Annotated in this window: 46 protein-coding genes, 1 tRNA gene, 3 pseudogenes and 1 other annotated feature (2 of these 51 only partly in view); of the genes and pseudogenes, 22 read left to right on the top strand and 28 right to left on the bottom strand. The window is 67.5% G+C overall.

Annotated elements, in window-relative coordinates; translation table 11 throughout:
• A protein-coding gene (locus ACUJ46_RS01605; protein ID WP_445388706.1) for a hypothetical protein crosses the window boundary here: on the top strand, positions 1-290 show its 3' portion. Its footprint begins 139 nt before the window's first position; the window shows 290 of its 429 coding nt (coding positions 140-429); the start codon falls outside the window, past its left edge; the stop codon is at positions 288-290.
• Positions 291-302: 12 nt separating this feature from the next.
• Here the strand turns inward: ACUJ46_RS01605 and metK are convergent, their stop codons facing one another.
• Both metK and lnt read right to left on the bottom strand, forming a co-directional pair.
• Positions 303-1481 carry a methionine adenosyltransferase gene (gene metK / locus ACUJ46_RS01600; RefSeq protein WP_445388705.1) on the bottom strand — a complete coding sequence of 393 codons (1179 nt, stop codon included), beginning with the start codon at positions 1479-1481 and terminating at the stop codon, positions 303-305.
• A gap of 71 nt (positions 1482-1552) precedes the next feature.
• Entirely contained in the window at positions 1553-3172 is a 1620-nt protein-coding gene (lnt, locus tag ACUJ46_RS01595; RefSeq protein WP_445388704.1) for an apolipoprotein N-acyltransferase, read from the bottom strand.
• Positions 3173-3308: 136 nt separating this feature from the next.
• Between lnt and ACUJ46_RS01590 the strand changes: the two genes are divergently transcribed.
• Positions 3309-4070: an RNA methyltransferase gene (locus ACUJ46_RS01590; protein ID WP_445388703.1), complete on the top strand. Its 762-nt coding sequence runs from the start codon at positions 3309-3311 to the stop codon at positions 4068-4070.
• 159 nt (positions 4071-4229) lie between these two features.
• On the opposite strand, the gene ACUJ46_RS01585 is transcribed toward ACUJ46_RS01590, so the two are convergent.
• Both ACUJ46_RS01585 and sciP read right to left on the bottom strand, forming a co-directional pair.
• On the bottom strand, positions 4230-4922 hold the full coding sequence (locus tag ACUJ46_RS01585; protein WP_445389506.1) for a response regulator transcription factor: 693 nt from the start codon (positions 4920-4922) through the stop codon (positions 4230-4232).
• 438 nt (positions 4923-5360) lie between these two features.
• Positions 5361-5603, bottom strand: a pseudogene (gene sciP, locus ACUJ46_RS01580) (CtrA inhibitor SciP); the annotation flags it as partial.
• Between the two features lie 472 nt (positions 5604-6075).
• Here sciP and mnmA point away from each other — a divergent pair.
• On the top strand, positions 6076-7206 hold the full coding sequence (mnmA, locus tag ACUJ46_RS01575) for a tRNA 2-thiouridine(34) synthase MnmA (RefSeq protein WP_445389505.1): 1131 nt from the start codon (positions 6076-6078) through the stop codon (positions 7204-7206).
• A gap of 20 nt (positions 7207-7226) precedes the next feature.
• Here mnmA and ACUJ46_RS01570 read toward each other — a convergent pair whose 3' ends face one another.
• The 3 genes from ACUJ46_RS01570 to ACUJ46_RS01560 form a co-directional block, all read right to left on the bottom strand.
• Positions 7227-7658 carry an acyl-CoA thioesterase gene (locus ACUJ46_RS01570; RefSeq protein WP_445388702.1) on the bottom strand — a complete coding sequence of 144 codons (432 nt, stop codon included), beginning with the start codon at positions 7656-7658 and terminating at the stop codon, positions 7227-7229.
• The gene (locus ACUJ46_RS01565; protein ID WP_445388701.1) at positions 7649-8968 is read right to left on the bottom strand and encodes a cytochrome P450; all 1320 of its coding nucleotides are present in this window, start codon (positions 8966-8968) and stop codon (positions 7649-7651) included. Before ACUJ46_RS01565 ends, ACUJ46_RS01570 begins: the two co-directional genes overlap by 10 nt.
• 81 nt (positions 8969-9049) lie before the next feature.
• Positions 9050-9919, bottom strand: a complete 870-nt coding sequence (locus tag ACUJ46_RS01560; RefSeq protein WP_445388700.1) for a DMT family transporter — start codon at positions 9917-9919, stop codon at positions 9050-9052.
• 131 nt (positions 9920-10050) lie between these two features.
• Here ACUJ46_RS01560 and ACUJ46_RS01555 point away from each other — a divergent pair, with 131 nt between their 5' ends.
• The 5 genes from ACUJ46_RS01555 to ACUJ46_RS01535 all read left to right on the top strand — a co-directional run bounded on the left by ACUJ46_RS01555 (position 10051) and on the right by ACUJ46_RS01535 (position 19407).
• Positions 10051-10638, top strand: coding sequence for a urate hydroxylase PuuD (locus tag ACUJ46_RS01555; RefSeq protein ID WP_445388699.1), 588 nt, complete (start codon positions 10051-10053; stop codon positions 10636-10638).
• Positions 10639-10961: 323 nt separating this feature from the next.
• On the top strand, positions 10962-15599 hold the full coding sequence (gltB, locus tag ACUJ46_RS01550; RefSeq protein WP_445388698.1) for a glutamate synthase large subunit: 4638 nt from the start codon (positions 10962-10964) through the stop codon (positions 15597-15599).
• Between the two features lie 22 nt (positions 15600-15621).
• Complete coding sequence (locus tag ACUJ46_RS01545) at positions 15622-17058, top strand: glutamate synthase subunit beta (protein ID WP_445388697.1); 1437 nt, start codon at positions 15622-15624, stop codon at positions 17056-17058.
• A 172-nt stretch (positions 17059-17230) separates the two neighbouring features.
• Complete coding sequence (locus tag ACUJ46_RS01540; RefSeq protein ID WP_445388696.1) at positions 17231-18802, top strand: class I adenylate-forming enzyme family protein; 1572 nt, start codon at positions 17231-17233, stop codon at positions 18800-18802.
• Between the two features lie 14 nt (positions 18803-18816).
• Positions 18817-19407 (top strand): GNAT family N-acetyltransferase, encoded by a 591-nt coding sequence (locus ACUJ46_RS01535; protein ID WP_445388695.1) that lies wholly within the window; start codon positions 18817-18819, stop codon positions 19405-19407.
• Here the strand turns inward: ACUJ46_RS01535 and ACUJ46_RS01530 are convergent.
• The 12 genes and pseudogenes from ACUJ46_RS01530 to ACUJ46_RS01475 form a co-directional block, all read right to left on the bottom strand.
• Entirely contained in the window at positions 19404-20201 is a 798-nt protein-coding gene (locus ACUJ46_RS01530; protein WP_445388694.1) for a crotonase/enoyl-CoA hydratase family protein, read from the bottom strand. The genes ACUJ46_RS01535 and ACUJ46_RS01530 overlap by 4 nt on opposite strands.
• A 104-nt stretch (positions 20202-20305) precedes the next feature.
• Entirely contained in the window at positions 20306-21157 is an 852-nt protein-coding gene (locus ACUJ46_RS01525; RefSeq protein WP_445388693.1) for a universal stress protein, read from the bottom strand.
• Between the two features lie 13 nt (positions 21158-21170).
• Positions 21171-22652, bottom strand: coding sequence for a SulP family inorganic anion transporter (locus ACUJ46_RS01520; protein ID WP_445388692.1), 1482 nt, complete (start codon positions 22650-22652; stop codon positions 21171-21173).
• Positions 22653-22728: 76 nt separating this feature from the next.
• Positions 22729-22781 (bottom strand) — a sequence feature (sul1 is cis-regulatory element that is thought to sense ions involved in sulfur or methionine metabolism; They are found in Alphaproteobacteria).
• A gap of 127 nt (positions 22782-22908) precedes the next feature.
• The gene (locus tag ACUJ46_RS01515; protein ID WP_445389504.1) at positions 22909-23601 is read right to left on the bottom strand and encodes a restriction endonuclease; all 693 of its coding nucleotides are present in this window, start codon (positions 23599-23601) and stop codon (positions 22909-22911) included.
• Between the two features lie 21 nt (positions 23602-23622).
• Positions 23623-23805 (bottom strand): annotated as a pseudogene (locus ACUJ46_RS01510) (winged helix-turn-helix domain-containing protein); the annotation flags it as partial.
• A 177-nt stretch (positions 23806-23982) separates the two neighbouring features.
• A pseudogene (locus tag ACUJ46_RS01505) lies at positions 23983-24713 on the bottom strand (IS5 family transposase).
• Positions 24714-24911: 198 nt separating this feature from the next.
• Positions 24912-24987 (bottom strand) — tRNA-Lys (locus ACUJ46_RS01500).
• A gap of 141 nt (positions 24988-25128) precedes the next feature.
• Positions 25129-26244 carry a rod shape-determining protein RodA gene (rodA, locus tag ACUJ46_RS01495; RefSeq protein WP_445388691.1) on the bottom strand — a complete coding sequence of 372 codons (1116 nt, stop codon included), beginning with the start codon at positions 26242-26244 and terminating at the stop codon, positions 25129-25131.
• A complete protein-coding gene (gene mrdA / locus ACUJ46_RS01490) occupies positions 26241-28205 on the bottom strand; it encodes a penicillin-binding protein 2 (RefSeq protein WP_445388690.1) in 1965 nt (654 codons plus the stop codon). The genes rodA and mrdA overlap by 4 nt, the downstream gene beginning before the upstream one ends.
• A complete protein-coding gene (mreD, locus tag ACUJ46_RS01485; protein WP_445388689.1) occupies positions 28202-28723 on the bottom strand; it encodes a rod shape-determining protein MreD in 522 nt (173 codons plus the stop codon). The genes mrdA and mreD overlap by 4 nt, the downstream gene beginning before the upstream one ends.
• Positions 28720-29724 (bottom strand): rod shape-determining protein MreC, encoded by a 1005-nt coding sequence (gene mreC, locus ACUJ46_RS01480; protein ID WP_445388688.1) that lies wholly within the window; start codon positions 29722-29724, stop codon positions 28720-28722. The genes mreD and mreC overlap by 4 nt, the downstream gene beginning before the upstream one ends.
• A gap of 150 nt (positions 29725-29874) precedes the next feature.
• The gene (locus ACUJ46_RS01475) at positions 29875-30918 is read right to left on the bottom strand and encodes a rod shape-determining protein (RefSeq protein WP_445388687.1); all 1044 of its coding nucleotides are present in this window, start codon (positions 30916-30918) and stop codon (positions 29875-29877) included.
• Between the two features lie 270 nt (positions 30919-31188).
• Between ACUJ46_RS01475 and mutL the strand changes: the two genes are divergently transcribed.
• Together mutL and ACUJ46_RS01465 are read left to right on the top strand one after the other, a co-directional pair.
• Positions 31189-33027, top strand: a complete 1839-nt coding sequence (mutL, locus tag ACUJ46_RS01470) for a DNA mismatch repair endonuclease MutL (protein WP_445388686.1) — start codon at positions 31189-31191, stop codon at positions 33025-33027.
• A gap of 143 nt (positions 33028-33170) precedes the next feature.
• On the top strand, positions 33171-33632 hold the full coding sequence (locus tag ACUJ46_RS01465; protein ID WP_445388685.1) for a hypothetical protein: 462 nt from the start codon (positions 33171-33173) through the stop codon (positions 33630-33632).
• Positions 33633-33731: 99 nt separating this feature from the next.
• Here the strand turns inward: ACUJ46_RS01465 and ACUJ46_RS01460 are convergent, their stop codons facing one another.
• Positions 33732-35267 (bottom strand): 2-isopropylmalate synthase, encoded by a 1536-nt coding sequence (locus tag ACUJ46_RS01460; protein WP_445388684.1) that lies wholly within the window; start codon positions 35265-35267, stop codon positions 33732-33734.
• A 398-nt stretch (positions 35268-35665) separates the two neighbouring features.
• On the opposite strand from ACUJ46_RS01460, the gene ACUJ46_RS01455 reads away from it, so the two are divergent.
• From ACUJ46_RS01455 to ptsP, 3 genes are read left to right on the top strand one after another with little or no spacing between them, the layout of a single operon-like run.
• The gene (locus ACUJ46_RS01455; protein WP_445388683.1) at positions 35666-36889 is read left to right on the top strand and encodes an aspartate kinase; all 1224 of its coding nucleotides are present in this window, start codon (positions 35666-35668) and stop codon (positions 36887-36889) included.
• The gene (locus ACUJ46_RS01450) at positions 36886-37926 is read left to right on the top strand and encodes an NAD(P)H-dependent flavin oxidoreductase (RefSeq protein WP_445388682.1); all 1041 of its coding nucleotides are present in this window, start codon (positions 36886-36888) and stop codon (positions 37924-37926) included. Before ACUJ46_RS01455 ends, ACUJ46_RS01450 begins: the two co-directional genes overlap by 4 nt.
• Complete coding sequence (ptsP, locus tag ACUJ46_RS01445) at positions 37926-40190, top strand: phosphoenolpyruvate--protein phosphotransferase (protein WP_445388681.1); 2265 nt, start codon at positions 37926-37928, stop codon at positions 40188-40190. The genes ACUJ46_RS01450 and ptsP overlap by 1 nt, the downstream gene beginning before the upstream one ends.
• Before the next feature lie 110 nt (positions 40191-40300).
• Here ptsP and ACUJ46_RS01440 read toward each other — a convergent pair whose 3' ends face one another.
• Positions 40301-41086, bottom strand: coding sequence for a hypothetical protein (locus ACUJ46_RS01440; protein ID WP_445388680.1), 786 nt, complete (start codon positions 41084-41086; stop codon positions 40301-40303).
• A 413-nt stretch (positions 41087-41499) separates the two neighbouring features.
• On the opposite strand from ACUJ46_RS01440, the gene ACUJ46_RS01435 reads away from it, so the two are divergent.
• The 9 genes from ACUJ46_RS01435 to ACUJ46_RS01395 all read left to right on the top strand — a co-directional run bounded on the left by ACUJ46_RS01435 (position 41500) and on the right by ACUJ46_RS01395 (position 50939).
• Positions 41500-41889 carry a DUF3576 domain-containing protein gene (locus tag ACUJ46_RS01435; protein WP_445389503.1) on the top strand — a complete coding sequence of 130 codons (390 nt, stop codon included), beginning with the start codon at positions 41500-41502 and terminating at the stop codon, positions 41887-41889.
• A gap of 15 nt (positions 41890-41904) precedes the next feature.
• Positions 41905-44454 (top strand): leucine--tRNA ligase, encoded by a 2550-nt coding sequence (gene leuS, locus ACUJ46_RS01430; protein WP_445388679.1) that lies wholly within the window; start codon positions 41905-41907, stop codon positions 44452-44454.
• Between the two features lie 8 nt (positions 44455-44462).
• Entirely contained in the window at positions 44463-44990 is a 528-nt protein-coding gene (lptE, locus tag ACUJ46_RS01425; RefSeq protein WP_445388678.1) for an LPS assembly lipoprotein LptE, read from the top strand.
• On the top strand, positions 44987-46015 hold the full coding sequence (gene holA / locus ACUJ46_RS01420) for a DNA polymerase III subunit delta (protein ID WP_445388677.1): 1029 nt from the start codon (positions 44987-44989) through the stop codon (positions 46013-46015). The genes lptE and holA overlap by 4 nt, the downstream gene beginning before the upstream one ends.
• Positions 46016-46026: 11 nt before the next feature.
• Positions 46027-47199: a sensor histidine kinase gene (locus tag ACUJ46_RS01415; RefSeq protein WP_445388676.1), complete on the top strand. Its 1173-nt coding sequence runs from the start codon at positions 46027-46029 to the stop codon at positions 47197-47199.
• The gene (locus ACUJ46_RS01410) at positions 47196-47990 is read left to right on the top strand and encodes a LytR/AlgR family response regulator transcription factor (protein ID WP_445388675.1); all 795 of its coding nucleotides are present in this window, start codon (positions 47196-47198) and stop codon (positions 47988-47990) included. Before ACUJ46_RS01415 ends, ACUJ46_RS01410 begins: the two co-directional genes overlap by 4 nt.
• 109 nt (positions 47991-48099) lie before the next feature.
• On the top strand, positions 48100-49137 hold the full coding sequence (locus ACUJ46_RS01405) for a phosphotransferase family protein (protein ID WP_445388674.1): 1038 nt from the start codon (positions 48100-48102) through the stop codon (positions 49135-49137).
• A complete protein-coding gene (locus ACUJ46_RS01400; protein ID WP_445388673.1) occupies positions 49134-50372 on the top strand; it encodes an acyl-CoA dehydrogenase family protein in 1239 nt (412 codons plus the stop codon). Before ACUJ46_RS01405 ends, ACUJ46_RS01400 begins: the two co-directional genes overlap by 4 nt.
• Before the next feature lie 30 nt (positions 50373-50402).
• Entirely contained in the window at positions 50403-50939 is a 537-nt protein-coding gene (locus tag ACUJ46_RS01395) for an NUDIX hydrolase (RefSeq protein WP_445388672.1), read from the top strand.
• A 36-nt stretch (positions 50940-50975) separates the two neighbouring features.
• Here ACUJ46_RS01395 and ACUJ46_RS01390 read toward each other — a convergent pair whose 3' ends face one another.
• The 7 genes from ACUJ46_RS01390 to ACUJ46_RS01360 form a co-directional block, all read right to left on the bottom strand.
• Positions 50976-51188: a ribbon-helix-helix domain-containing protein gene (locus ACUJ46_RS01390; RefSeq protein ID WP_445388671.1), complete on the bottom strand. Its 213-nt coding sequence runs from the start codon at positions 51186-51188 to the stop codon at positions 50976-50978.
• A 22-nt stretch (positions 51189-51210) separates the two neighbouring features.
• Positions 51211-51933, bottom strand: coding sequence for an acetoacetyl-CoA reductase (phbB, locus tag ACUJ46_RS01385; protein WP_445388670.1), 723 nt, complete (start codon positions 51931-51933; stop codon positions 51211-51213).
• A gap of 29 nt (positions 51934-51962) precedes the next feature.
• Positions 51963-52997, bottom strand: a complete 1035-nt coding sequence (hemH, locus tag ACUJ46_RS01380) for a ferrochelatase (RefSeq protein ID WP_445388669.1) — start codon at positions 52995-52997, stop codon at positions 51963-51965.
• 1 nt (position 52998) lies between these two features.
• Entirely contained in the window at positions 52999-55263 is a 2265-nt protein-coding gene (locus ACUJ46_RS01375) for a molybdopterin cofactor-binding domain-containing protein (protein ID WP_445388668.1), read from the bottom strand.
• A gap of 77 nt (positions 55264-55340) precedes the next feature.
• Complete coding sequence (locus tag ACUJ46_RS01370; protein WP_445388667.1) at positions 55341-55856, bottom strand: glycosyltransferase; 516 nt, start codon at positions 55854-55856, stop codon at positions 55341-55343.
• Positions 55853-56338: a glucuronosyltransferase gene (locus ACUJ46_RS01365; protein WP_445388666.1), complete on the bottom strand. Its 486-nt coding sequence runs from the start codon at positions 56336-56338 to the stop codon at positions 55853-55855. The genes ACUJ46_RS01370 and ACUJ46_RS01365 overlap by 4 nt, the downstream gene beginning before the upstream one ends.
• Before the next feature lie 103 nt (positions 56339-56441).
• Positions 56442-57311: the 3' portion of an acyl-CoA dehydrogenase gene (locus ACUJ46_RS01360; RefSeq protein ID WP_445388665.1), read on the bottom strand. It continues 330 nt past the right edge of the window; 870 of the gene's 1200 nt are visible here — the last part of the coding sequence; its start codon lies beyond the right edge, outside the window; it ends in the stop codon at positions 56442-56444.

Genomic DNA, 57311 nt, shown 5'->3' with positions numbered 1-57311 from the left:
TTGCCGGGCGCGTGGCGCGCGATAATCTCTGCCCCGACCTCGCGCCCGGCGAGGACCAGTTGCTTCACACCTACGCGTTCGAGGCGCGCTTCGCGGCGCGCGGCGCCAGCAACCGCCGCTGGGACGTCACCGACCTGCGGCTGCTGAACCCCAGCGGCTGCGACAGCCTTGACGCCGAGGTGACGCGCCTGCTGCGCCCGGCGGTCGCCAGTTTTGCAGAGCCGCGCGAGGACATGGATGGCAATGGCTGGTACCGCCTGCCACGCATCCAGCTGAAGGTGACGGACTAGCCGCCATCCGAATCAGACGGCGGCTTTCAATGCCTCTGCCAGATCCGTGCGTTCCCAGCTGAAGCCGCCATCGGCATCGGGCGCGCGACCGAAATGGCCATAGGCCGCCGTGCGCAGATAGATGGGGCGGTTCAGCCCGAGGTGCAGGCGGATCTTCTTCGGCGTCAGCCCCACCAGTTCGGGAATCACCTGTTCCAGCCTGTCTTCGGTCACGCCAAGGCCGGTGCCGTGCAGGTCGACATGGAGCGACAGCGGCTCCGCGACGCCGATGGCATAGGAAAGCTGCAGCGTGCAGCGCCGCGCCAGCCCGGCGGCCACGATATTCTTCGCAAGATAGCGCGCCATATAGGCAGCCGAGCGGTCGACCTTGGTCGGGTCCTTGCCGGAAAAGGCCCCGCCGCCATGGGGCGCGGCGCCGCCATAGCTGTCCACGATGATCTTCCGGCCAGTCAGCCCCGCGTCGCCATCCGGCCCGCCGGTCACGAAGACGCCGGTGGGGTTCACGAAAATGGCGTCCTCGTCCTTCGGCATCCAGCCGTCGGGCAGCACTTCTGCCATCACATCCTTCACGAAGCTCCGCAACTTCGCCTGGTCATGGCCCTCGGCATGCTGGGTCGAGACAACGAGCTTCACTGCACGCACGGGCTTCTCGCGCTCATAGGCGAGCGTCACCTGGCTTTTTGCGTCCGGCTCCAGGAAGGGCGCCTCGCCAGAATGCCGCAATTCGGCCAGCCGCTTCAGGATCAGGTGGCTGTAGTGCAGCGTCGCCGGCATCAGGGCGTCGGTTTCGTCGGTCGCATAGCCGAACATGATGCCCTGGTCGCCAGCGCCCTCATCCTTGCCGGCGGCCTCGTCGACTCCGACGGCGATGTCGGCAGACTGCTGGTGCATGAAATTGTCGAAGCTGGCGTCCTTCCAGTGGAAACCCTTCTGTGCATAGCCGATGCGCTTCACGGCCTCCCGGGCGACGGCTTCGATTTCGGCATCGGTCGGCTCGGCGCCGCCACGGGCGTTCTTTTCGCCGGCCAGGATGATGCGGTTGGTTGTCACCATGGTTTCGCAGGCCACGCGCGCTTCGGGGCTGCGGGCGAGAAAAAGATCCACCACGGCATCCGAAATCTGGTCGGCCACCTTGTCCGGATGGCCTTCCGAAACCGATTCCGAGGTGAAGATGAAATTGCTGCGGGCCATTGGGACACTCCTTTGGAACAGGCCACGGCTAGCCCGGAACGGGGGTGCCTGGCAAGGATTTAAAGACTTGTTTATGTCTTTCTGCGCGTCTCGCCGCGCAGGCTCAGGGCCCGCGCGCCCATGCCCAGACCGACGAGAAGCAGGGCAAAAAGCAGCGGAGCCCACAGCCCGATGCGGGCAAATGGCGTGGCCGGCAGGGGCGCGGGCACGCGGTGGGCGGCAGTGGCCGCTGCATGGGGCGGCAGGCTGTGCAGAAGCTCCCCGCGCGGGCCGATGAAGCCGGAAACGCCGGTGGGCGTCACCCGCACCAGCGGCAGCCCTTCCTCGATGGCCCGCAGCCTTGCCTGCGCATGATGCTGCGGCGGGCCGGACGGGCCAAACCAGGCATCGTTGGAAATGGTGAGCAGGAAATCGGGCCGGTCATCGCGCGGCGCAACCGCGCCGGGGAAGATGATCTCGTAGCAGATCGAGGGCGCAAAAGCCGGAACGCCCGGCAGGCGGTAGGTGGCCGGGCCGGGGCCGGGCAGGAAATCGAGGCTTCCCGGCACCAGACGGGCAAGGCCCAGCGGCTCCGCCAGCCAGCGCAGCGGCAGATATTCGCCGCCGGGCACAAGATGCGCCTTGTCATGCCGGGCGAGGATCGCGCCGCTGCTGTCGAGCGCATAAAGGCTGTTTCGCGCACCCGTCGCCCGGCCGCCCGCGTCGCGCTCGATGGCGACGCCGCCTGTCAGCAGCAGCTGGCCGGGGGCAAGCAGGCCGCCCAGCTGGGCGCGCAGGCCCGGCATTTCTTCCAGCGGATATTCGATCGCCGCTTCCGGCCAGACGATGGCGACGGCATCGGGCGCCTGTTCCAGGCCCATGCGGGTGAGCGCAGCGAGCGTCAGGATTGCCTGCTCGTGCCCGCCTTCCGACAGCTTCTCGTCCTGCCCGATATCGGGCTGCACGATCATGATGGTGGCGCCGGCGGCTTCATCCATCGGCGGCCGCGCCCGTTCGACGATGATCCCCACAAGCAGCAGCAGGGGAAAGACCGCCACCATCCGCCCGCGCCAGGGCTGGCCACGCCCGCCCACCAGCGCCGCAAGGCTGCCACCGGCAAGCACGGCCAGGCCGGAAAGGCCGTTTGCCCCGATGATGGCGGCAAGAGCCGAAACGCCCTTCAGCTGCAGCCAGCCAGCCCCCAGCGGATTCCAGGAAAAGCCCGTGAAAAGCGTGCCGCGCAGGATTTCCGTGATGATGAAGAAGCCCGCAAGCAGCAGCGCCAGCGAGACCGTGCCGGCGGCAAGCCGGCGCGCGGCCCAGGCGGCGATCGCCGGATAAAGGGCCAGAAAGGCCGAAAGCCCCACCACAGCAACCCAGCCCATGAAGGGCGGCATGGCCGACTGGTAGGTGAAGGCGGTGGCGATCCAGCCCAGCCCCATGAGGAAATGGCCGAAACCGAAGGCAAGGCCGGCGCCGAAGGCGCGGTTGCGCGGGCTGGCCTCAAGCAGCAGCAGCAACATGGCCATGCCGAGGATCGGGCCGGCGATGCTGCCCACGGGCTCGAAACCGAGCGCCGCGACACCGCCGGCGGCCATGGCCGCCAGAAGGGCCAGCGGGCGTGGCAGCCCGGCAAGACGGTCCATCACGGGGCGGTCCATAACGGGAAGGGGCGGCTGTGCTTCCGTCGCGGTCGGCGCGGCTTGTTCCATGGCCCGGCCATAGACGGCCCCCGGCCGCAGCACCAGAAATTCCGGGCGCCTGAAAATCCGGGCGACACGACATCCGCAGGCCCGTCCCACCCACGGACTCGACGTGCCCCGCCCCCTTCGGGCAAAGGCGCAGCCCATGAGCAACCCCGATCAGGCCCCCGCCATCATCCTCGTGCGCCCGCAACTGGGCATGAACATCGGCATGGCCGCCCGCGCCATGGCGAATTTCGCCCTCGATGACCTCAGGCTCGTCTCGCCGCGCGATGGCTGGCCCAATCCCGATGCCGGGCCGGCCGCCGCCGGCGCCGACCATGTGCTGGAATCGGCCCGCCTGGCCGAAAGCCCGGCCGAGGCGCTCGCCGACTGCCAGCTCACCTTCGCCACGACCGTCCGCCCGCGCGACATGCCGAAGCCTGTCGTCACGCCGCGGGAAGCCGCCGCCATGATCCGCGCGGGCGCCGCCCGGGGGCTGAAGGCCGGCATTCTCTTCGGTCCGGAACGCTCGGGGCTGACCGCCGACGATCTCGCGCCCGTCACCACCGTCATCACCTGCCCGGTGAACCCGGGCTTCGGCTCGCTCAATCTGGCGCAGGCGGTGCTGCTGATGGGCTATGAATGGTTCCAGTCGGACGCCGCGCCCCGGCCAGCCGCCGCGCCCCTGCCGCCCGCCCCCCATGGGGAAGTGGCGGGGCTGATCGCCCATCTGGAAACGGCGCTCGAGAACGCCGGCTATTTCCATGTGCCCGACCGAACCCCCGCCACGAAACGCTCGCTTGCCCAGCTCCTCACGCGCCCGGCCTTCACATCGGAAGAGGTTCGGACGCTGCGGGGGATCATCCGCGCCCTTTCGGAAGCCCGGAAGCGCCGCACGAACAGCGGGCCTGAACGTCAGGTCTGAATGGCGTGCAAAAAAAGGCCCGGGGCAAAGTCTGCCCCGGGCCCGAAGTCGGGTCGCATCCGGTAAATCCATCCATGAAAGCCTGAAGGGCGCGCCCAGACATTCCGCAGTCAGTCGTTCTGCAGGCAGTCCCTTCGCGGGCGGCCCCTGCCCGAAGGCTCAATCCTCGCCGGCGATGGTGTAGCCCCTGCCCCACACCGTTTCGATGACGGGCGGGACACCCGCGTCCGTCAGCTTGCGCCGCAGCTTGCAGATGAAGACATCGATGATCTTCATCTCCGGCTCGTCCCGCCCGGCATAAAGATGGGCGAGAAACATTTCCTTCGTCACGGTCATGCCGCGGCGGATCGCCAGGAACTCGAGGCAGGCATATTCCTTGCCCGTCAGCGGAACGGGCGTGCCATTGACCATCGCCCGGTGGGCGATGAGGTCGATTGTCAGCGGCCCGACCCTGATCTCCGACGGCGCCGAAGCGCGGGCCCGCCGCAGCACGGCATGGATCCGCACCAGCAGTTCGTCGCGGTGGAAGGGCTTGGTGATATAATCATCCGCGCCTTCCATGAAATTCTCGATCTTCGTCTCGATATCGCTTTCACCCGAAAGGATGATGACCGGCGTGTCGGGGCGCGCCTGGTGCAGCTGCTGCAGAACCTGCTGGCCGGGAATGTCGGGCAGCGACAGGTCAAGCACGATGACATCGAAGCGGTAGGCCCGGGCAAGGTCCAGCGCATCCTCGCCCAGCGCCGTCACATAGACGGTGAAGCCCGCCAGTTCGAGCATCCGCGACAGGGCGTCGGACAGCAGCCGGTCATCCTCCACCAGCAGCAGGCGCGTGGTGCGGCCGGGGGCCATCTGGCGGCTACGGCTGGATGCGGCGCCTGCCGGTTCCGCGCCACGTCCGCGGGCTCCGGCAAGCAGCCCGGCATTCGTCTCCGGCCCGGCGCTGCCGGCATTGCCGAGCGCAAGGCGGATACTGGCCGAAAGGTCGGCACAATGCGCTGGGCGCCGCCGTTCGTCATTGCCGATGCTGTTCATCATGTTGCTGCTCCTTGTCGTCCCTGGCCCCTGGCGATGCGGTCATGATCCCTGACGGCCCTGCCGTTCCTGATCATGGCCTTCCCGTGCGGGCTTCCGGCCGGCGTCCCTTGGTCTTCGGGGTAATTGTCTCTGCGTCCTGCTTGTCCGGGATGCTGGCGGCCTTCAGGCGATCCAGCCGCGATCGAGATCACGTGTCTCGCCCGGGCCCGGCCGGCCCGGCTGGGTCGAGGATGCCCGCCGCACCGGAACATGGTCCCGATAGACCTGGATCCGCGTGACCCTGAGGCCGGGAATGCCGGCCCGGTTGATCGAATCCTCCCAGAGGTCCAGTTCCTCGGGTGAAAGGCGGTAGCGCGCGCAGGCCTCGGCTTCCGTCAGCAGCCCGCCACGGATGGCGGCGATCACTTCCGCCTTGCGGCGCACGACCCAGCGGCGGGTGTCTGGCGATGGCAGGGACTCCAGCGTGATGGGCTTGCCATCGAAACCCTTCACCATGTGCGGACGCTCGAAATCGATGCTGGCACCGATTGCCGGAATGTCCCTGACCGAAATCCTGTTCATGTTAACACCTCGCTCATCCGACGAAGCCGATGCTTCAACGCCTACATGTCCCGGAGCGGGAGCCTCGATCCGTGGCAAAGTCCGGCCGTTGCCAGGTGATGCTTCACCCGGCCTCCTGGCCTCTCCGCTCCGGATCCGGACCCTGGCAGCCTGCTCTTGCGCCTTGCGCCCTGCTCCACCATCTGGTGTCGCATAAGCGCAGGGGCCGTGCAGCGCCCTGCTCCTTGATCACCGCGCCCTGCCTGCCTTCTCCCAAGCAACGGCCGGCTTTCGTCGGCCTTGAGCGCAGTGATGATTGTGATTACCCCAGACGCGAGGAAAAGTGGTGCAAAGCATTGTTACCCATAACGAGGCGACCGCGCCCGATGCCCCCGGAGCCTGCCCGGAAGACGCCATCGAGGCCGTCATCGCCCGCGTCTCGGCCCTGTTGCCGCCGCCTGGAACCCGGGTCGTCGTGGCGATGTCGGGCGGGGTGGATTCGAGTGTCGTGGCAGCGCTCGCCCATGCCCATGGCTGCGAGACGATCGGGGTCACGCTGCGCCTTTCCGACAGGGACGACGCCCCGAAACGCGAAGGAGCCTGCTGTGCCGGCTCCGATATCGCGGATGCCCGGGCGGTCGCCGATGCGCAGGGCTTTGCCCATTATGTTCTGGATTACGCCAGCGCCTTCCGCGCCGACGTGATGGAGGCCTTTGCGGACCAGTATCTGGCCGGCCGCACACCCGTTCCCTGCATCAGCTGCAACCAGACCGTCAAATTCCGTGACCTGCTCGGCGTGGCCGCCGATCTGGGGGCCCATGCCCTGTTGACAGGCCATTATGTGCAGCGAATCGATTCGCCCGCCGGCCCGGAACTGCACCGCGCCGCAGACCCGGCCAAGGACCAGAGCTATTTCCTGTTCGCCACGACAGCAGCGCAGCTCGGCATGCTGGGCTTCCCGCTCGGCGGGCTGGACAAGCCCTCCGTGCGGGCGCTCGCCAGCCATTTCGGGCTGCGCGTCGCCAACAAGCCCGACAGCCAGGACATCTGCTTCGTGCCCAATGGCGATTACCGCGCCATTGTGCGCCAGCTTCGCCACGGCTCCGACAGGCCCGGCGACATCGTCGACCTGCATGGCACTGTGCTGGGCCACCATGGCGGGCTGATCGGCTTCACCGTCGGCCAGCGGCGCGGGCTGGAAATCGGCGGCCAGGCCGAACCGCTCTACGTCATCCGCCTCGAACCGGAAACGAACCGGCTGGTGGTCGGCCCGCGCGCCGCGCTCGCCGTCTCGACCGTCTGGCTCGACGGGCTGAACTGGCTTGCCGGACCGATCCCGCCGGATGGGCTGGACGTGGAGGTGAAGCTGCGCTCCATGGCGCCGCTGGCGCGCGCGCGCCTGCTTGCGGCTGATCCGCATTCGACTGACCCGGATTCAGGAAACCGGCCCCGCCTCGCCTTCCCCGAACCGCAATATGGGGTCGCGCCCGGCCAGGCGGCAGTCTGCTATGCGGGAAGCCGCGTGCTCGGCGGCGGCTTCATCGCCGCCGCCGCCTGAACGGTTTCAACAAGCCGGCGTCAGGAAAGGCCGCGCGGCTTCAGGGTCGCGAGAAAGGCCTTGAAGCTGTCGTCCAGCGGATCCTGCGGGGACACCAGCACGCTGTCCGAAAGGGCAAAGGCCTCCCCCTTCTGGAAGAGGCCGATCGCCAGCCGGTAGCTGCGCGTACCAATGGCCACGCACGCCAGCGCGGCTTCCACATCCTGCGGGTAATGGCCTTCGCGCAGATAATCGATCGCCACATGGCCGACCATCACGCGGACATGGAATCCATCCGGCAGCTTTTCGCGCGCATGCCAGTGGAAGCGCACGCGCGCCTCTTCGATCAGCCGGGCGATCGCCACATTGTTCAGATGGGCGTTGGCGTCCATGTCGCCATAGCGGGTCGGCAGGGTCGAACGGAGCGGATAGCTGGCGGCATCGAGCCGCCAGGCTTCGGATTTCAGCGCCATTGCACGCGAACCGGCAGCGTCTTCAGGCCGCTGACGAAATTGGCGTAGCTGAGCTTCGGCTCGCCATCCGGCTCCAGCAGGCGGATCTTGGGCAGCAGTTCCTCGAACAGCACCCGCAGTTCCAGCCGTGCCAGGTGCATGCCCAGGCAGATGTGCCCGCCATTGCCGAAGGCGATGTGCGGGTTGGGGTTGCGGTCGGCCCGGAAGGTGAAGGGGTCCTCGAAGACGGCCTCGTCGCGGTTGCCCGACCAGTAGAAAAGCGCCAGCCCGTCGCCCTTGCGGATGGTCTTGCCGCCCAGTTCGGTATCGGCGGTGGCAGTGCGCATGAAATGCTTCACCGGTGTCGACCAGCGGATCGATTCCTCGACGAACGACGGCACCAGCGACAGGTCCGCCTGCACCTTGGCCAGTTCGGCCGGGTTCAGGGCCAGCTGCTCGAAGCCGGCCGAAGCGGTCGAGCTGGTGGTGTCATGCCCGGCGGTGGCGGTGATCACATAATAGGAAAGCGCCTCGCGGTCCGGGATGGGCTGGCCGTCGATGGTGCCGTTGGCGATCACGGTCGCCACATCGTCGCGCGGGTTGGCGCGCCGGTCGGCGATGACGGCGCCGAAATACTGGAAGAAGACCTGGGCCATGGCCAGCATGTCGACCGAGGCATTGCCCGAGGCTTCCGCCCCGCCGATGCCCGTCGTCAGGTGCTGGGACCGGGCGACGACATCGGGGTCGGTCGCGCCGAAGGTTTCCTGCGTCAGCTTCAGCATCATCGGCGCATCCTCCTCGGGGATGCCGAGGATCGCCATGATGACCTTCAGCGGGTACCAGAGCGCCACTTCGTTCACGAAGTCGAGCGTCTCGCCCTTTTCCTGCATCAGCTTCACATGGGCACGGGCGATGTCCCGCACCTGGCCTTCCAGCTTGCGCTTCACCGAACTCGGCTGGAACCAGGCGTTCGTCACCTGCCGCAGCTTGCGATGCTCGGGGTCGTCGAGATCGACGAGCGTCCGGAAGAGGTGGGTGTCGCCCGTCATGGAGCGGATCCACTCTTCCCCCTCGATGGGCGAAAGATAGGTGCGCTCGCGGTTGATGAAGCGCTCATTCGCCTTCGAGACGGCGAGGATGTCGGCATGCCGGGTGATCGCCCAGAAGGGGCGGAAACCGCGCGGCTCCGTCCAGTGCACCGGATCCTCGCGCCGCAGGGTCGCATAATCGGCATGCAGGATATCCGGCTTCGTGTAGCTGTCGGGGTTGACGATCCGGTCGTCCAGCCGGTCGGTCGACCAGCCGGGGAATATCGTGGCAGCCTCGCTCATGCAGTCTCTCCCTCGTCTCTCCTGCCAAGCGGACTAGGCTGCGCGGGCAGGCCTTTGCAACCTGTCTAAGGGCGGGGGGCTTCAGGCTTCCCGGCCGGCCCTGCTGGCCTGCCAGAGGCATGCGGCGGCGATGATCCCGGCCCCGGCCCATGTGCGCCAGCCGACCGGCTCGGAAAAGAAGAGCCAGCCGAAAAGGGCGGCCCAGCCCAGCGCCGTATATTCGAAGGGCGCCAGCTTCTGCGCTTCGGCCCGGGCATAGGCGCGGGCGATGAACTGCAGCGCCAGCGCCCCGAACAGCCCGGCCAGAAGCAGCCAGCCCAGGTCCCTGGCCCCCGGCATCATCCGCGACGCGGGCACCAGTGCCCAGGCGAAGGGCGCCAGCACGAGCATCGGGAACACCGCGCCCAGCAGGCTGACGATGGCGGCGCCGTCGCGCGCGGCGCGCGCCCGCATCATCACCAGCGAAAGGGCGTAGGTGAAGGCGCCGCCGAGGACCGCCGCGATCCCGGCGATGCGGGCGGTGTCCAGCCCGGCGATATCGCCACCGGCCGCCACCAGCACCCCCAGAAAGCCGAGCGCCGCCGCCGCGAGGCTTGCCCCCTCCATGCGCTCCTTCAGGAACATCGCGGCCAGTGGCGGCACCAGAAGCGGGGCGATGAAGCTGAAGGTCACCGCCTCTGCCAGGGTCAGCCGCGTGAGCGACCAGAAGAAGAGGAAGGCCGACGCCGCGATGACCGCCCCGCGCAGGGCATGGACTGGCAGCATCTCGCGCCGGATGGCCGGCCGGCCCGAACCGGCCCAGATGGCGAAGGTGAAGCCGATGGCGACGACATAACGCCACCAGGTCGCCATCAGGACAGGGTTGCGATCGACCAGCAGGTTCATCACCGCGTCCATGGCGCTGAAGATCGCGATCCCGATGACATAGAGAAGGACCGGCCCGGCGCGCATTCCTGGCCGATGCCCGTGCGGATCAGCGATTGCAACCGCCTCGTTTCAAGGGCATTCCAGCAAGGATCGTCCGCTGCGACAGGCTACCCGGAAAGAGGTGCAGGCGGACGCCAGATGGAGGGGACGTTTTTATGGCAAAGCTACTCGGAAACCTGAACTACACCCTGCTGCTCAGCACGGTGCTGCTGCTTGTCGTGCTGTTCGGCTATCATGGCGATCTTGCGGCCCAGGGCGCACATTTCGCCAATGGGATATTCCGCTTCCTGCACGTGCTGTGCGGGATCATGTGGATCGGCCTTCTCTACTATTTCAACTTCGTCCAGATCCCGACGATGCCGAAGGTGCCGGCCGAGCTGAAGCCGGGCGTGTCGAAATATATCGCCCCCGAGGCACTGTTCTGGTTCCGCTGGGCGGCGCTCTTCACCGTGATCACCGGGCTCGTCGTCGCCATGCTCTCGGGCTATCTCGTCGAGGCGCTGACGCTCCAGCCCGGCAGCCGGGTCATCGGGCTTGGCATGTGGCTTGCCCTCGTCATGGCGTTCAATGTCTGGTTCCTGATCTGGCCGAACCAGAAGAAGGCGCTGGGGCTCGTCGCCGCCGACGACGCGACGAAGGCGAAAGCCGCCACCACGGCGATGCTCTTCTCGCGCACCAACACGCTTCTGTCGCTGCCCATGCTCTACTGCATGGTGACGCAGGGCTTCCTCGGCGGGGCCTGATCTGCCGAGTCCCCGGCCGCCCTGCCTGGCAGGGCGGCCGGGTCGGAGAATCCCGGAGAATCAAGGCGAAACCGGCTGTACGCCGGCCCCCCCTGCAATTTCGCAGTCGATGCGCCATCTCGCCGCGCGGGGCGCGGGCAGCAATTTTGCTGCGCCAAGCGCCCGGAACTGTTCGCGAAAATTGACCCAAACCGATAGCGGCGCGACAGCAAGTGACCGGATTTCTGAACGCCGCGTCGCGCCAGCCCCCTTCACTTCCTCGTAACTTTCCCTATGAGCGTGCCGCACGGAAAACCACGCACAGCATGGGATAGAAACGTCTGATGGGAACTCCGCCGAACCAGGGCCTGTACGATCAACGCAACGAGCATGACGCCTGCGGCGTCGGCTTCATCGCGAATATCCGTGGCGAGAAATCGCACGAGACGATCGGGCGCGGTCTGGAGATTCTCCTCAACCTCGACCATCGTGGCGCGGTCGGGGCTGACCCGCTGCTGGGCGATGGCGCCGGTATCCTGATCCAGATCCCCGATGCGCTGTTGCGCGACTGGGCGACAAAACAGGGTCTCGAACTGCCGCAGCCGGGCGATTATGCGGTCGCCATGTGCTTCCTGCCGCGTGATCCGCGTGCGCGGGACTTCACCGTCGCCCATTTCGAGCAGTTCATCGCCAAGGAAGGCCAGAGGCTGATCGGCTGGCGTGACGTGCCCGTCACCACCGAAGGCCTCGGCAAGACGGTGCTCGAGGAAATGCCGGTGATCCGCCAGGCGATCGTCGCCCGCAGCGCCAGCTGCCCCGACGAAGCCGCCTTCGAGCGCAAGCTGCTGTCGATCCGCAAGCAGACGCAGAATCCGCTGCGGACGCTCGCCGAGAAGAACGGCATCCCCGGCCTCGACGAGCTTTACATGCCGTCCTTCTCGACGCGCACCATCGTCTACAAGGGGCTGCTGCTGGCAGGCCAGGTCGGCAGTTTCTACGATGATCTGCGCAACCCGCTGACGACATCGGCCATCGCGCTCGTTCACCAGCGCTTTTCCACCAACACCTTCCCGTCCTGGAAGCTGGCGCACCCCTATCGCTTCATCGCCCACAATGGCGAAATCAACACCGTGCGCGGCAACGTCAACTGGATGAACGCCCGCCGGCGGACGATGGAATCCGACCTGATCGGCCCGGATCTCGACAAGATGTGGCCCCTGATCCCGCACGGCCAGTCCGATACCGCCTGCCTCGACAATGCGCTCGAACTGCTGGTGGCGGGCGGCTACAGCCTCGCCCATGCGGTGATGATGCTGATCCCGGAAGCCTGGGCCGGCCACACCACCATGGACCCCAAGCGCCGGGCCTTCTATGAATATTATGCCGCCCTGATGGAACCATGGGATGGTCCGGCCGCCGTCGCCTTCACCGATGGCCGCCAGATCGGCGCCACCCTCGACCGCAACGGCCTGCGCCCCGCCCGCTTCTGCGTGACGGATGACGGCCATGTGATCATGGCCTCCGAAAGCGGCGTCCTGCCCGTCGCCGAGGAGCGCATCGTCCGCAAGTGGCGCCTGCAGCCGGGCAAGATGCTCCTCATCGACATGGAAGAGGGCCGCATCATCGAGGACGAGGAAATCAAGGGCCAGCTGGCTTCCGCCAAGCCCTATGAGAAGTGGCTGGAATCCGCCCAGTACAATCTCAAGGACCTCGAGGTGGTCGAGGCCATCGAGCCACCGATGCCGAACGATCCGCAGTCGCTGCTCGACCGGCAGCAGGCCTTCGGCTTCACCCAGGAAGACGTCTCGAAGTTCCTGGAGCCGATGGCCCGGAACGGCGACGATCCCATCGGTTCCATGGGCACCGATACGCCGATCGCGGTGCTTTCCAGCCGCCCGCGCCTGCTGTTCGATTATTTCAAGCAGAATTTCGCCCAGGTGACCAACCCGCCGATCGACCCGATCCGCGAGGAACTGGTGATGAGCCTCGTCTCGATGATCGGGCCGCGTCCGAACCTGCTCGGCCACGAGGCCGGCACGCACAAGCGGCTCGAAGTTGACCAGCCGGTCCTCACCAACGCCGATCTCGCCAAGATCCGCTCGGTCGAGACGGCGCTCGATGGCGCCTTCCGCACCGCCACCATCGACACCACCTGGGATGCCGCCTCCGGCGCCGAGGGCCTCGAACTGGCGATCAAGGAAATGTGCTGGGCGGCCACCGAAGCGGTGCTGGCCGACAAGAACATCCTCATCCTTTCCGACCGGGCGCAGGGGCCTGACCGCATCGCCATGCCGGCGCTGCTCGCCACCTCGGCCGTCCACCACCATCTGGTGCGCCAGGGCCTCAGGATGCAGACCGGCCTCGTCGTCGAGACGGGCGAAGCGCGCGAAGTGCATCATTTCTGCGTGCTGGCCGGCTATGGCGCGGAAGCGGTGAACCCCTACGTCGCTCTTGAGACGCTGGAGGAAATCCGTGTCCGCCAGGGGCTGCCGCTGAGCGCCCAGGAGGTGAAGAAGAACTACATCAAGGCCGTGGGCAAGGGCATCCTCAAGGTGATGTCCAAGATGGGCATCTCCACCTACCAGTCCTATTGCGGCGCCCAGATCTTCGACGCCGTCGGCCTGTCGAGCGAATTCGTCGACCGCTACTTCTCCGGCACGGTGACGACGATCGAGGGCATCGGCCTGAAGCAGGTGGCGGAGGAAACCGTCCGCCGCCATGCCGCCGCCTATGGCGACAACCCCCTCTATCGCAACATGCTCGATGTCGGCGGAATCTACGGTTACCGAATCCGCGGCGAAGAACATGCCTGGACCCCGGCCAATGTCGCCAGCCTTCAGCATGCCGTGCGCGGCAATGACTGGAAGAGCTACGAGGACTTCGCGGCCACCATCAACGAGCAGTCCGAACGGCTGCTGACGATCCGCGGCCTGATGGACCTGAAGATGGCCAACAAGCCGCTGGACCTGAGCGAAGTCGAGCCGGCGAGCGAAATCGTGAAGCGTTTCGCAACCGGCGCGATGAGCTTCGGCTCGATCAGCCGCGAGGCGCACACCACGCTCGCCATCGCCATGAACCGGATCGGCGGCAAGTCGAACACCGGCGAAGGCGGCGAGGAGCCCGACCGCTTCCGCCCGCTGCCCAATGGCGACAGCATGCGCTCGGCGATCAAGCAGGTGGCCTCGGGCCGCTTCGGGGTGACGACGGAATATCTCGTCAATGCCGACGACATCCAGATCAAGATGGCCCAGGGCGCCAAGCCCGGCGAAGGCGGCCAGCTGCCCGGCGACAAGGTAGACAAGAACATCGCGCGTGTCCGCCACTCGACTCCGGGCGTCGGCCTCATCTCGCCGCCGCCGCACCATGACATCTATTCGATCGAGGATCTGGCCCAACTGATCCACGACCTGAAGAATGTGAATGAGCGCGCGCGCGTCTCGGTGAAGCTGGTGTCGGAAGTGGGTGTCGGCACGGTTGCGGCCGGCGTCGCCAAGGCCCGGGCCGATCATGTCACCATTTCCGGCTATGAAGGCGGCACGGGCGCTTCGCCGCTCACCTCGCTGACCCATGCCGGAAGCCCGTGGGAAATCGGCCTTGCCGAAACGCAGCAGACGCTGCTGCTGAACGGCCTGCGCAACCGCATCGCGGTGCAGGTGGATGGCGGTCTGCGCACTGGCCGCGACGTCGCCATCGGCGCGCTGCTGGGCGCTGACGAGTTCGGCTTCGCCACCGCACCGCTGATCGCGGCTGGCTGCATCATGATGCGCAAGTGCCACCTGAACACCTGCCCGGTGGGTGTCGCCACCCAGGATCCCGTGCTGCGCGCGCGCTTCAACGGCCAGCCCGAGCATGTGATCAACTATTTCTTCTTCGTCGCCGAGGAACTGCGGCGGATCATGGCCGACATGGGCTTCCGCACGCTCGACGAGATGATCGGCCGGGTCGACCGGCTCGACATTAAGAAGGCCATCCACCACTGGAAGGCCGAAGGCATCGACCTGTCGCGCCTGCTGCACCGGGTCGAACTGCCCGAAGGCGCACCCTTCAGACAGACCGAAACCCAGGACCATGGCCTCGAAAAGGCGCTCGACCGCGACCTGATCGCGGCCTCCCTTCCGGCGCTGGACAATGGCCAGTCCGTCCGCATCGAGCGGGAGATCCGCAACGTCAACCGCACCGTGGGCGCCATGCTTTCGGGCGAGGTCGCGCGGCGGCACGGCCATGCCGGCCTTCCCGACAACAGCATCCGCATCGCCTTCACGGGCGTTGCCGGCCAGAGCTTCGGCGCCTTCCTTGCCCATGGCGTGACCATGGAGCTGACGGGCGACGCCAATGACTATGTCGGCAAGGGCCTTTCCGGCGGGCGGATCGTGGTGCGGCCGCCGGCCCATGTGAACCGCGAGCCGACCGAGAACATCATCGTGGGCAACACGGTGCTCTATGGCGCCATCGCCGGCGAGGCCTATTTCAACGGCGTGGCCGGCGAGCGCTTCGCCGTCCGCAACTCGGGCGCGATCGCCGTTGTCGAGGGCACGGGCGACCATGGCTGCGAATATATGACCGGCGGCGTCGTCGTCGTTCTCGGCCGCACCGGACGCAACTTCGCGGCCGGCATGTCGGGCGGGCTGGCCTATGTCTATGACGAGGACGGCCAGTTCCGCGATCGCTGCAACACCGCCATGGTGGACGTGCTGTCCATCAGCGAAACCGAAGACGAGGTGGCCGGCAGCATCCGCCCGACGCAGCGGGGCACGGGTGTCCAGGATTATGGCATGGGCAGCATGCTCCGGCATGATGCCGAGCGCCTGCGCATCCTTCTTGAACGGCACCTGCTGCACAGCGGCAGTCCGCGGGCAAAGGCACTGCTCGACACATGGCCGCAGAGCCTTGCGAAATTCGTGAAGGTGATGCCGCGCGACTATGCCCGCGCCCTCACCCAGCTGGAGGCCGAAGCCGCTGCCGCCTCGGTCGCGGCGGAATAAGATCGGGACACCGGAGACGACAATGGGAAAGACGACTGGCTTCCTCGAATACCCCCGGCAGGACCGGAACTATGAAAAGCCCGAGGAGCGGCTGAAGAACTACAACGAGTTCGTTGTTCCGCTGCCGGAAGACAAGCTGCGCACCCAGGCGGCGCGCTGCATGAACTGTGGCATTCCCTATTGCCACAATGGCTGCCCCGTGAACAACATCATCCCCGACTGGAACAATCTGGTCTATGAAGGAGATTGGCGGAACGCGCTCGAAGTCCTGCACTCCACCAACAATTTCCCTGAGTTCACGGGCCGCATCTGCCCCGCCCCGTGCGAGGCGGCCTGCACCCTCAACATCGAGGACACGCCCGTCACCATCAAGACGATCGAGTGCGCGATCGTCGATCGTGGATGGGAAGAAGGCTGGATCCAGCCGCAGCCGCCGAAGACGCGCACCGGCAAGAGCGTTGCCGTGATTGGCTCCGGCCCGGCGGGCCTTGCCTGCGCGCAGCAACTGGCGCGCGCCGGACATCGCGTCACGGTGTTCGAGAAGAACGACCGCGTGGGCGGCCTGCTCCGCTATGGCATCCCCGACTTCAAGATGGAAAAGCATCTCATCAACCGCCGGGCGATGCAGATGGAAGCCGAAGGCGTGGAGTTCCGCACCAGCACCGAAGTGGGCGTGATGGTCTCGCTGGAGACCCTGCGCGAGAATTTCGATGCCGTCGTGCTGGCGGGCGGCGCCGAGCAGCCGCGCCCGCTCGACATTCCGGGCGCCGAGCTTTCGGGCGTGCGCTTCGCCATGGAATTCCTGACGCAGCAGAACAAGCGCGTGGCCGGGGATGACGAAGTCCGCGCCGCGCCGCGTGGCTCGATCCTGGCCACCGGCAAGCATGTCGTGGTCATCGGCGGCGGCGATACCGGCTCCGACTGCATCGGCACCTCCAACCGGCAGGGCGCGGCCTCCGTCACCCAGCTGGAAATCATGCCCAAGCCGCCGGTGAAGGAAAACAAGTCCCTCACCTGGCCGGACTGGCCGCTGAAGCTGCGCACCTCGTCCAGCCATGAGGAAGGCTGCGAGCGCGACTGGTCGGTGCTCAGCAAGCGCTTCATCGGCGAGAAAGGCCAGCTGAAGGCCATCGAATGCGTTCGCGTCGAATGGGCCGATGGCCGGATGCAGGAAGTGCCGGGCAGCGAATTCCAGCTGAAAGCCGATCTTGTCCTGCTCGCCATGGGCTTTGTCGGCCCGCGCAAGGCCGGCCTGATCGACCAGTCGGGCGTGGCGCTCGACCCGCGCGGCAATGTGCTGGCCGACACCAACGGCTATGCAACCAGCAAGGACGGGCTGTTCGCCTGCGGTGACATGCGCCGTGGCCAGTCGCTCGTGGTCTGGGCCATCCGCGAAGGCCGCCAGTGCGCCCGCGCGGTTGACATGCACCTGATGGGCGCGAGCGAACTGCCGCGCTGACCCGCCAAGACGATCCCGCAAGGGAGATTGACAGGGGCTGGCGGCGATGGCTGCCGGCCCCTTTCTGCTTCAAGGGCCGCGCACTGCAAGGGCCGCACCCGGAATAGGCAGGTGCAACCATGGCGTTTGTGCGGGCTTGCGCAGGCGCCGGCCCTTCCGCAAGACTTTCGCCATGTTCGAACCGGGCCTCATCCAGGGACTTCGCCGCGCCGTGCAGCTGCGCGGGGACCATCTCGCCGTGGTGGACGGCGCCGCGCGCTTCACATGGGCGGGGGTTGCCGACCGTGTGGCCCGCCTGTCAGCGGCCTTCCGGGCGCTCGGCCTGCAAGCGGGCGACCGCGTCGCGCTGCTCGCGCTCAACAGCCACCGCTCGCTCGAAACCTTCCTCGCCACGCTGCATGCCGGCGGCGCGGTCGTGCCGCTCAACCACCGGCTTTCGGATTCCGAGCTGGCGGCCCAGATCGCCGATTGCAGCCCCCGCATCCTGCTCCTGGGGGAAGATTTCGTGCAGCTCGCGGCCGGCCTTGCCAGCGCCGCGCCCGGCATGGCGGCGCTGATCGAGGCATCCGGCCGCGCAGCGCCCGCCCCCGGCCTTCAGCCCTATGAGCAGCTGATCGCCGCCCACGCCCCCGGCCCGGATTCCGGGCGCTGCGGCCGGGATCTGGCCTGCATCTTCTACACCAGCGGCACCACCAGCGCCGCCAAGGGCGTCATGCTCTGCCATGCCAACATCATGGCAAACACCGCCCATGTGCTGGCCAGCATCCCCATGGATACGGATTCGGTCCACCTCCACCACGGGCCGTTGTTTCACGTGGCGGCGGGGGTGCGGCTCTTTTCCGTGACCCATGCAGCGGGCAAGCATGTGTTCCTGCCCCGCTTCGTCGCTTCTGAGGTGCTGGAAACCATCGCCCGCGAAGGCGTCACCATCGCCACCTTCGTGCCGACAATGCTGCGCGCCATGCTGGATGACCCGCTGATCCGCACGGCGGACCTCTCCTGCCTCAAGCTCATCAGCTATGGCTCGGCGCCGATGCCCGAACCGTTGCTGCGCGAGGTGATGGAAGCGCTGCCCCATGTGCGCTTCGTGCAATCCTACGGCATGACCGAACTGTCGCCGGTGGCCACCATGCTTGGCTGGCGCGAGCATCTGCCCGACATGGCCGCCCGCGGCCTGCTGCGTTCGGCCGGGCGCGCCGTGACAACGGCCGAAGTCGCCATCATGGGGCCGGATGGCGCCATATTGCCCACCGGCGCCACCGGCGAGGTGGTGGTGCGCGGGCCGATGGTGATGCTGGGCTACTGGAACCGCCCCGACCTCACGGCAGAGGCGCTGCGCGGGGGCTACATGCACACTGGCGATGTCGGCTATCTCGATGCGGATGGCTATCTCTTCATTGTCGACCGGCTGAAGGACATGATCATCACCGGCGGCGAGAATGTCTATTCGCAGGAAGTCGAGAATTGCCTCGCGGCCTATCCGGCCGTCTCGCAATGCGCTGTCTTTGGCCGGCCGCACCCGCACTGGGGGGAAGCGGTGCACGCAACCGTGACACTGAAGGCCGGTGAAACGGCAACGCCCGAAGCGCTGATCGCCCACTGCCGCGCCCATATCGCCCATTACAAATGCCCGCGCACGCTGGAGATCCGCACCGCGCCCATGCCGCTGAGCGGAGCCAACAAGATCCTGAAATCGGTTCTGCGCGACGAACTTCTGGCCCGCGAGGAAACACCCCCGGCCTGAGCAGGAGAAGACCCATGCGCGAAGCCCGAACGGACGACTGGCAGGAGATCGGCGCAACCATCGGCGCGGCCTTCGCCGAAGACCCCGTCGCCAGCTGGACATTGGGCGCACCTGCCATGATCCGCGAGGCCTTCACCCGCATGGCGCGCCATGTCTATCTGCCGCGCGGGCTGGCAATGCTGGAAGAGGGCAAGGGCGGCACGCTGTGGCTGGGCCCGGGCGGCCGCAAGGGCATGGCGGCATTGCCGCAACTGGGGCTTCTGGCGCGGCTGGTGCTGGCCAGCGGTCCGGGGGCCATCGGCCGGGCGCTGGCGGTGGAAAAGGTGATGGACGAAAACCGCCCCGCCTTTCCGCATTATTATCTCTTCGCCGTGGGCGTTGTGCCCGAGGCGCGCGGCCAGGGGCTGGCACGCCGCCTGATCGGGGAAACGCTGGCGCTGGCCGATCGCGCCGGCCAGCCCTGCTATCTGGAAAACAGCAACCCGCGCAATGAAAGCCTCTATCGCGGGCTGGGCTTCACCCCGCAGGCCACCTTCCACCCCGCCGGTGGCGGACCGCCTCTTACGGCCATGGTCCGCCAGCCAGGCGCGGGGCTTTCGGCCTAGCGGAAGACCGGGGCGCGCTTTTCCATGTTCGCCATCACGGCCTCGACCTGGTTGGGCGAGCCGATGAGGGCGGTCTGCTCCACCGATTCCGCCAGCAGGATTTCGGCAGCCGTCGCATGGGCGGGCAGGTTCAGCAGCCGCTTGCCGGCGCGGATGGCATCGGGGTTCTTGCCGGCGACATCGGCTGCATAGGCCAGCGCTTCGGCGCGCGGGTCGGCGCACACACGCGTCACAAGGCCAAGGCCGAGGCCTTCCTCGCCGGTGAAGATGCGGCCGCTGAAGGTCAGGTCCCGGGCCACGTCATCGCGCACCAGGCCGCGCAGCAGCACCATGCCGCCCATGTCTGGCACAAGGCCCCACTTGATTTCCATGACCGCCATGCGGGCATCCGGGGTGGCGAAGCGCATGTCGGCCCCCAGCGCCAGCTGGAAGCCGCCGCCGAAAGCGACACCGGTGATGGCCGCGATCACCGGCACGGGCACTTCGCGCCACACCAGGCAGGCCTGCTGGGCGCGGTTGGCGCCGCCCGGCGTGCGGGGCGTTTCCACCAGCCCGTCGCTGCGGCGCGAACCGCTGGCCATGCCGGCGAAGTTCGATGTGTCGAGCCCGGCGCAGAAGGCGCGGCCCTCGCCCGAAATCACGACGGCGCGCACGGCCTTGTCTTCCTTCAGCCGCTCGCCCGTCTCGATCAGGGCGGAGAACATCGCATCATCCAGCGCGTTCATCTTGTCGGTCCGGGTCAGCCGCACATCGGCGACACCGTCCCGCATTTCCACCGTCACGCGATCCGTCATCGCAAACTCCCTCCTTGCCGGGCCAGTTACAGGCCCTGATCTATGCAAGAGGCAGCCTGCCCTGCCACCGGCTTAATATCGCAGGTGGCAGGCTGTCGCAGGCCTCAGCGGAAGAGCAGCACCGGAATGGCGCAGGACCGGACCATGGCCGTGGTCGTGCTGCCCATGATCATGGTGCGCAGGGGGCTGTGGCCATAGGCGCCCATCAGCAGCATGTCGGCGCCGGTCGTGGCGATCTGGCCCGCGATCACCTCTTCCGCCTTGCCGTCGATGATGTCGACGCTGCTATTGTCCCGCGTGGCGAGCAGTTCGCGCGCCCAGTTCAGATGCGATGCCTGCGCACCCTCCTCGCGGCCGGCCATCACCACATGCAGCCGCAGGTCCGCGAACAGCGGCGAGCTTGCGGCATGGGCCACAGCCTTGCGCGAACTCGGCCCGCCATCGAAGGCGACGAGGATGGTCGTGGGCTCGGCGAACGCGCGCGAGGCGACGAGCAGTGGCCGGATCGACTGCCGCGCCACGCGCTCGACCTTGCTGCCCAGATGGCCCCTGGCGAAATCGGCCGATGCGCCACGCTTGCCGATCACGACGAGGTCGGCCGCTTCCTCATGCTCGATGATGGTCTCCACGATGCCGCCGTGCCTGTGGGTCAGGGTCACGTCGGCCATGCCGAGTTCCGCGAGGTGGCTTGCGGCCGCTGCCAGCAGGGCGCGGCCCTTTTCCTGTGCCAGCCAGCCTTCCTGCTCCTCGATTTGCACCAGCTCTTCCATCAGGGCCGATTTCGCGCCCAGCCCGACAGCGCCGGAAAGGTCATGCCGCGCCGCCACGGCATCCTTGCGCTGGATGACATGCAGCACCTCGACCGACGCGCCGAGCCGCCGGGCCGCCCAGGCTGCATGGTCGATCACGCTGGTCGCATAGAGGGAGGCATCGATGGCCGCCAGGATCCTGTTCATGTCCGTCTCCCCGTCAGTGCTGCATCAGCCGCGCGGCATCGGGTTTTTCCGATACGCCGAACCTGTCCACCATGGTGGCGCTGGCCTCGTTCAGGCCGAGCACCTCGACCGCCGTGCCTTCGCGCCGCAGCTTCAGCACGGCCTTGTCCAGCGCTGCGACGGCCGAAATGTCCCAGAAATGGGCTTCCCGCACGTCGATCACCACTTTCTCGACCACCTCGCGGAAGTCGAAGGCTTCGAGGAAACTGTCGACCGACGCAAAGAAGATCTGCCCCCTGAAGCGATAGGTCCGCACCCGGCCTTCGGCATCGATGGCGCTGTCCACCGCGAAAAGGCGGCTGACCTTGCTGGCGAAGAAGATGCCGGAAAGCAGCACGCCCACCAGCACGCCCTGGGCGAGATCGTGGGTCCACACCACCATCACCACGGTTGCCAGCATCACGACGCTGCTGTGCCAGGGGTTGGTGCGCAAGTCCGTCACCGAACGCCAGCTGAAGGTGCCGATGGACACCATGATCATCACCGCCACCAGCGCCGGCATCGGGATCTTCGCCACCAGCGGGCCAAGCACGACGATGAGGAAAAGCAGCACGACCCCGGCGACAAGGGCGGATAGCCGCCCCTGCCCGCCCGATTTCACATTGATGACCGACTGGCCGATCATCGCGCAGCCGCCCATGCCGCCGAGGAAGCCGGTGATGAAATTGGCGATTCCCTGCCCGCGCACTTCGCGCGGCTTGTCGCTGGGGGTGTCGGTCAGGTCATCGACAATCTGGGCTGTCAGCAGGCTTTCCAGCAGGCCGACCGCCGCCATGGCGACGGAATAGGGCAGGATGATGCGCAGCGTTTCCAGCGTGAAGGGCACATCCGGCAGGGCGAAGAACGGCAGGGACGAGGGCAGTTCGCCCATGTCCCCCACGCGGTTCACATCGAGGTTCCAGTAGATGGCCGCCGCCGTCAGCAGCACGATGGCCACCAGCGGCGAGGGGATGGCGCGGGTGAGCCTGGGGAAGAGATAGATGATGGCCAGCGCCGCCCCGACCATCGGATAGGTCAGCCAGCTGACCCCGATGAGCTGCGGCAGCTGCGCCATGAAGATCAGGATGGCAAGCGCGTTGACGAAACCTGTCATCACCGATTTCGAGACAAAGCGCATCAGCCGGTGGAAGCCGAGATAGCCGGCGCCGATCTGCAGCACGCCCATCAGGATGGTGGCGGCGAAGAGATGGCCGAGGCCATGGTCCTTCACCAGCGGCACGACGAGGACCGCGACGGCCGCCGTCGCCGCCGAGATCATGCCCGGCCGGCCGCCGACGAGGGCGGTGATGACGGCGATCGAGAAGGAGGCGTAAAGCCCGACCTTGGGATCGACGCCGGCGATGATGGAAAAGCCGATCGCTTCGGGAATGAGGGCGAGCGCCACGACGATGCCGGCGAGACTGTCGCCGCGCGGGTTGGAAAGCCAGGTGCGGCCGAAATCGCGGATTGCGGTCATGAAGAAAGAGCCATCTCGTCATCGCCTGTCGCGTTGCGGGCCGCCACAGGGTGGCCCGCGACACATCGGCGATTCAGGGTTTCCGGGGGATAGGCGCCCGGCCGAGCCACCCGGCATGCCGGGTCCGGCGAACGAGGGCGTGTTTATGGCCTGGCCGCAGGAAGCGCAACCCTGCGGGGTGCATTGGTGGCGGACGGGCTAGCCGCTCCCACTCTTAATTTCTGGGTGACGACTATCTCTGCCAATTCGTGAGCCTTCAACCCTCTCCGAAGAAGTCCTCGTCGATGCGCTTGACCTTGATCTCTCGGCTGATTCTGACTCCGACCCCATATTCAATCATCAGATCGGTCAGACGCGCGCCATCAATAAGGATCACACGCTGGGGGATTTGTTCCGCGTATTGCCGGGCGCCTGCGCTGAAATTTGAAGTTGTTACGAATACGCCTTTGTTCGCACCGAAGCCGACGAGGCTTCCCACAAAGCCCTGAACCTCTGGTCGTTGGACAGTATTCGTTGCGGCATACCGCTTGGCCTGAACATATATACGGTCGAGACCGAGCCGGTCCTCGTCAATGACCCCATCGACACCATTGTCGCCACTCTTGCCAAGCTTGAGTGCGGCGCTTTCATGCGACCCGCCGTAGCCCATCGCCACTAGCAGATCGACGATCAGTTGCTCAAAGAACAGGGGCGAGTTGTCGAGAATGCGTTGCAGGAGTTCGCCACTCAACGCCGAGTGCAAGACTGCCTGAGCCGCATCAATCTGCTCTTCCGGCGTAGCCGAGGAAGCTGATGCAGCCTCCGCTACAGGCTTTTCAGCCTTAGTCTGGCCTGCCGATCCCGCCTTTTGGAACTCGACGAAGCTGGGATAGGACTTCAGTGTCTCGTTGTCGATTGAGGCCGGGTTCTTGGCCAACAAAGCCTTGCCAGTCTCAGTGGCACGGAACACGCCACGCTGGGGGCTTTCAAGCAGCCCCGCCCGGGTCATGTATAGCTTGGCCCAATGGATACGATTGTGCAGGAGGCGCTGGCGTCCGCTGGGCAGGGGTTCCTCGCGTTCTTCCTCTGTGAGTTTGAACTGGTCGGCTATCGCGTCCGCTGCCTTGGGGACTCTCCACTCACCTTGCGCAGCGAGCTTCAGGACTGGCAGCATAAGGGTCTGATAATCTGGTACCGGCACACGATCCCCCTTTCCCGCCTGGCCTCCCACAAAGAGCATCTGATGCCAAGTGGGCGCGACTCGCTTGGGGTGGACCTGTAGGCGCGAACGCCTACACCCCTGCCTGAAACTTAAAGTCCCGATCCGAAGGCTCTCGTCCGTCCGTGTTACCTAGGCCTCGTGGACAAAGGGTATCCACAGTTTGATTGAGGCGAGCGCGACGAAGCCGAGGTAGGATTCTCGGGTCTTGTCGTACCGGGTGGCTATGCGGCGCCAGTTCTTCAGCTTGCTGAACAGGCGCTCGACGAGGTTTCGCCAGCGGTATTTCTCGCGGTCGTGCGGGATGAGGCTTCGGCGGTTGGACTTGGCCGGGATGACCGCCTCGATGCCGGCTTCGGCGATCTCCGCGCGGATGGTGTCGGCATCATAGCCCTTGTCCGCCAGCAGCGCCTCGATGCGGTCGGCCAGCATTCGGAACAGCGGCCCGAAGCCCTGGGTGTCATGCGCCTGAACCGGCGTCAGCACGAACCCGAGCGGTCGGCCGTGGCCGTCGCATCGGGCGTGGAGCTTGGTGGTGAAGCCGCCGCGCGAGCGGCCGAGGCCCTGGGCCTCTTGATCCCCCTTTTTAGGCCGACGGCACAATGATGTGCCCGGACCACCGTGCTGTCGATCATGTCGGCGGTCGTATCCCGCTCGACCATCTCGGATAAGGTCTCCAGCAGCGCGTCGAAAACGCCCATCTCCACCCATCGCCGGTAGCGCCGGAACACGCTGTTCCACTTGCCATATTCATCCGGCAAGTGCCGCCATTGCGACCCCGTCCGCGCCATCCAAAGCATGCCTTCGAAATAGAGCCGGTTGTCCTGCGAGGGCCGGCAGCCCCGTCCATGCTCGGCCGGCAACAACGGCCCGATCAGCGCCCACTCCGCATCCGTTACCCCAATCCGCTCGCCCAACGCCGCCTCCAAAAGACAGCGTTGAATCAGCGACCGAGTCCTACGTCAAGCTTTGTCCACGAGGCCTAGACTGATACCTGATCGAACGAGACGCCAGCCTGTTACCTTTCGGCTCAGGACTTTTCTAATGTTTTCAAATAGAGGTGGTGGACGCACTAGGGCTCGAACCTAGGACCCGCTGATTAAGAGTCAGCTGCTCTACCAACTGAGCTATGCGTCCATGCCGGTGACGGCTGCCGCTTGAGGCGACTGGAGGCGCGCGGTTAGCAAGGGTGGGCGGGCTTGTCCAGTGATTCGTGCATGCCGCCTCTGCGCATAGGCCCTTCCGGCCTGCCTTCCCGCCTGTCGCACGCCCCCGGCCTCAGATCTGCTTTTCCGCGCGCTGGCGGTGAATGCCCATCAGGATTCCAAAGGCGATCATCACCGTCATCATCGCGCTGCCGCCATAGCTCATCAGCGGAAAGGGTATGCCCACCACCGGCGCCAGCCCCATCACCATCATCGTGTTGATCAGCACATAGAAGAAGATCGTCATCGAAAGGCCGGCCGCCAGAATGCGCGCGAAGGTCAGCTCCGTCTTCATCGCCAGCCGCAGGCCCCAGTTCAGCAGCAGCCCATAGGCCAGCAGCAGCCCCGCCCCGCCCATCAGGCCCCATTCCTCGGCCATGGTGGCGAACACGAAATCCGTGTGCTGTTCGGGCAGATACTGAAGATGGCTCTGCGTACCGTTCAGGAAGCCCTTGCCCGAAAGCCCACCCGAACCGATCGCGATCTTCGACTGGGTGATGTGATAGCCGGCCCCCAGCGGGTCGGCCTCCGGGTCGAGGAAGATCATCACCCGCCGCTTCTGATAATCATGCAGCATCTGGTAAAGGAACGGCAGCGCCGCCAGCCCGGTGGCGCCGGGCACCAGGATCCAGCGCAGCGGCAGGCCGCCAAGGAACATCGCCGTCACCCCGCCCGCCACGATCATCAGCGACGTGCCAAGATCGGGCTGCAGCAGCACGAAGGCCGTGGGCAGGCCGATCAGCGCCAGCGGCGGCCAGATGCCGGCAAAGCGCCCGGCATAGCCGCGCGGCAGGAAATGATAGAAACGCGCGATGGCCAGCACGATGGCAAGCTTCATCAGCTCCGACGGCTGCAGCCGGATGATGCCGAGATCGAGCCAGCGCTGCGCCCCGCCGGCCACCTGCCCCAGCACCTCCACCGCGATCAGCGCCAGCAGCACCACCGCATATATGGGGTAGGCCAGCCTGAGCCATGTGCCCAGCGGCACCTGCGCCAGCAGCAGCGCCAGCCCGAGGAAGGCGGTGAAGCGCACCCCGTGGTTCAGCGCCCAGGGCGTGATGCTGCCGCCGGCCGCCGAATAAAGGACAGTGACGGAAAAGCCACCGATCAGCAGCAGCAGCAGGATCACCCCCCATGGCAGGGCGCCAAGACGCTGCGGCCAGCGCGTGTTGAGCAGCGCCCCGATCATGCGCCTGATCCTTGCGTTGGCTCTGGTGCCGGGGCGGGAGCCGGAGCGGCCGCAGCGGCCTCGGCAGCGGCCTCGGCAGCGGCGGCCGCGCGGGCGGCTTCCGCTTCGCGCGCGCGGCGTTCGGCATCGCGCGCGCCCTGCAGCCGGGCAAGATCCGCCTCGGCCTTTTCCCGGTCATAGAGGTAGGTCAGAAGATCGCGCGCGATGGGGGCAGCCGCCCCCGAACCGGAACTGCCATGCTCGACGATGATGCTGACCGCATAGCGCGGCGCCTCCACCGGCGCGAAGGCCACGAACAGCGCATGATCGCGGAATTTCCACGGCAGGCTGGCGTTGCTGCGCACGCCGCGCCGCCGTTCCGCCGCCGTGATCCGGCGCACCTGCGCCGTGCCCGTCTTGCCCGCCAGGCGCACACCCTCCACCGGGAGCCGCGCCCGGCGCGCCGTGCCGCCCGCCCCGTTCACCACATCATCCATGCCCTGTCGCACGACATCGAGATAGTCCGCCGGAATGCCAAGCGGCGCGAAAGGCGGCAGCGGCGGCCCCGCCAGCAGGCGCGGCTCGACAAGCCGCCCCGTAGCGATGCGGGATGTCATCACCGCCAGCTGCAGCGGGTTCGTCACCAGATAGCCCTGGCCGATCGACATGTTGAGCGTGTCGGCCACGCGCCAGTCCTCGTCGTAGCGTTCGCGCTTCCAGGCGGGGTCGGGCACGATGCCCCGGCGCTGCACCGGCATGGGCAGATCGAATTTGGCTTCCAGCCCCAGTTTGCGCGCCATGTCCGCAACCGCCTGCGCCCCGATGCGCCGCGCCATGGAATAGAAATAGACATTGCAACTCTGCGCGATGCCGGACCGCATGTCGACCATGCCGTGGCCGCTGCGCTTGTGGCAGTGCCAGGTGTTCCTGCCCAGCGTGTAGCGGCCGTTGCAGCCCACCCGCTCATCCGGCAGCACGCCTTCCGAAAGCGCGGCCAGCGCCGTCACCATCTTGAAGGTGGAGCCGGGCACATAGAGGCCCTGCAGCGTCTTGTTCAGCAGCGGGTTGCGCTCATCGGCCTGAAGCGCCTTCCACAGCCGCGACGGGATGCGGTTGGAAAAGATGTTGGGATCGAAGGACGGAAGGGAGATCAGGCACTTTATGTCCCCCGTCAGGCAATCGAGCACGACAGCGCTGACGCTCTCCCCGCCGATCCGCTCGGCGGCAAAGGCCTGGAGGCCGCGATCGATGGTGAGGCGCACGCTATCGCCCGGAACATCGTCGCGCGTGTCCAGCTCGCGCACGATGCGGCCGCGCGCGTTCACCTCCACCCGCCGCGCGCCTGGCCGGCCGCGCAGGCTGGAATCGAGCGCCTTCTCGATACCATCCTTGCCCAGCCGGAAGCCGGGCTGAAGATAGAGCGGATCGCGCTTTTCCCGATATTGTTCCGCAGTCGGCGGGCCGACATAGCCGAGCAGATGCCCGAAGGCCGCGCCATCGGGATAATGGCGCACATAGCTCTTCGACGGCCGCAGGCCCGGCATGTCGGCAAGCTCCAGGTTGATGGCCGCATAGGCTTCCCAGCCGATGTCGTCGGCGATGGACAACGCTGCCGATGGCGGCAGGTCGCACGCCTCCTCCAGAATGCGCTCCCGCTCGGCCTCTTCCAGCGGCACGAAGGCGGCCACCCGGTCGAGCGCCTGGCCCAGATCGCCGGCGAGCGAGGGCACGATCTCGACCGAATAGGCCGGGCGGTTGGTGGCGAGCGCCGCGCCTGACGCATCGATGATCCAGCCACGGCGCGGCGGAATCAGCTGCAGGGCGACCCGATTGTCCTCGGCGGCGTCGGCATAGCGGTCGGCCTCGGCGATGGAGAGATAGGCCATGCGCCCGATCAGCCCGGCGCCCGCCAGCGCCTGTATGCCGCCCAGGAAAAAGGCGCGCCTGCCGAACTGGCGCCGGCTGTGACCGTCGGCCGTCACGCCCAGCCGCTCCGCTCGATCATGCGCCGCCGCACGCGGGCGGCCAGCGCCATGGCGGGCGGGTAGGCAAGAAGGGTGATACCGGCCTGCGCCAGCATGGGCAGAAGCGGCGCGCGGTTGCCGGTGAAGCCGAGAAGCTGCCAGCCAATCACATGGCCCGCCAGCAGGAGAATGGCGGCGAACAGCCAGTCGAGTGCGAGGCTCCGCCCTTCCATCCGCGCCTCGACCAGCCGGACGGCAATGACCGAGGCCGTGAACAGGAAGCCCTGAACGCCCAGCGGCATACCGGAAACAAGATCGGCGAGCAGCCCGAGGACAAGCGCCACCAAGGCCGGCATCAGGCGCGGCTGCAGGCTGGCCCAGATGATGACGAGGAGCCAGGCGAAATTCGGCATCACGCTCCAGGCAAGCGGCAGCGGCAGGGCCATCAGCAGCATCGCCAGCAATACGGTGAAGGACGGCATGAGGCGACGAAGCCGCTCGCCTGCAGCGGCCTCGCGCGGGGTCGTCAGGCTCATGCGGGCGGCCTCGCCTGCCCGGCGGCGGGCGCCTGAGCCGCAGCAGGGGTCGGGGCGGGGGTCGGGGCGGGCGTCGCCTGCGGCACCGGCAGGTCAGGCTCGGACGGGGCCGGCTCGGCGTCCACCGGCACGGGCGGGGGCAGCCAGGGGGCTTCCACCATCACGACACCAAGGCCCGTCGGGTTGGCGAGCGGCCGTGCCAGCGGCCTGTTCCTGCCTGCGTCCACGATCACCGCCACCGGAAGGCCGGGCGGGAAAAGGCCGCCGTCGCCCGTCGTCACCAGCCGGTCGCCTTCGCGGATCCGGTCCGTGCCCGAGGCGATGTCGAAGGCGAATTCCAGCAAAGTGCCGCCGGTGCCGGTGGCAAGGCCGGTCCAGCCGGTGCGCAGAACCTTCACGGGAACGCGGCTGTTGGCATCTGTCAGCAGCATCACGCGGGCCGATGTGCGGCCCACATCCGTCACCCGGCCGGCCAGGCCGTCCGCCGCGATCACCGGCATGCGCGGGCGCACGCCCTGATCGAGGCCGGTGCTGATGACGGCGGTGCGCGCGCCCGCGCTGGCCGACATGGCAGACGCCATGGCGCTCGTCACCAGCCGGCGCTCCGGCCGCCTCAGAGCGATCAGCCGCTCCATGCGGCGCACTTCGAGGGCAAGCGCATCGGCCTTGGCCGCGCGCCGGGTCGCGGCGGCTAGCCGGGCCTCCAGAGCCCGGTTGCGCTCGACCACCGCCACATGGTCGCCCATGGTCTTGCCGATGCCCCGCGCGGCATCGACAGGCGCGCGCGCGAAACTGATGACAGGCGAAAGCGCATCCAGCGTCGCGCCACGCATGCGGCTGCCAAGTGCCGGGTTCACCCGCTCGATCACCAGCAACAGCAGCGCAAAGGCAAGCAGCATCCCCGACAGCAGCGCCCCGAGCAGGGCAAGATTGCTGTCGCGCCGGGCAAAGCTGCTGCGGCGCACACCACGGGACAGGCTGGCTGACGAGGACCGTTTCATGTCGACGAAGGAAAGCTCCTCATCGGTCGCAACGCCATGGCGCGGCGGTGGCGATCATGGACGGGGGCTGGATGCCGGCACGGGGAACCGGCCAGACAAGCCAGGCAGCGGGAACCGATGCGCCCGTAAGCGCCGCAATGCCGCAGAGCCTCAGGCACTCATCAGCACGCCCCGGTAGATGGGGTCTTCGAGCGCCCGGCCAGTTCCCAGCGCAACGCAGGAAAGCGGATCCTCGGCCACTGTCACCGGCAGGCCCGTCGCCTCGCGCAGCGCCTCGTCAAGCCCGCCCAGAAGGGCGCCGCCACCCGTCAGCACGATGCCCTGATCGACGATGTCCGCCGCCAGTTCGGGCTGGGTATTCTCCAGCGCCAGCCGCACGCTTTCGATGATGGCCGAAACCGGCTCCGACAGCGCGTCGGCCACCTGCCCCTGGTTGATGGTGATTTCCTTGGGCACGCCGTTCACGAGGTCGCGGCCCTTGATTTCCAGCACTGCGCCGATGCCATCGGCCGGCGGCAGGGCGGCGCCGATCTGCTTCTTGATCCGCTCGGCCGTGGCGTCACCGATCAGCAGATTATGATTGCGGCGGACATAGTTGATGATCGCCTCGTCCATCTTGTCCCCGCCCACGCGGACGCTGGTGGTATAGGCAAGGCCGCGCAGCGACAGCACCGCGACTTCGGTCGTGCCGCCGCCGATATCCACCACCATGGAGCCGATCGGCTCGGTCACGGGCATGCCGGCGCCGATGGCGGCCGCCATCGGCTCGAGGATCAGGTGCACCTGCGCCGCCCCGGCGTTCGAGGCGGCATCGCGGATGGCCCGGCGCTCGACAGGGGTGGAGCCGGACGGCACGCAGATCACGATTTCGGGCCAGCTGGGCAGGCGGCTGGCGCCATGCACCTTGGTGATGAAATATTTGATCATCTCCTCGGCGGTCTCGATGTCGGCGATCACGCCATCCCGCAGGGGACGGATCGCCTCGACGTTGCCGGGGGTCTTGCCCATCATCAGCTTGGCGTCATTGCCCACGGCCTTCACCTGCCGCCGGCCGTTCACCGTCTCGATCGCCACGACGGACGGTTCGTTCAGCACGATTCCGCGGCCGCGGGCATAGACCAGCGTATTGGCGGTGCCGAGGTCGATCGCCATGTCCTGGCTGAGAAAACCGAAGATGCGGTTGAAGAAGTTCACGTGGGCGACACCTTGTTCATGGCCGGGGGGGACGGATGGCCGCATCGCGACAGGGGCCTTTGCGTCCGGGCTGGGCGCTGGCTGCGGATGGTCCGGGCCGGGCGCTTCGGTGCACTGTTGCGAACTGTTGCGCGCATAGGCTGTCGCCCTTCCGCGCGCAAGGGATTCGGCCCTTTCCGGGCCTGTCTGCACTCCTGCCACGGGGCGCGGAAACAGCACGGCCTGCCGGGGCCTTGCGCCTGCCCCCCCGGCGGTGCGAAACGCTTCGGCATGCCCATCCGCCGCCTTCCCTCCCACCTGGTCGACCGCATCGCCGCCGGCGAGGTGGTCGAGCGCCCGGCGAGCGTGGTGAAGGAGCTGGTCGAGAACAGCCTCGATGCCGGCGCGCGCCGGATCGAGATCCGGCTGGAAGGCGATGCATCCGCGCTGATCCAGGTGATCGACGACGGCCAGGGCATGGAACCGGCGGAGATGCGCCTCGCCATCGAGCGCCACGCCACGTCGAAACTGCCCGGCGACGACCTGCTCGACATCCACAGCTTCGGCTTCCGCGGCGAGGCGCTGCCCGCGATCGCATCGGTTGCCCGCTTCACGCTGGAAAGCCGCCCGCCGGGGGCCGAAACGGGCTGGCGGCTGGCGCTCGATTCGGGCGCACCGCTGTTCGACGGGCCAGCCGGCATGGCGCCGGGCACGCGCATCAGCGTGGAACAGCTCTTCGGCCGGGTGCCCGCGCGCGCCAAGTTCCTGAAATCCCCGCGCACGGAAATCACCGCCGTGGCGGATGTGGTGCGCCGGCTCGCCATGGCCCACCCGCAGACAGGCTTCCTGCTGCTGCACGATGGCCGCCGCCTGATCGACGTGCCGGCGGAACCGGGCGAAGGCGTGTCGGCGCTTGCCCGGCGCGTCATTGCCCTGCTGCCCCACGGGGCCGACATGGTGCCGGTGGATTTCGAACGGCCCGATCTCGTGATTGGCGGGCTGGCGGGCCTGCCGGCGGCAAGCCGCGCCACGGCAGAGCATCAATATCTGTTCGTCAATGGCCGGCCGGTGAAGGACCGCCAGCTGGTGGGCGCGCTCCGCGGCGCCTATGCCGACAGGCTGCCATCCGGCCGCCACGCCCTTGCCGCCCTGTTCGTGAGCCTGCCCGCCCATGAGGTGGACGTGAACGTGCACCCGGCCAAGACCGAAGTGCGCTTCCGCGAACCGGCCCGCATCCGCGGCAGCCTGATTTCCGCCGTGCGCCTTGCGCTGGAAGCAGCCGGAATCCGCCCGGTCGCCTCGGCCGGGCAGGCGCTTGCCGAAGCGCTGCGCCCGGCACAGCCTTTCGCACCGGAATCGCCTGGCACTATGCCACCCGAGGGTATCGGCCCGCCCTTTCCGCCCCCGGTGGAAGGCGTCCACACCCCGCCACGCCTTGCCGAGCTTTTGCCGGTCTGGTCGGCGCCGGCCGGCCGCGCGCCGGACAGGCCGCTGGCAGACATGCCCGATGCCCCGGCCGCGCCCCATGCCGCCACCGGGTCCGGCGCTGCTTATCCGCTCGGGGTCGCGCGCGGGCAGGTGGCAAACGCCTATATCGTCGCCGAAACCGCCGATGCCCTCGTGCTGGTGGACCAACATGCCGCCCATGAACGGCTGGTGCTGGAGGCAATGCGCGGGCGGGCCGGCGATGGCCCGCCGGCTGGCCAGCCGCTCCTCATTCCCGAAGTCGTGACGCTCGACCCCATGGCCTGCGACCGGCTGGAGGATGCCGCCGCCGCCCTCGCCGCCCTCGGGCTGGAGATCGAGCGTTTCGGGCCGGATGCGATCCTCGTGCGCGCCCTGCCGGCCATTCTCGGCAAGCCGGACACGAAGGCCCTGCTGACCGATCTCGCTGATGAACTGGCCGACGGCCAGGGGCCGCGCGCGCTGGAGGACAGGCTCGACCATGTCGCCGCCACCATCGCCTGCCATGGCAGCGTGCGGGCCGGACGGGCTCTCAGCATAGCGGAAATGAACGCCCTTCTGCGCCAGATGGAGGCCGTGCCCGCCAGCGGCACCTGCAACCATGGCCGCCCGACCTTCCTGAAACTCGGCAAGGACGAACTGGAAAAGCTGTTCCACCGGCGCTGAGGGGTGCTGACTGGCGCTGAGGGGTACTGACTGGCCCTGAGTGACGCTGACTGATGTTGACCCTTTCCGCCCCTGCCCGCATTCTGAACCCGCCGGTCATGGCGCCGGCCTGTTGCGTGCACAGGGGGAAGATGAGGATGATCATGCGTGGAAAGACGGCGCGTATCGTGCTTCTGGGATCGATGCTGGCGCTGGCGGCCTGCCAGCAGGGCGAAGGCGCCGGCGAATCGCGGGACATGCCCCCGCCCGACATCTCGCCCTCGGTCGCGGTGATGCCGTCACCCGACCTTCCGGACGACCAGACGACCGCAGAACAGAAGGCAGCGCAGGAAAAGGCCGCGGCCGACGCCGGCCTGCCACCCACGGTGCAGAGCCGCACCCGCTTCACCTGCGCCGATGGCAGTGCAATCGAGCTGCGCTTCTTCCCCGAGCAGGGCGTGGCCGTGCTGCTGCGCAACGGCGGCTCGCAGGAGCTTCAGGCCGAGCCGGCGGGCGAGGCCTACCGCTATCGCGGCGACGGCGTGCTCGTGGAGGGCAAGGACAACAGCCTGAACCTGACCATCGGCACCACGCCGGACATTGCCTGCACGGCAGCGGCCGGCTGAGGCGCAGGACCGGTCAGGACGAAGGACTGGTGGAGGGGCGCAGGGCCAGAAGCCCGTAGCCCCTCCACCGGCAAAGCTTCAGGCGAATCTTCAGCGGAATCAGGCCGCGGCGAGTGCCGAACGCCCGCGCTTCACCATCAGCTTGTTGAGCGCGTTCACATAGGCGCGCGCAGAGGCGACGAGCGTGTCATTGTGGGTGCCGACACCGCGCACCGTACGACCATGCTCCGACAAGACGACCGAAACCTCGGCCTGCGCATCGGTTCCGGCCGTCACCGCCGAAACCTCATAGAGCTGGAGGATGGCGTCATCATGCTCGACCAGCTTGCGCACGGCGTTGAACAGCGCATCCACCGGGCCATTGCCCTTCGTGGCGGCCGTCACTTCCTCGCCGTCGATGCTGAGCGTCAGGATCGCGCGCTGCGGGCCGTTGGAGCCGCAATAGACTTCCACTTCGAGCACCTGGATGCGGTCATGCCCGCGCAGCACTTCGTCATCCACCAGCGCCACGATGTCCTCGTCGAACACCTGCTTCTTGGCGTCGGCCAGATCCTTGAAGCGCTTGAAGGCGTCGAGGAATTCATTGTCGGACAGGTCATAGCCCATGCTCTTCAGCTTGTCGCGGAAGGCCGCGCGGCCGGAATGTTTGCCCAGCACGAGGCTCGACTGGCCCTGCCCCACGGATTCCGGGGTCATGATCTCGTAGGTGGAGCTGTCCTTCAGCATGCCATCCTGGTGGATGCCGCTTTCATGGGCGAAGGCATTGGCGCCCACGATCGCCTTGTTCGGCTGCACATGCATGCCCGTCACCGCCGAGATGAGGCGGCTGGCGCGGGTGATCTCGGTCGAGACGATGCCGGTGCGATAGGGCAGCACGTCATGCCGCACCTTCAGCGCCATGGCCAGTTCCTCGACAGCGGCATTGCCGGCCCGCTCGCCGATTCCGTTGATGGTCGATTCCACCTGCCGGGCGCCCGCCATCACGGCCGCCAGCGTGTTGGCGACGGCAAGGCCCAGGTCATTGTGGCAATGGGTGGAAAAGATCGCCTTGTCGGCATTGGGCACGCGGTTCAGCATGTCGCGGAACATGGCACCATAGGTTTCGGGCGTGCCATAGCCAACGGTGTCCGGCAGGTTGATGGTGCGCGCGCCGGCGTTGATCGCCGTCTCGATGGCGCGGGCCAGGAAGTCCGGGTCGGAACGGGTGGCGTCCTCGGCCGACCATTCCACATCATCGACCAGGTTGCGGGCCAGCGTCACCGATTCGCGAATCGATTCGAGCACCTCTTCGGGCGACTTGTTCAGCTTCACCTTCATGTGCAGCGGCGAAGTCGCGATGAAGGTGTGGATGCGCGGGCGAACCGCCGGCTTCACGGCCTGGGCGGCACGCTCGATGTCGGCGCGGGCAGCGCGGGCAAGGCTCGCCACGACAGCGCGCTCGCACTGGCGGGCGACGGCCTGCACGGCCTCGAAATCGCCTTCCGAGGCAATGGCGAAGCCGGCTTCGATGATATCGACGCCAAGCGCTTCGAGCTGGGCGGCGACGCGCAGCTTTTCCTCGAGGTTCATGGAGCAGCCCGGGGACTGCTCGCCATCGCGCAGCGTGGTGTCGAAAATCAGGATACGGTCGGCCATCTGTGCCTCTTCCCTTGTTCAGTCATGGATTGCCAGTCGCAACATGGGGCGTCGCGTCAACGCCACCGGCTTTGCTTAGCGCATTTCTTTGCGAAGTGCCCGTCCGGGCAATGACCCTCAGGCGCGATGCAGGCAAGCCACAGCCAGCCAATGCGCGCCTAAGGGCGCGTAAGTCGTAGCAGGCGGATGGCGGCCAAGGCTGACATGATGCATGCCGCATAACAAAGACAGGGCGCGCCTGTAAAGCGTGGCGACGGCCGATGCCTTATCCGCTCAGATCTCTTGCTTCGATCTGTTGCTTCTCAGGGGTATGGGGGGCGCGGCGTTGTCAATCCTGCCGCCGGCCCTTAAGGGGCACGCAACATCAACCCTGCGCAAGCAGCAGCTCCGGTACAGCCATGTCTCTCATCGTGATGAAATTCGGCGGAACCTCCATGGCCGGGATCGAACGGATCCGCGGCGTGGCGGCCCGCGTGAAACGCGAGGCGGAGGCCGGCAACCAGGTGGCGGTCGTGGTGTCCGCCATGGCCGGGGAAACGGACAGGCTCGTCGGCTTCTGCAAGGAAGCCTCGCCGCTGGCCGATCCGGCCGAATATGATGTCGTCGTCGCTTCGGGCGAGCAGGTGACATCGGGCCTTCTCGCCATCGTGCTCCAGTCCATGGGCGTGAAGGCGCGCTCCTGGCTCGGCTGGCAGCTGCCCGTCCACACCTCCGGCAGCCATTCCAAGGCCCGCATCCATGATGTCGGCACCGATGCGCTGCGGGCGGCGCTGGCTGCGGGCGAAGTTGCCGTCATTCCCGGCTTCCAGGGGCTGACGGACGACGGTCGCGTCACCACTCTGGGCCGCGGCGGCTCTGACACCTCGGCCGTGGCGGTGGCGGCGGCGCTGAAGGCCGACCGCTGCGACATCTATACCGATGTCGAGGGCGTCTTCACCACCGATCCGCGAATCGTGCCGAGGGCGCGCAAGCTCTCGAAGATCACCTATGAGGAAATGCTGGAACTCGCGAGCGTCGGCGCCAAGGTGCTCCAGACCCGCTCCGTCGAGCTGGCGATGAAGGAAAAGGTTCGCGTGCAGGTGCTGTCCAGCTTCTCGGACGAGCCCGGCACCCTTGTTGTCGATGAGGATGAAGTCGTGGAACAGGAACTGATCGCAGGCGTTGCCTATGACCGCAACGAAGCCAAGGTGACGTTGATTTCCGTGCCGGACCGTCCGGGCGTCGTTGCCACCATCTTCGGCCCGCTGGCCGATGCCAACATCAACGTCGACATGATCGTCCAGAACATCGCCGCGGACGGCCGGACGACCGATGTGACCTTCACCGTGCCGCGCACCGAACTGGCGCGGGCCAAGGCGGTGCTCGAAGCCAATCTCGGCGCCATCGGCTATGAACGGCTGGACATCAACGACGAGGTCGCCAAGATCTCGGTCGTCGGAGTTGGCATGCGCAGCCATGCCGGCGTTGCCGCCACCATGTTCCGTTCGCTTGCCGAGCGTGGCATCAACATCCTTGCCATCACCACCTCCGAGATCAAGGTCTCGGTGCTGATCGCCGAGGAATATCTGGAACTTGCCGTGCGCGTCCTGCACACGGCCTATGGCCTGGACGCCGCCGCATGAGCATGGCCGAAGGCGCCACGCCCCGGCTCGATGCGCTGACGACGAAGGGGCGCGCCTTCCTCGGCACACGCCATGCCATCCTTGCCGGCGCGATGAGCTGGGTGTCGGAACGGCATCTCGTCTCGGCCATCTCGAATGCCGGCGGTTTCGGCGTGATCGCCTGCGGGGCCATGCCGCCCGAGCTTCTGGCGGCCGAAATCGCCGCCACCGCCGCGCTGACGGACAAGCCCTTCGGCGTGAACCTTATCACCATGCACCCGCAGCTGATGGAGCTGATCGCGGTGTGCCGCACCGCCGGCGTGAGCCATGTGGTGCTGGCCGGCGGTCTGCCGCCCGGCCCGGCCGTCGCCGCCATCCGCGAATTCGCAAAGCTCATCGCCTTCGCCCCCAATCTTGCAGTGGCGCGCAAGCTGCTGCGCTCGGGTGTCGATGCGCTGGTGATCGAGGGTTCCGAAGCGGGCGGCCACATCGGCCCCGTGAGCCTTGCCGTCCTTGCCCAGGAAATCCTGCCCGCCCTGCCCGAGGCAACCATCTTCGCCGCTGGCGGGATCGGCCGGGGCGAAGCGATTGCCGCCCTTGTCGAAATGGGCGCAGCCGGCGTGCAGCTGGGCACGCGCTTTGCGGCATCGGCCGAATCCATCGCCCACGAGGCCTTCAAGAAGGCCTTCCTGCGCGCCCCAGCGCGCGATGCCGTCGCTTCCGTCCAGCTTGATCCGCGCCTGCCCGTCATTCCCGTCCGTGCGCTGCGCAACGCCGGGTCAGAGGCCTTCATGGCCAAGCAGCGCGAGATGGTGGCGAAAATCGAAGCCGGCGACGTGGCGCTGGCCGAAGCCCAGCTGGAAATCGAGCATTTCTGGGCCGGGGCGCTCAGGCGCGCCGTGATCGACGGCGATGTCGAGAATGGCTCGGTGATGGCTGGCCAGTCCGTCGGCATGGTGACGGCCATCGAGCCGGTCGCCGACATCATGCACAGCCTTGTCACCGAAGCCGAGGCGGCGCTGGCGCGCCACATGACGCCGGACGGGACAACGCGCTGATGCCGGCCGGCAGCGCACGCGAGCTGCTGCGCCGCCTTCATGATGTGATGGCGGCCCGAACCCCCACCCAGGCCAAGCTGGACCAGGTGGCGGAGCTGATCGCCGATGCGCTGGAATCCGAGGTGGCCTCAGTCTATCTGCTGCGGGACGGCATGCTCGAGCTGTTCGCCACGCGCGGCCTGCTGCAGAGCGCCGTGCACGTCACGCGGCTGGCGATAGGCCAGGGCCTTGTGGGCACCATCGCCGAAAACCGGTCGCCGCTGAACCTCGCCGAAGCAAGCCTGCACCCGCGCTTCGCCTATCGCCCGGAAACCGGCGAAGACCGCTTCCACAGCTTCGCCGGCGTTCCCATCATCCGGCGGGAGCGAACGGTCGGCGTGCTGGCAGTCCAGCATGTGCAGCCGCGCGACTATGACGATGTCGAGATCGAGGCGCTGCAGACGGTGGCGATGGTGCTGGCCGAACTGATCGCGGCCGCCGGCCTCGTGGACGAGACGGACGCCGCCGCGCGCCCGGTTCGCGATACCGCCCCGCTCAGGCTGGCCGGCCTGAAGCTGGTGGATGGCATGGCGCGTGGCATAGCCGTCTATCACCAGCCGCGCGTGGTGATCACGCGCACCGTTGCCGAAGACGCCGCAGAGGAACACGCACGTCTGAAGGTGGCCTTCCAGAAGATGCGCGAGGAAATCGACCAGATGGTCAGCCGCGCGGAATTCGCCGGCCCCGGCGACCATGAGGACATCCTCGAAACCTACAAGATGTTCGCGCTGGACGAAGGCTGGGCGCGACGCATCCAGGACGGCATCGACGGCGGCCTGACGGCCGAGGCCGCGATCGAGGCCGTCGCCCAGGCCCAGCGCATCCGCCTGGGCGCCGCCACCGACCCCTATCTGCGCGAGCGGCTGCACGATCTCGAGGATCTCTCGAACCGGCTCATCCGTATCGTGTCTGGCCAGTCGGGCACGGCGGCGCAGCGCGGCCTCAGGGAAGACAGCATCCTCATCGCCCGCAACCTCGGCCCGGCCGAGCTGCTGGAATATGACCGGCGCTTCCTGAAGGGCGTGGCGCTGGAGGATGGCTCGCTCACTGCCCATGTCACGATCCTTGCCCGCGCCATGGGGGTGCCGCTTCTCGGTCGCATCCGGGATCTGCGCGAACAGGTGGCGGAAGGCGACCCGCTGCTCCTCGATGCGGGTGCGGGCGCGCTTTTCGTCCGCCCAACCCAGCCCGTCATCGCCAGCTTCCTCGCCCAGACGGCGCTCAAGGCACGCAAGCAGGCCGAATTCGCCAAGCTGCGCGACCTGCCCGCCGTCAGCCGCGACGGCGTGCGCGTGAAGCTGATGATGAACGCGGGCCTGCGCTCCGACCTTCCGGCGCTCGACCTGACGAACGCCGACGGGATCGGCCTCTTCCGCACCGAGTTCCAGTTCCTCGTCTCGGCGACGCTGCCACGCAAGGGCCGGCAGGTTGCGCTCTACCGCGATGTGCTGGAGGCTGCGGGCGACAGGCCGGTCGTGTTCCGCACAGTCGACATCGGCGGCGACAAGGCGGTGCCCTATGTGGATGGCCGCGGCGAACGGGATGAAAACCCCGCCATGGGCTGGCGCGCGCTGCGGCTGGCGCTGGCGCGCTCCGGCCTGCTGGCGGCACAGGTGCGGGCGCTTCTGGAAGCGGCGGCCGGGCGCACGCTTCACCTGATGTTCCCCATGGTGGCGGAACCCTGGGAATTCGACGCCGCCTGCCGCATTGTCGAGGACCGGCGCGCAAAACTGGCGGCGGCGGGAATCCCGCACGCGCAGGACGTGCGCTACGGCACCATGCTGGAAGTGCCGGCGCTCGCCATGGTCCTTGACGAGCTGCTCCCCCGGCTCGACTTCCTGTCGATCGGCACCAACGACCTGACCCAGTTCCTGCTTGCGGCAGACCGGGGCAACCCCAAGCTTGCAGACCGCTATGACTGGCTGTCGCGCGCGGTTCTGCGCTTCCTGAAGGCAGTGGTGGACCAGACAGCCGATTCCGGTGTTCCGCTCAGCGTGTGCGGCGAAATGGGCGGCCGGCCGCTGGAGGCGCTCGCTCTCATCGCGCTGGGTGTCGAGCGCCTCTCGATCACGCCGGCAGCCATCGGCCCGATCAAGGCGATGGTCCGTTCTGCCCATATCGAGCCGCTCCGCGCGGCCATGACCGAATGGCTGATGACACCGGGAACGGACATCCGGCGCGAGCTTTCGGCCATGGCCGAAGCCCAGGGGCTAAGGATGAACTAGCGCCAGGAGCCGGCCTGAAGCGCGCAGCCCTGCCTTTCGTGTCAGACCGGAGAGCCTGTGGGTTTCAGGAAGGAAAATCCGCGCTGCGATGTCTGCAGACGCTACAGGATTCAGAAGGCGACCGAGCCGCCCAGGAAGACCGCGCGATCATCCTTGTTCGGATCGAGCGGGGTGAGGTTTTGCGGCGCCATGCGATAGCGGACACTGCCGCCCACCGAAATCTGCGGCGAGAGAGTCAAGGCGCCGCTCGCTTCCACGGCATAGCGCGGATCAGGCAGGACGCCCGTTGGCAGCAGGTCCTGTTCCTCGCGTGCGGCAGAGGCGACGATCCCCGTGCGCCAGTTGCGGGCGGCATAGCCAAGGCCGACGTCCACGCCTTCGGTGCTGCGGCCGCCGATGCCCGTATCCATGCGGCTGACACCACCCGAGACGGAGAAGCCGCGATAGGCAACCGAGACATCGACATCATAGCCACGCGGCGTGAGCGCCTGATCGGCGGCAATGGCCCGCGCGGCTGCTGTCGCGGAGCTGGCCTTGGGCGTGATATTGCGCGCCGTCATGCCGAGGGAGACGCCACGGTTGCCGCTGCGCGACGGCGTGAAGCGGAATTCGCGCTCGACCGTCTGCACCTGGCTGCTGGGCACGCGGCCCGGCGCGGTGAAGGCGAAACGGCTGACATCGAGGCTGATCGGCTGAAGGGCGAGCGCCCGTGACTTTACCTGGAAACCGGCCGGTGTCTGCTCGCTTGTCACCTGCGGCTTCAGCGTCTGGGTGCTGGCAGCCGAAACAGGTGAGGCGGCAAGGCAAAGGGCAGGCACAGCGAGGCCGCACGCGCGCATGGCCGGCCCGGCGATGCGGGCGCCTCCTGCGGCAAGGGACTCGAAGAACCTGATCATGCTTTCCTGCTAACCCAATCCGCAGCGGATTCCCAAGAGCCGGAAACGCAATCATGGCAGAAATCTGGCCATGGTGCTGCGAATCCGCCGGTGCTGTGGCTTTTGCCCCACAGCATGTTTCAATCTGATGAATGGCCGGATGAATGGCAATTCCGTCTCCGGGCATTCTCCGGTTTCGCCAGTCGCTTCGCCAGTCGGTTCGCCAGTCGGTTCGCCGCTTCTGCCCGGGCCTTCGGGGCGTGGCAGTTGCATCACGGGCCATGCGCCCTGTATGGCCGGCCGGAAGACAGGACCGGCGGGCGTGCTTGCCCCCGGTGCGGCAGACGACGGAGCATGGCTTGACCTACGCACACAGAAGTCTTTCGGCAGCGCGCGGCAGCGCCGTCATCGGCGCCGCCCTGGCAATCGGGCTCATGCTTTCGGGCTGCGGCGGGCGCGACCGCCCGGCGGCACTGTCCCAGCAGGCAAGCATCACCACCATCGGCGTCAACAGCTATCTCTGGCGCGCCAGCCTCGACACGCTGCGCTTCATGCCACTGGCCCAGGTGGATTCGGCCGGCGGCGTGATCGTGGGGGACTGGTATCAGAACCCCTCCATCCCCAATGAGCGGGTGAAGGTGACGGTCGCCATCCTCGATGCGGCGCTCCGCGCCGATGCCGTGCGCGTCTCCGCCCAGCGCGAAGTCTTCACGGACAATCGCTGGCAGGCCGCCCCCGTCCGCGCCGGCACGGTCCAGCGGCTCGAGGAAATCATCCTGGAGCGGGCCCGGACCCTGCGCCAGGCCGATCTCGCCCGGAACTGACGGGACGGGACCGCCATGGCCGACCAGAGCCGCGACGAGAGCCGCAACGACAGCCGCTACGACAATGCGCGCGATGCGCGCTGGCAGGCCCGCTGGGAGGAGGCCGGCGTGTTCCGCGCCGCCGACGAAAGCGGCAAGCCGAAAACGATGATCCTCGAGATGTTCCCCTATCCATCGGGGCGCATCCACATGGGCCATGTGCGCAATTACACCATGGGCGACGTGCTTGCCCGCGCCCGGCGCATGCAGGGCCATGCCGTGCTGCACCCCATGGGCTGGGACGCCTTTGGCATGCCCGCCGAAAACGCCGCCATGGAGCGCAAGGTGCATCCGGGCGAATGGACGCGCGCCAACATCGCCACCATGCGCCAGCAGCTGAAGCGCCTGGGCCTGGCGATCGACTGGTCACGCGAATTCGCCACCTGCGATCCTGACTATTACGGCCATGAACAGGCGTTGTTCATCGACCTGTACGAAGCCGGCCTCGTGGACCGCCGCGACGCCTGGGTGAACTGGGACCCGGTGGACAACACCGTGCTCGCCAACGAACAGGTCATCGACGGGCGCGGCTGGCGATCCGGCGCGCTGGTCGAGCGGCGCAAGCTCACTCAGTGGTTCCTGAAGATCACCGCCTTCGCCGATGAACTGGCGGCGGATCTCGCCACCCTCGACCAGTGGCCGGAAAAGGTCCGGCTGATGCAGGAAAACTGGATCGGCAAGTCGAAGGGCCTGAAGTTCCGTTTCCGGATCGAAGCGCCGCTGCCCGGCGGGCCTGACGGCTTCGACGTCTTCACCACCCGGCCCGACACGCTGTTCGGCGCCAGCTTCGCCGGCATCGCCATCGACCACCCGCTCGCCGTGGCCGTGGCCGAGCGCAGCGCCGAAGCCGCCGCCTTCATCGCTGACTGCCGCGCCAGCGGCACCGCCGCCGAGGAACTGGAAACGGCCGAGAAAAAGGGCTTCGACACCGGCCTGTCGGTCGTCCACCCGCTCGATCCGTCGCGCCGCCTGCCCGTCTTCATCGCCAATTTCGTGCTGATGGATTATGGCACCGGCGCCATCTTCGGCTGCCCGGCGCACGACCAGCGCGACCTCGACTTCGCCCGCAAATACATGCTGCCGGTGCCGCGCGTGGTCGCCGCCGCCGGAGAAGAAACCCTGCCTATCGGGGACGAGGCCTATACCGGCCCCGGAAAGCTCATCAATTCCGGCTTCCTCGACGGCATGGAGGTGGAAGCCGCCAAGGCCGCCGTCATCGCCCGCGCCGAAGCGGAGGGCTGGGGCAAAGGCACCACCATCTTCCGCCTGCGCGACTGGGGCGTCTCGCGGCAGCGCTACTGGGGCACGCCCATCCCCATCATCCATTGCGACGGCTGCGGCCCGGTTCCCGTCCCGCGTGCGCAATTGCCCGTGGTGCTGCCCGAGGACGTGAGCTTCGACCGGCCCGGCAACCCGCTCGACCGCCACCCCACATGGCGGCATGTCGATTGCCCGTCCTGCGGCAAGCCCGCCCGCCGCGAGACCGACACGCTCGACACCTTCGTCGATTCCAGCTGGTATTTCCTGCGCTTCGCTTCCCAGCCCGCAGACCGCCCGTTCGACCGGGCGGAAGCGGAATCCTGGCTGCCCGTCGCCCAGTATATCGGCGGGGTCGAGCATGCGATCCTGCACCTGCTCTATTCCCGCTTCTTCACCCGCGCGCTCGCCTCGATCGGCAAGATCGGAATCACCGAGCCCTTCCGCGGCCTGTTCACGCAGGGCATGGTCACGCACGAGACCTACAAGGGCGCCGAAGGCCAGTGGCTGGAACCGGGGCAGATCGAAAAGCGCGGCGAGGCCGCCATCGAGATCGCGACCGGCGCGCCCGTCAATGTCGGCCGCACCGAAAAGATGTCCAAGTCGAAGAAGAATGTCGTCGACCCGGACTCCATTCTCGACCGCTATGGCGCCGACGCCGTACGCTGGTTCATGCTGTCCGACAGCCCGCCCGAGCGCGACCTCGCCTGGTCCATGGCCGGGATCGAGGGCGCGCACCGCTTCGTGCAGCGGCTGTGGCGTATCGCCCGGCTGGCCAGCGAAGGCGGCGAAGGCCGCGACGAAGCGCTCGACAGGTTGCTCCACAAGGCCATCGACGGCATCACCCAGGATATCGACCGGCTGCAGTTCAACAAGGCCGTTGCCCGCGCCTATGAGCTGGCGAACGCCATCGAGAAGGCGAAGCCCGGCGCCAGCCGCACCGAAGCCGGCGAGACCCTGCTGAGGCTGGTGGCGCCGATGGTGCCCCATGTCGCCGAGGAAGCCTGGGCCATGCTGGGCAAGACGGGGCTGATCGCCGATGCGCCCTGGCCAGTGGCCGACCCGGCGCTGCTGGTGGTCGACGAGGTGACCTACGCCATCCAGATGAACGGCAAGCTGCGCGACACGCTCAGCCTGCCCAAGGGCCTGCCCCGGCCGGATGTGGAAGCCGCAGCCCTTGCCAGCCCGAAGGTGCAGCAACTGGCTGCCGGCGCCACGCCGAAGAAGGTGATCGTGGTGCCCGACCGTCTGGTGAACATCGTCCTGTGAGGCGGCCTGTGAGGCATCTGGCGGCCCTTCTGCTGTTGCTGGCGCCGCTGGCCCTTGCTGGCTGCCAGCTGGCGCCGGTCTATTCCGGCGGCTCGGCGGGGCCGGCGCAGGCCCTGCTTGGGTCGATCGAGGTTGCCCCGATTCCGGATCGCATCGGCTTTCTGGTCCATGACCGCCTGGTCCAGCGGCTGCAGCCGGCGGGCAGCCCGCGCTTCCGGCTCGACGTGGCGCTCGACGACCGGATCGAGGGCTTCGGCGTGCGCGGCGACAACTCCATCATCCGCGAACGGCGCACACTGCGCGCGCGCTACCGGCTGGTGGACATGACGACAGGCGCGACCCTGCTCGACACGACGGCAAGTGCGGATGCCGGAATCGATGTCGTCTCATCGGAATATGCCGTGGTGGCGGCCGAGACGACCGCTGTCGAAAGGCTTTCGACCGACGTCGCGGACCAGATCGTCGCCCGCATCGCCCTTCTGGGCAGCACCAGTCCGGAAAGCGCGGCGACCGCGCCGCCGCAAGGCCCGGAATGACCGCCCTGAAGCGCGACGGGTTCGCCCGCGCGCTGGCGCGCTGGGACGAGGCTATCCGCCTGCTGCTCGTGGCCGGGCGCGACGAATCCGGTATCCGCGATGCCGCAACGCAGGCGCAGGCGGCGCTTGCCGACCCGGCCGACCCGATGGCGGTCACCGACCTGACGCCCGAGGAACTGCGCGCCGATCCCGGCCGCCTGGCCGACGAGGCGGCCTCGGTCTCGATGTTTGGCGGGCGCAGGCTCATCCGCGTGACCGGCGCCGGGGAAAATTGCGCCGAGGCCGTGCGCCTGCTGCTGGCCGCCCCCGCCGCCGGCAACCCGGTGGTGATGACGGCAGGCGATCTCGGCAAGGTCAGCGGGCTGCGCAAGCTGGCGGAAGCCTCGCCGCTGGCGCTGATGCTCTACCTCTACCCGCTCGACGCGCGCGATGCCGCCCGCTGGGCGGCGGACAAGGCACGGGCGCTTGGCCTGCAGCCGGCGCCGGGCGTGATCGAGCGCCTTCTGGCCGGCACCGATTCCGACACCGGCATCCTGGCGCGCGAGCTGGAAAAATACGCCATCTTCCTCGATGCCACGCCCGAAGCGCCGCAACGGCTGGAGCCTGACCATGTCATGCTACTGGGGGCCGACAGCAGCGAGGATGACATGGCGGCCCTCGTCAATGCCGTCATGACCGGGCGGCTGCCCGCGCTGGAACAGCAGATGCAGCGGCTTTCGGGCGACAGCGCCATTCCCGCCCTGCGCGCCGTGGCGCGGCGGCTGCTGCAGCTTGCCGAGGCCCGGGCCGCCCATGATACGGGCATGGCGCCCATGGCGGCGGTCAAATCGCTGCGCCCGCCCGTCTTCTTCAAGGAGGTGGACGCCATGGCCGGAGCGCTCCGGCACTGGCCGATGCCCCGGATCCGCGCCGGGCTTGCCGCCATGCTGGACGGGGAACGCGCGATCAAGCAGCCCGGCGGCCCCGGCGAAAGCGCTGGCTGGCATGCAATCCTTTCTCTTGGCGTCGGGCGGCAAAGCGCCTAGTTTCCCCGAACATGCCTCCGGGATACCTCGCCAGCCGCGGCTTCTTCGCCGACAAGAACCGCGCCTTCTGGTTTCTGCAGATCGGCGGATGGGCAGGCTACTTCCTGCTTCGCTCGCTTGGCGGGCTGGCCAACCGCATGGGCATCGCCTTCATCCTGCCCACGATCCTCGTCACCATCACCGGCTTTTCGCTCACGCTGCTGATGGCCTGGGCCTATCGTGGCATCATCCGCATGAAGCCGGTCTGGGTGTGGAGCCTCAGCTTCATCATCCTCGTGTCGGCCTCGGTGCTGTTCTCGGCGCTGGAGGTGTGGGCGCACGCCACCTTCTACGAGCCGGGCTGGCGGCCGCAGGGCATCGAATTCTTCGGCGCGATCCTGCTGACGCTCGCCGTGCTCGGCGCCTGGTCGGGCCTTTATTACGGCATCAACTATTATCTGCTGCTGGACGAACAGGCCGAGCGGTTCGAGCGCATGGCGGCGCAGGCGAGCAGCGCCCAGCTCGAAATGCTGCGCTACCAGATCAACCCGCACTTCCTGTTCAACACGCTGAATTCCATCAGCACGCTGGTGCTGCTGGCCGAAACGGAACGCGCCAACACCATGCTCTCGCGCCTGTCCTCCTTCCTGCGCTATTCGCTGGTGGGCGAGCGCGAGGGCCAGGCGACCATCGCGCAGGAAATGCAGGCGCTGAAGCTCTATCTCGACATCGAGCGCACCCGCTTCGAGGACCGGCTGCGCACCCGCTTCGACATCGCGCCCGAAATCATGAACGCCCGCATTCCCTCGCTGCTGCTGCAGCCGCTGGTCGAGAATGCCGTGAAATATGCCGTCACCCCGCTCGAGGAAGGCGCCGACATCAGCGTCACCGGCCGCGCCATCGGCGACCGGCTGGAACTGACGGTTGCCGATACCGGGCCGGGCCTTGTCGATGGCAAGCCCGGCCCCACCCATGACGGCACGGGCGTGGGCCTCGCCAACATCCGCGAACGGCTGCAGCAGGCCTATGGCGACAACCACCGCTTCGAACTGCTTTCGAACGCGGGTTCACCCCTCGTTCAAGCGGGCAAGGCCAAGGGGCCGGGTCTTCTCGTTCTGATCGAGATTCCCCTCCAGCTCGTCAGCCCCGCCGACAATGTGCGCGAGACGGGGCTGGCCGGGGCCAATCAAGAGGTAGCAAAATGAGCATCCGCACGCTTCTCGTGGACGACGAGCCGCTTGCAATCCAGGGCCTCGAACTGCGCCTGAAGCCCTTTGCCGATGTCGAGATCGTGGGCAAGGCGATGAACGGGCGCGAGGCCATCCGCGCCATCCGCACCGAAAAGCCCGATCTGGTCTTCCTCGACGTGCAGATGCCCGGCTTCGACGGCTTTTCCGTCGTGTCCGCGCTGGCCGACATCACACCGCCGCTGTTCGTCTTCGTGACCGCCTATTCCGACCATGCCCTGCGCGCCTTCGAGGCGCAGGCGGTTGATTATCTGATGAAGCCGGTGGAAGCCGAGCGGCTGGCCCAGACCATGGACCGCGTGCGCACGCGCCTTCAGGAACGGCGCATGTGCGAGGAGGCCGAGCGCCTCGCCGCCAAGCTCGCCGAGGTGGACCCGGATTCGGTTTCCACCATCGTGCCATCGTCAGAGCCGTCGGCCGACCGGTTCGAGAAGGTGATCAACGTGAAGGACCAGGGCCAGATCTTCCGGGTGGACGTGGACACCATCGAGAAGATCGATGCCGCCGGCGACTACATGTGCCTGACGACCGCCGACAAGACCCTCATCCTGCGCGAGACGATGAAGGATCTGGAACGCAGGCTCGACCCGCGCAAATTCCAGCGCGTCCACCGCTCCACCATCGTCAACCTCGACAATGTCCGCCAGGTGAAGCCGCACACCAACGGCGAATGCTTCCTGACGCTGGCATCGGGCGCCACGGTGAAGGTTTCGCGCTCCTACCGCGACGTGGTCGCCCGCTTCCTCTGACGCCCATATCCCCCTGCCCTCCGGCAGGGGGGGCGCATTGTCGCTTCCCGGCCCTTCCTGACATTGCTGCGCATTGCGCCCGGGCGCCGGCGCGGGCAATAGGCGGGGCATGAGCTTCCGCCCCGATGCCACCCCGCAGGACTGGCCCGCCATCGCCGCCCATCTTGCCGCGGCCGGCCACAGGCTCGACCTGTCCGAGGCGCCGCGCCAGTTCAGCGGCGGCCTTGCCAATCTCAACTATCGCGTGCGGCTGGATGGCGGCCCGGCGGTCTTCCGCCGCCCGCCGGCCGGGCCGCTGGCCCATGGCGCCTCGGACATGGCGCGCGAAGCGAAGGTGCTGGGGCGGCTGCACCCGCATTTCCCCCTTGCCCCGCGGCTCATCCATGCCTGCCTCGAAGACAGCCCGATCGATGCCCCCTTCCAGCTGATCGAATGGCGGCCGGGCCATGCCGTGGGCGGCACCCTGCCGCAAGGCTTCACCGTGGCCGACGCGGGCTGGATGGCGGACGCGCTGTGCAGCGCCATGGCCGGCCTCCATGCACTGGACCCGGAGGCCGTCGGCCTCGGCGATCTCGGCAAGCCGACGGGCTTTGCGGAACGGCAGCTGCGCGGCTGGACAAAGCGCGCCGGGGCGGCCTTCGGGGCCGATGCGCCGCCCGCGCTCGCCCCGCTGCTGGCGCGCCTGGCGGAAACCCTGCCCCAGGACGCGCCCGCCCGGCTGCTGCACATGGACCCCAAGTTCGACAATCTGCTGCTGGACCCCGAAGCCCGCATCGCCACCGCCCTCATCGACTGGGACATGGGCACGCTCGGGCCGCCGGCCTTTGATCTCGCCGTGCTGCTTTCCTACTGGATCGAACCATCTGACCCGGCCGACACGCACAGTCTGGAAGCGCTGCCCTCCCTTCTGCCCGGCTGGCCCGGGCGCGATGCGGTGCTCGATGCCTATGCAAGGGCGGCCGGCACGCTGCCGCCCGCACTCGGCTGGCACCTGGCGCTGGCGCGGCTCAGGCTCGCCACCGCCTGGATGCAGCTCTACCGGCTTTGGCAGCACGGCTCGCTCAAGGGCGATCGCTACAGCGGTTTTTCCCATCTGGCCGGGGCCATTCTGGCCCATGCCCTCGAACACTCTGGAGACATCGGATGATCGATTTCAGCCTCACCCCGGATCTCGCAGCGCTCGCACAGCGCGTGCGGGCCTTCGTCACCGACGAGATCATCCCCTATGAGCGCGATCCCCGCCTCACCCAGCATGGACCCAATGATTCCCTGCGGCAGGAAATGGTGGAAAAGGCGCGCACGGCCGGCCTGCTCACCATCCAGGCGCCCAAGCGCTTCGGCGGCATGGGCCTCACCCATTGCGAGGCAGCCGTTGTGCTGGAAGCCGCCGGCTGGTCCACCCTTGGCCCCGTCGCCATGAACTGCGCCGCCCCCGACGAGGGGAACATGTTCATCCTGTCGAAGATCACCAATGACGCGCAGGCCGAGCGCTTCCTGCGCCCCTGCATCGAAGGGCACCGCCGCTCCGTCTTCGCCATGACCGAGCCGGACGGCGCCGGCTCCGACCCCGCCCAGCTGAAGACCGAAGCCGTCTTCGATGGCGAAACCTACACCATCAACGGCCTTAAATGGCTGATCACCGGGGCCAATGGCGCCAGGACCTGGATCATCATGGCCCGGGTGATGCCCAACGCCCATGGCCCGGATGGCCCCACCCTTTTCCTGTGCGAGGGCGACACGCCCGGCATCGAGATCGAGCGGGTGATGAACTCGATGGACCGCAACTATGTCGAAGGGCATGGCGTCGTCCGCTTCAACAATCTGCGCCTGCCCAAGGATGCGCTGCTGGGCGAAGTGGGGCAGGCCTTCCGCTATGCCCAGATGCGCCTCGCGCCCGCGCGGATGACCCACTGCATGCGCTGGCTGGGGGCGGCAAGCCGCGCCCAGGCCATCGCCATCGACCATGCCCGCACCCGCACCGCCTTCGGCAAGCCCATCGGCGAGCACCAGGGCGTGTCGTTCATGCTGGCCGAGAACGAGATCGACCTGAAGGTGAGCCGCCTGCTGATCTGGCAGACGGCCTGGCTGATGGACCAGGGCGTGAAGGGCCGGCACGAAAGCTCGATCGCCAAGGCCGAGATTTCCGAGCGCCTGTTCCGCGTCACCGACCGCTGCGTGCAGGTTCTTGGCGGAATCGGCGTCACCGACGAGACGGTCGTGGAAATGATCTATCGCGACATGCGCGCCTTCCGCCTTTATGACGGCCCGACCGAAGTGCACAAATATGCCATCGGCCGCCAGCTGATGCGCTTCGGCAGCGAATTCACTGCCACGCCGGCCGCCGACGGCCTGCCGCTGCCGCTGGTTCCGGCGGCTGGCTGAGCGGCAGCCGGGAAGCGGGCCAGAAGCGGTATGAGCAGCGGGCCGGAATCCGGTGGCCGGGTGGTCTGGAAGGGCCGCTTCCTTGAAATGCATGTCGCCCCCTGGGGCGAGGGTGGCCAGTGGGAATATACCCGCCGCGTCGGCGGCATCGATGCCGCCGTCATCCTCGCCCTGACGGACGCGGGGGAGATGCTGCTCGTCGAGCAGTATCGCCCGCCGCTCGGGCGCAACTGCATCGAGCTGCCGGCAGGCCTCGTCGGCGACGACACCGCCGACGAGGATCCGCTGGATTCCGCCCGGCGCGAACTGGTCGAGGAAACCGGCTACGAAGCCAGCCACTGGGAAGGCTATGGCGAATTCGCCTCCTCGCCCGGAATGGTCGGTGAAATCTTCCATTTCTATCGCGCCACCGGGCTCAGCAAGGTCGGCCCGGGCGGCGGTGTCTCAAGCGAGAATATCCGCGTGCATGTCGTGCCGTTGGAAAAGGTGCCGGCCTTCATCGCCGAAGCCCGCGAACGCGGCTGCGCCATCGACACCCGCCTGCTGATCGGCCTGAACCTCCTCTGAGGGAAGAGCATCCCGCAGTGGCAGGCCCGCGCCCTGTCAGCCGGGCGCATCCGCCCGTGCACGGCGCAGCAACGCCACCCGGATCGCGCTGGCCAGCGGGGTGCTGCGCGCTTCATCCAGCGCGGTGATCCAGGCGGTGGGGCTGAGGCCGTCAGCCGCCACGGCCGCATCGAAGGCTGCCCAGAATTCCGGCTCCAGCGCCACCGACGTGCGGTGGCCCTGAATGGTGAAGCTGCGCTTCACAAGCATGGCGTGCAGCCCGGCTGCCCTGTCAGTACATGTGCTGGCCGCCGTTGATGCTCAGCGTCGACCCGGTGATGAAGCCCGCATCCTCGGAGCAGAGGAAGGCGACACCGCGCGCGATCTCCTCGGCATGGCCGAGGCGGCCGACGGGAATCTTCGCCACGATCTTCTGCAGCACCTCGGCCGGCACGGCCGCCACCATGTCCGTGTCGATGTAGCCGGGCGCGATGGCGTTCACCGTCACGCCGAATTTGGCCCCTTCCTGCGCCAGCGCCTTGGTGAAGCCATGGATGCCGCTTTTCGCGGCGGCATAGTTCACCTGCCCATATTGCCCGGCCTGGCCGTTGATCGAGCCGATGTTGACGATGCGGCCCCAGCCGCGCTCGCGCATGCCGGGAAAGGTGGCCTTGGCCATGTTGAAGCAGCCGCCGAGATTGACGTCGATCACTTCCTTCCAGGCTTCGAACGTCATCCTGAGGAGGGTTCCGTCGCGGGTGATGCCGGCATTGTTCACCACCGCGTCCACCGGTCCCAGTTCGGCCTCGATCGCCTTCACGCTGTCGAGCGTCGCCTGATGGTCGGCGACGTTCCATTTCCAGGCCCTGATGCCATGGCGCTCAGTGAAGGCCTTCGCCCTGTCATCGCTGCCGACATAGTTTGCGGCAACGGTGAAGCCCGCCTCCTTCAGCGCCACGCAAATGGCTTCGCCAATGCCTCGCGTACCCCCGGTCACTACTGCAACACGCCCCATCGACACTCTCCCGAAGTGAGGTGTGAAGCCTAGACCGGCGCTCCCCACCCGGCAAGCGATTCACCAAGGATCGTCCGCAGCATTTCCATACCCTCGGCGCTGTCGTTGAGGCAGGGAATGGCGGCGAATTTCTCCCCCCCGGCGTCGAGGAAGGCATCGCGCACTTCCTGCGCGATTTCCTCCAGCGTCTCGATGCAGTCGGCTGAAAATCCGGGTGTCATCACGGCCAGCCGCTTCACCCCGGCGCGGGCCATCTCCTCGGCCAGCGGCTGGGTGTAGGGCTTCAGCCATTCGGCCCTGCCGAAGAGTGACTGGAAGGCGACCGGCATGCGCTCGGCCGGCCAGCCCATCGCCTCGCGCAGCAGGCGGGCGGTCTTCTGGCACTGGCAATGATAGGGGTCGCCAAGGTCGAGCGTGCGGCGCGGCATGCCATGGAAGCTGAGGATGATGCGCTCGGGCTCGTAATCCAGCCCTTCGAGCGCCCGCACGAGCGATGCCCTGAGCGCCGCGATATGGGCCGGGTGGTCATGATAGGGCGGCAGCGTCCGCACGGCGGGCATCCAGCGTTCCCTTGCAAGCAGGCGGAACAGTTCCTGCTGCACCGTGCCCGTCGTGGCGCTGGAATATTGCGGGTAGAGCGGCGCGATCACCAGCCGGTCGCAGCCGGCGGCGCGCAGCGCGTCCAGCCGCGATTCGATGGAAGGGTTGCCGTAGCGCATGGCGTAATCGACGATCACGTCCGGGCCGAACACCCCTTCGAGCGCGCGCGCCTGCGCCGCCGTGATCACCCGCAGCGGGCTGTCATTGGCCGTGCGATCCCAGATCTTCGCATAGTTGGCGGCCGTCTTCTTCGGCCTTGTGTTGAGGATGATGCCGCGCAGGATCGGCTGCCACAGCATGGCCGGAAGCTCGACCACGCGCCGGTCTGAAAGAAACTGCCTGAGATAGGGGCGGACGGCGTCGGCCGTCGGCGCATCGGGCGAGCCGAGGTTGACAAGAAGCAGGCCGACCTTGCCGATGGCGACAGGCGGGTGCCCGGCGGGAAGCTTTGCGGATTCGCGCATCTCAGGCTCCGTAGCTCTGGCCGAGCGGCAGGTTGCGGGCGCGGCGCCCGGTGGCGACGAACAGCGCATTGGCGAGTGCGGGCGCCGCCGGCGGCAGGCCCGGCTCGCCCACGCCGCCAAGCGGCCCGTCGCTGGTCAGGATCACGCTGCTGATCCGGCGTGGCGCATCGGCCAGCCGCATCACGGGGTAGCTGTGGAAATTCTGCTCCTCGATCTGGCCATCAGCGAAGCGCACGGCCTCCCCCATGGCGGCCGACAGGCCCATGATGGCGGCCCCTTCGAGCTGGGCGCGCACCGAATCGGGCGCGATGGCGCGGCCGCAGTCGATGGCGACCGCCACGTCGCCGATCCGCACCTGGCCGTCGATCACGCCGGCCTCAACCACCATGGCGACGATCGAACCGAAGCTTTCGTGAAGCGCGATGCCGCGGCCGAAGCCCTTGTCCAGCCCGTCGCCCCAGCGCCCGGCGTCGGCCGCCGCCTTCAGCACGGCGGCATGGCGGGGCCTGTCCTTCAGCAGGCCAAGGCGGAAGGACAGCGGATCAGCGCGGACTGAATGGGCGAGTTCGTCGATGAAGCTTTCGATGATGAAGCCCGAAAAACTGTGCCCCACGGCGCGCCAGTAGCCCAGCGGCACGGGCTGTTCGAGCGGCAGGTGCACCGCCCGGAAGGCCTGGGTGGCATAGGGGATTTCGGCTGCCCCCTCGATGGCGCCGGCGTTCGGCTTGTCGCCGGAGGGCGCGAAGCGCTTCATGTTGCGGCCCATGAAGCTGGTGTTGACGGATGGCACCGCGACACGCGCCTCGAAGGCGGCAAGCGCCATGCCCTCGCCATCGTCTGCCACCCGGCCACGCAGCCGGGCCGCCACCGGCGGGCGGAAACGGTCGGCCGCCATGTCCTCCTCGCGGCTCCAGATGAGCTGCACCGGCTTGCCGACCGCTTTCGCGATCAGCGCCGCCTGCACCATGCAGTCCGGCTCTGCCTTGCGGCCGAAACCACCGCCAAGCAGCGTCGGGTGGATGACGACATCATGGCTGTCGATCCCAAGCGCCTCGGCCACCTGCCAATGGGCGAGCGTGAGCGACTGGGTCGGCCCCCAGACTTCCGCCCGGCCATCGGTGATGCGGGCGGTCGCCGTCATTGGCTCCATGCAGGCATGGGCAAGAAAGGGCAGGCTGTAATCGGCGGTGACGGGGCTGTCGCCAAGTGCTGAATCCACGTCCCCTTCACCGGCCACGGCGTCGCCTTCGCTGCCGGATGCAAGGCGCGCCAGTTCCGTCTGGATCCAGGGGCCGGCCTTGCGCCCTTCGGCGGCAAAGCTCGCCTTCACGCTTTCGAGCGCGCGCTTCGCTTCCCAGCTGGTGATGCCGATGGCGGCCACCCAGTCCGGGCCTTTCACCATCTGGATGCCCTTGGGCGCCGAAGCGCTGACCAGCGCGCCGCCGCCCACCGGGCCGTGGCGGATGGCGGCATAGACCATGCCGGGCAGGCGCACATCGGCCCCGAAGCGCGCCGTTCCATCCACCTTGGGCGGCAGGTCGAGGCGGGGAAGCGCCTTGCCGTCGAGTGGCCGGGCGGATGCCGGGCGAAGCGCAGGGGCGGGCGGTTCGGCCTCCAGGTCCACCAGCGCCACGGCATCGGCAAAGCTCATGCGGTTGGCCTTGTAGACGACATGGCCATTGGCGGTGTCCACCTCTTTTGCCGTGACCCCCCATTCCCTTGCCGCTGCCGCAATCAGCCAGGCGCGCGCTTCGGCCGCTGCCTGCCGCACGATGTCGTGATAGCCCTTCATCGAGGTGCTGCCGCCCGTCATGTGCAGGTTCAGGCGGCGGACGACCCCTTCGCCAGCCCAGCCGGCCAGCCCGCGGAAGACGCTGGGCAGCCCTTCCACCCCTTCCTTGACCAGCCCGACATGGGCATAGGCCGGGTGCCATGGGGCGGGTTCCACCGCCATCATGTTCCAGTTCGCCCCCAGTTCGTCAGCGACGATCTGGGCGAAGCCGGAATAGATGCCCTGCCCCATCTCGGCCTGCGGCACGGCAACCGTCACGCGCCCGCCGGGGGTGATCTTCACCCATGGGCCAAGCAGTGTCTCGCCTTCGGTTGCATCCCACGCGTTGGGCCACTGGCGCGGCCAAATCGCATAGCCCACGGCCAGCCCCAGGGCCGCCCCGGTGCCGATGAGGAAGCCGCGTCGCGTCGGTTTGAAGCGCGAGGCCGTCCCCGTGGTGGCGGGTTTTTTCGCGTCGGTGCTGGTCTTCTGCATGGGACGACGCCCTAGCATGGCGGCCCGGCGGCTGAACAGCGCCAGCCTGCCGCATGAAGCCGCACACCGGACCGCAATCAGCCGGGCCGGCCGCCGCCTTCCGCGCCGCCATGGATGAAGGCGCGCAAAGTCCCGATCAGCGCTGGCGAGGCCTCGGGCGAAAGCGCCGCCGCCCCGTCGCTGCCCGCTGCCAGCAGCCGGTCGATCAGCGGCCCCACCTCGTCCGGCGCCCAAGCGACAGCAACGCCCGGCCGGTCGCGGAACTTCTGCGCGGTCGCCAGCTGATGCTCGTTGCGATGCTCGCCAAGGGCAGCGCTGCGCGGCATGATGATGAGCGGCTTTGCCCATGTAAGGGCCGAAATGATCGAGCCCATGCCGGCATGGGCGACAAGAAGATCGCAGGCTTCCAGCTTCTGCTGGTAGACATCCGCCGCGATGAACTCGCACCATTCGAAATGGCGCGGACGGTAGCTGTCGGGCTTCAGCCCGCCGAGCTGGCCGAACACCGGCACGGCATGGGCGGCGGCCCATTCATCCACTGCCTTCACCAGCCGGTCGAACGGCTCCTGCGTGCCGATCGTCAGGAAGATCACAGCACCGCCCCGCGATAGCCCGGCCCGCCGGGCCGTGCCAGTTCGGGCCATTGGGTGAGCCACAGATGGGCGTGCGGCCCGGCCTTTGCGCCGGAAAGGGACAGTTCCGCTGCATTGGCGATGCTGTCGAGCCAGCAGCAGCGCGCGCCCATCAGGCGGCCGAGCCGGATTGCGAAATAGCCCGCCGAAGCGCCAGTGGTGATGATCACGTCGGGCCGCACCTTCAGCAGGATCAGCGCGACATCGACAAGCTGTCGCACAAGGCGCAGCTTCTGCCAGCGGTTGGCATCGGTGAAGACATGATAGCCGGGGGCGGCCTGCCCGCGCGCCCGCGCCATGTCGGCCACGCGCGCGCGGAAATCCGGTGTGGACGTGGCGTAATGAACCTCGCAGCCCTCCCAGGCAGGCGCCAGCCGCAGCAGCTGCACCCAGTGCCCCCCGGTGGAGGAAAGCGCGAGAACGCGCGGCGGACGCCCTGCCATGCTTCCAGACCCCCTGCTCGGGCACGACTGCGCGCCCCGGTAACGCGGTATTGCCTTCGCCTAACAGCACGGTCCCAAGGCGGCAACCGGGCCGCAACACTCCTTAACCGAAGGCCTGGATCCCCGTCTGCGCCCGGCCGAGGATCAGCGCATGGATGTCGTGCGTGCCCTCATAGGTGTTCACGGCCTCCAGGTTCATCACGTGGCGGATCACGCCATAGTCGTCGGAAATGCCGTTGCCGCCATGCATGTCGCGGGCGGTGCGCGCGATATCCAGCGCCTTGCCGCAATTGTTGCGCTTCAGCAGGGAAATGGCTTCCGGCGCGAGGCGGCCCTCGTCCATCAGCCGCCCGGCGCGCAGCGCCATCAGCAGGCCGAGGCTGATTTCCGTCTGCATGTCGGCCAGCTTCTTCTGCACCAGCTGGGTGGCGGCGAGCGGCCGGCCGAACTGGCTGCGGTCGAGCGTGTAGCGCCGCGCGGCATGCCAGCAGAATTCGGCCGCGCCCATGGCCCCCCAGCCGATGCCGTAGCGGGCATTGTTGAGGCAACCAAACGGCCCCTTCAGCCCGTGCACATGGGGCAGCAGCCGGTCCTCGGGCAGGAAGACATCCTCCAGCACGATCTCGCCCGTCACCCATGCGCGCAGGGAAAATTTGCCCGTGATCTTCGGCGTGGAAAGCCCCTTGTCGGCGCGCAGCACCACAAAGCCCCTGATCTGCTCGCCCAGCCCGTCATCGAGGTCGCATTTCGCCCACACCACGAACAGGTCGGCGAAGGGGGCGCTGGTGATCCACATCTTGGCGCCGCTGATGCGGAAACCGCCCGGCGCGCGGACGGCCACCGTCTTCATGCCGGCCGGGTCGGAGCCAGCATCGGGTTCCGTGAGGCCGAAGGCGCCGATCCATTCGCCCGTGGCGAGCTTCGGCAGCCAGGCTTCGCGCTGGGCTTCGGTGCCATAGGCATGGATGGGATA

The organism is Sandaracinobacteroides sp. A072, assembly GCF_052616365.1.
The sequence above is the reverse complement of the archived record's forward strand: the minus strand, read 5'-3'. Positions and strand labels throughout refer to the sequence as shown.

Excerpts from the sequence above, each read along its gene's own strand:
- ACUJ46_RS01400 (WP_445388673.1), top strand. The coding sequence starts at position 49,134 with ATGATCGATTTCAGCCTCACCCCGGATCTCGCAGCGCTCGCACAGCGC.
- ACUJ46_RS01560 (WP_445388700.1), bottom strand. The coding sequence starts at position 9,919 with ATGCGCGCCGGGCCGGTCCTTCTCTATGTCATCGGGATCGCGATCTTC.
- metK (WP_445388705.1), bottom strand. The coding sequence starts at position 1,481 with ATGGCCCGCAGCAATTTCATCTTCACCTCGGAATCGGTTTCGGAAGGC.
- gltB (WP_445388698.1), top strand. The coding sequence starts at position 10,962 with ATGGGAACTCCGCCGAACCAGGGCCTGTACGATCAACGCAACGAGCAT.
- ACUJ46_RS01390 (WP_445388671.1), bottom strand. The coding sequence starts at position 51,188 with ATGCTTGTGAAGCGCAGCTTCACCATTCAGGGCCACCGCACGTCGGTG.
- ACUJ46_RS01440 (WP_445388680.1), bottom strand. The coding sequence starts at position 41,086 with ATGATCAGGTTCTTCGAGTCCCTTGCCGCAGGAGGCGCCCGCATCGCC.
- ACUJ46_RS01585 (WP_445389506.1), bottom strand. The coding sequence starts at position 4,922 with ATGGCCCCCGGCCGCACCACGCGCCTGCTGCTGGTGGAGGATGACCGG.
- ACUJ46_RS01465 (WP_445388685.1), top strand. The coding sequence starts at position 33,171 with ATGCGTGGAAAGACGGCGCGTATCGTGCTTCTGGGATCGATGCTGGCG.
- ACUJ46_RS01565 (WP_445388701.1), bottom strand. The coding sequence starts at position 8,968 with ATGAGCGAGGCTGCCACGATATTCCCCGGCTGGTCGACCGACCGGCTG.
- ptsP (WP_445388681.1), top strand. The coding sequence starts at position 37,926 with ATGCCGGCCGGCAGCGCACGCGAGCTGCTGCGCCGCCTTCATGATGTG.
- ACUJ46_RS01530 (WP_445388694.1), bottom strand. The coding sequence starts at position 20,201 with ATGACGGATCGCGTGACGGTGGAAATGCGGGACGGTGTCGCCGATGTG.
- hemH (WP_445388669.1), bottom strand. The coding sequence starts at position 52,997 with ATGCGCGAATCCGCAAAGCTTCCCGCCGGGCACCCGCCTGTCGCCATC.
- ACUJ46_RS01590 (WP_445388703.1), top strand. The coding sequence starts at position 3,309 with ATGAGCAACCCCGATCAGGCCCCCGCCATCATCCTCGTGCGCCCGCAA.
- phbB (WP_445388670.1), bottom strand. The coding sequence starts at position 51,933 with ATGGGGCGTGTTGCAGTAGTGACCGGGGGTACGCGAGGCATTGGCGAA.
- ACUJ46_RS01410 (WP_445388675.1), top strand. The coding sequence starts at position 47,196 with ATGAGCATCCGCACGCTTCTCGTGGACGACGAGCCGCTTGCAATCCAG.
- ACUJ46_RS01460 (WP_445388684.1), bottom strand. The coding sequence starts at position 35,267 with ATGGCCGACCGTATCCTGATTTTCGACACCACGCTGCGCGATGGCGAG.
- ACUJ46_RS01455 (WP_445388683.1), top strand. The coding sequence starts at position 35,666 with ATGTCTCTCATCGTGATGAAATTCGGCGGAACCTCCATGGCCGGGATC.
- lnt (WP_445388704.1), bottom strand. The coding sequence starts at position 3,172 with ATGGAACAAGCCGCGCCGACCGCGACGGAAGCACAGCCGCCCCTTCCC.
- ACUJ46_RS01545 (WP_445388697.1), top strand. The coding sequence starts at position 15,622 with ATGGGAAAGACGACTGGCTTCCTCGAATACCCCCGGCAGGACCGGAAC.
- ACUJ46_RS01365 (WP_445388666.1), bottom strand. The coding sequence starts at position 56,338 with ATGGCAGGGCGTCCGCCGCGCGTTCTCGCGCTTTCCTCCACCGGGGGG.
- leuS (WP_445388679.1), top strand. The coding sequence starts at position 41,905 with ATGGCCGACCAGAGCCGCGACGAGAGCCGCAACGACAGCCGCTACGAC.
- mreC (WP_445388688.1), bottom strand. The coding sequence starts at position 29,724 with ATGAAACGGTCCTCGTCAGCCAGCCTGTCCCGTGGTGTGCGCCGCAGC.
- ACUJ46_RS01435 (WP_445389503.1), top strand. The coding sequence starts at position 41,500 with ATGCTTTCGGGCTGCGGCGGGCGCGACCGCCCGGCGGCACTGTCCCAG.
- ACUJ46_RS01555 (WP_445388699.1), top strand. The coding sequence starts at position 10,051 with ATGGCAAAGCTACTCGGAAACCTGAACTACACCCTGCTGCTCAGCACG.
- ACUJ46_RS01395 (WP_445388672.1), top strand. The coding sequence starts at position 50,403 with ATGAGCAGCGGGCCGGAATCCGGTGGCCGGGTGGTCTGGAAGGGCCGC.
- holA (WP_445388677.1), top strand. The coding sequence starts at position 44,987 with ATGACCGCCCTGAAGCGCGACGGGTTCGCCCGCGCGCTGGCGCGCTGG.
- ACUJ46_RS01415 (WP_445388676.1), top strand. The coding sequence starts at position 46,027 with ATGCCTCCGGGATACCTCGCCAGCCGCGGCTTCTTCGCCGACAAGAAC.
- ACUJ46_RS01450 (WP_445388682.1), top strand. The coding sequence starts at position 36,886 with ATGAGCATGGCCGAAGGCGCCACGCCCCGGCTCGATGCGCTGACGACG.
- ACUJ46_RS01535 (WP_445388695.1), top strand. The coding sequence starts at position 18,817 with ATGCGCGAAGCCCGAACGGACGACTGGCAGGAGATCGGCGCAACCATC.
- rodA (WP_445388691.1), bottom strand. The coding sequence starts at position 26,244 with ATGATCGGGGCGCTGCTCAACACGCGCTGGCCGCAGCGTCTTGGCGCC.
- ACUJ46_RS01405 (WP_445388674.1), top strand. The coding sequence starts at position 48,100 with ATGAGCTTCCGCCCCGATGCCACCCCGCAGGACTGGCCCGCCATCGCC.
- mutL (WP_445388686.1), top strand. The coding sequence starts at position 31,189 with ATGCCCATCCGCCGCCTTCCCTCCCACCTGGTCGACCGCATCGCCGCC.
- ACUJ46_RS01375 (WP_445388668.1), bottom strand. The coding sequence starts at position 55,263 with ATGCAGAAGACCAGCACCGACGCGAAAAAACCCGCCACCACGGGGACG.
- ACUJ46_RS01520 (WP_445388692.1), bottom strand. The coding sequence starts at position 22,652 with ATGACCGCAATCCGCGATTTCGGCCGCACCTGGCTTTCCAACCCGCGC.
- mreD (WP_445388689.1), bottom strand. The coding sequence starts at position 28,723 with ATGAGCCTGACGACCCCGCGCGAGGCCGCTGCAGGCGAGCGGCTTCGT.
- ACUJ46_RS01525 (WP_445388693.1), bottom strand. The coding sequence starts at position 21,157 with ATGAACAGGATCCTGGCGGCCATCGATGCCTCCCTCTATGCGACCAGC.
- ACUJ46_RS01570 (WP_445388702.1), bottom strand. The coding sequence starts at position 7,658 with ATGGCGCTGAAATCCGAAGCCTGGCGGCTCGATGCCGCCAGCTATCCG.
- ACUJ46_RS01540 (WP_445388696.1), top strand. The coding sequence starts at position 17,231 with ATGTTCGAACCGGGCCTCATCCAGGGACTTCGCCGCGCCGTGCAGCTG.